General features: G+C 66.8%; 51 protein-coding genes (1 of these 51 cut by a window edge). 30 read left to right on the top strand and 21 right to left on the bottom strand.

What is annotated here, in order from left to right; genetic code table 11:
• From WKW79_RS32420 to WKW79_RS32405, 4 genes are all read left to right on the top strand, one after another.
• Positions 1-23 carry the 3' portion of a CaiB/BaiF CoA transferase family protein gene (locus tag WKW79_RS32420; protein WP_340339352.1) on the top strand. It extends 1,210 nt beyond the left edge of the window, so the window shows 23 of its 1,233 coding nt (coding positions 1,211-1,233); its start codon lies beyond the left edge, outside the window; its stop codon occupies positions 21-23.
• 22 nt (positions 24-45) lie between these two features.
• Positions 46-1,026, top strand: coding sequence for a tripartite tricarboxylate transporter substrate binding protein (locus WKW79_RS32415; protein ID WP_340339351.1), 981 nt, complete (start codon positions 46-48; stop codon positions 1,024-1,026).
• An 18-nt stretch (positions 1,027-1,044) separates the two neighbouring features.
• Positions 1,045-2,202 carry an alpha-hydroxy acid oxidase gene (locus WKW79_RS32410; protein WP_340339350.1) on the top strand — a complete coding sequence of 386 codons (1,158 nt, stop codon included), beginning with the start codon at positions 1,045-1,047 and terminating at the stop codon, positions 2,200-2,202.
• Positions 2,203-2,396: 194 nt separating this feature from the next.
• Positions 2,397-2,723, top strand: a complete 327-nt coding sequence (locus tag WKW79_RS32405; protein ID WP_340339349.1) for a hypothetical protein — start codon at positions 2,397-2,399, stop codon at positions 2,721-2,723.
• A 71-nt stretch (positions 2,724-2,794) separates the two neighbouring features.
• Here WKW79_RS32405 and WKW79_RS32400 read toward each other — a convergent pair whose 3' ends face one another.
• From WKW79_RS32400 to WKW79_RS32385, 4 genes are read right to left on the bottom strand one after another with little or no spacing between them, the layout of a single operon-like run.
• A complete protein-coding gene (locus WKW79_RS32400; RefSeq protein ID WP_340339348.1) occupies positions 2,795-3,499 on the bottom strand; it encodes an SDR family oxidoreductase in 705 nt (234 codons plus the stop codon).
• Between the two features lie 24 nt (positions 3,500-3,523).
• Positions 3,524-4,963, bottom strand: coding sequence for an MATE family efflux transporter (locus WKW79_RS32395; protein WP_340339347.1), 1,440 nt, complete (start codon positions 4,961-4,963; stop codon positions 3,524-3,526).
• A gap of 13 nt (positions 4,964-4,976) precedes the next feature.
• Complete coding sequence (locus WKW79_RS32390; RefSeq protein ID WP_340339346.1) at positions 4,977-6,290, bottom strand: MFS transporter; 1,314 nt, start codon at positions 6,288-6,290, stop codon at positions 4,977-4,979.
• A gap of 40 nt (positions 6,291-6,330) precedes the next feature.
• Entirely contained in the window at positions 6,331-6,795 is a 465-nt protein-coding gene (locus WKW79_RS32385; RefSeq protein WP_340339345.1) for a MarR family winged helix-turn-helix transcriptional regulator, read from the bottom strand.
• A 51-nt stretch (positions 6,796-6,846) separates the two neighbouring features.
• Between WKW79_RS32385 and WKW79_RS32380 the strand changes: the two genes are divergently transcribed.
• The 6 genes from WKW79_RS32380 (at position 6,847) to WKW79_RS32355 (ending at position 11,975) form a co-directional block, all read left to right on the top strand.
• The gene (locus WKW79_RS32380; protein ID WP_340339344.1) at positions 6,847-7,389 is read left to right on the top strand and encodes a PaaI family thioesterase; all 543 of its coding nucleotides are present in this window, start codon (positions 6,847-6,849) and stop codon (positions 7,387-7,389) included.
• 119 nt (positions 7,390-7,508) lie between these two features.
• On the top strand, positions 7,509-8,558 hold the full coding sequence (locus WKW79_RS32375) for an extracellular solute-binding protein (protein WP_340339343.1): 1,050 nt from the start codon (positions 7,509-7,511) through the stop codon (positions 8,556-8,558).
• Between the two features lie 19 nt (positions 8,559-8,577).
• A complete protein-coding gene (locus WKW79_RS32370; protein ID WP_422823999.1) occupies positions 8,578-10,260 on the top strand; it encodes an ABC transporter permease in 1,683 nt (560 codons plus the stop codon).
• On the top strand, positions 10,257-10,949 hold the full coding sequence (locus WKW79_RS32365) for an ABC transporter ATP-binding protein (RefSeq protein WP_340339342.1): 693 nt from the start codon (positions 10,257-10,259) through the stop codon (positions 10,947-10,949). The genes WKW79_RS32370 and WKW79_RS32365 overlap by 4 nt, the downstream gene beginning before the upstream one ends.
• A gap of 74 nt (positions 10,950-11,023) precedes the next feature.
• Complete coding sequence (gloA, locus tag WKW79_RS32360; RefSeq protein WP_340339341.1) at positions 11,024-11,434, top strand: lactoylglutathione lyase; 411 nt, start codon at positions 11,024-11,026, stop codon at positions 11,432-11,434.
• Between the two features lie 10 nt (positions 11,435-11,444).
• Positions 11,445-11,975 (top strand): DUF1697 domain-containing protein, encoded by a 531-nt coding sequence (locus tag WKW79_RS32355; protein WP_340339340.1) that lies wholly within the window; start codon positions 11,445-11,447, stop codon positions 11,973-11,975.
• 21 nt (positions 11,976-11,996) lie between these two features.
• On the opposite strand, the gene WKW79_RS32350 is transcribed toward WKW79_RS32355, so the two are convergent.
• The 5 genes from WKW79_RS32350 to WKW79_RS32330 all read right to left on the bottom strand — a co-directional run bounded on the left by WKW79_RS32350 (position 11,997) and on the right by WKW79_RS32330 (position 22,973).
• On the bottom strand, positions 11,997-18,656 hold the full coding sequence (locus tag WKW79_RS32350; protein WP_340339339.1) for an autotransporter outer membrane beta-barrel domain-containing protein: 6,660 nt from the start codon (positions 18,654-18,656) through the stop codon (positions 11,997-11,999).
• Positions 18,657-19,127: 471 nt separating this feature from the next.
• Positions 19,128-19,859, bottom strand: a complete 732-nt coding sequence (locus WKW79_RS32345; RefSeq protein ID WP_340339338.1) for a haloacid dehalogenase type II — start codon at positions 19,857-19,859, stop codon at positions 19,128-19,130.
• Positions 19,860-19,885: 26 nt separating this feature from the next.
• The gene (gene eda, locus WKW79_RS32340) at positions 19,886-20,527 is read right to left on the bottom strand and encodes a bifunctional 4-hydroxy-2-oxoglutarate aldolase/2-dehydro-3-deoxy-phosphogluconate aldolase (RefSeq protein WP_340339337.1); all 642 of its coding nucleotides are present in this window, start codon (positions 20,525-20,527) and stop codon (positions 19,886-19,888) included.
• Positions 20,518-22,350 carry a phosphogluconate dehydratase gene (gene edd, locus WKW79_RS32335; protein WP_340339336.1) on the bottom strand — a complete coding sequence of 611 codons (1,833 nt, stop codon included), beginning with the start codon at positions 22,348-22,350 and terminating at the stop codon, positions 20,518-20,520. Before edd ends, eda begins: the two co-directional genes overlap by 10 nt.
• A gap of 89 nt (positions 22,351-22,439) precedes the next feature.
• Positions 22,440-22,973: an OmpA family protein gene (locus WKW79_RS32330; RefSeq protein ID WP_340339335.1), complete on the bottom strand. Its 534-nt coding sequence runs from the start codon at positions 22,971-22,973 to the stop codon at positions 22,440-22,442.
• 108 nt (positions 22,974-23,081) lie between these two features.
• On the opposite strand from WKW79_RS32330, the gene WKW79_RS32325 reads away from it, so the two are divergent.
• The 3 genes from WKW79_RS32325 (at position 23,082) to WKW79_RS32315 (ending at position 25,271) form a co-directional block, all read left to right on the top strand.
• On the top strand, positions 23,082-23,681 hold the full coding sequence (locus WKW79_RS32325) for a gamma-glutamylcyclotransferase (protein ID WP_422824000.1): 600 nt from the start codon (positions 23,082-23,084) through the stop codon (positions 23,679-23,681).
• A gap of 212 nt (positions 23,682-23,893) precedes the next feature.
• The gene (locus tag WKW79_RS32320; RefSeq protein WP_340339333.1) at positions 23,894-24,616 is read left to right on the top strand and encodes a carbonic anhydrase; all 723 of its coding nucleotides are present in this window, start codon (positions 23,894-23,896) and stop codon (positions 24,614-24,616) included.
• Between the two features lie 109 nt (positions 24,617-24,725).
• Positions 24,726-25,271, top strand: coding sequence for a superoxide dismutase family protein (locus WKW79_RS32315; protein WP_340339332.1), 546 nt, complete (start codon positions 24,726-24,728; stop codon positions 25,269-25,271).
• Between the two features lie 65 nt (positions 25,272-25,336).
• Here WKW79_RS32315 and WKW79_RS32310 read toward each other — a convergent pair whose 3' ends face one another.
• Entirely contained in the window at positions 25,337-25,888 is a 552-nt protein-coding gene (locus tag WKW79_RS32310; RefSeq protein ID WP_340339331.1) for a nucleotidyltransferase family protein, read from the bottom strand.
• 36 nt (positions 25,889-25,924) lie between these two features.
• On the opposite strand from WKW79_RS32310, the gene pdxH reads away from it, so the two are divergent.
• The gene (gene pdxH / locus WKW79_RS32305) at positions 25,925-26,572 is read left to right on the top strand and encodes a pyridoxamine 5'-phosphate oxidase (RefSeq protein ID WP_340339330.1); all 648 of its coding nucleotides are present in this window, start codon (positions 25,925-25,927) and stop codon (positions 26,570-26,572) included.
• Positions 26,573-26,582: 10 nt separating this feature from the next.
• Here the strand turns inward: pdxH and WKW79_RS32300 are convergent, their stop codons facing one another.
• Both WKW79_RS32300 and msrA read right to left on the bottom strand, forming a co-directional pair.
• Positions 26,583-27,536, bottom strand: a complete 954-nt coding sequence (locus WKW79_RS32300) for an AEC family transporter (RefSeq protein ID WP_340339358.1) — start codon at positions 27,534-27,536, stop codon at positions 26,583-26,585.
• Positions 27,533-28,075, bottom strand: coding sequence for a peptide-methionine (S)-S-oxide reductase MsrA (gene msrA / locus WKW79_RS32295; RefSeq protein WP_340339329.1), 543 nt, complete (start codon positions 28,073-28,075; stop codon positions 27,533-27,535). Before msrA ends, WKW79_RS32300 begins: the two co-directional genes overlap by 4 nt.
• Before the next feature lie 106 nt (positions 28,076-28,181).
• Here msrA and WKW79_RS32290 point away from each other — a divergent pair, with 106 nt between their 5' ends.
• The 7 genes from WKW79_RS32290 to WKW79_RS32260 all read left to right on the top strand — a co-directional run bounded on the left by WKW79_RS32290 (position 28,182) and on the right by WKW79_RS32260 (position 36,334).
• Positions 28,182-28,862, top strand: a complete 681-nt coding sequence (locus tag WKW79_RS32290; RefSeq protein WP_340339328.1) for a TetR/AcrR family transcriptional regulator — start codon at positions 28,182-28,184, stop codon at positions 28,860-28,862.
• Positions 28,859-30,154 (top strand): efflux RND transporter periplasmic adaptor subunit, encoded by a 1,296-nt coding sequence (locus WKW79_RS32285; protein ID WP_340339327.1) that lies wholly within the window; start codon positions 28,859-28,861, stop codon positions 30,152-30,154. The genes WKW79_RS32290 and WKW79_RS32285 overlap by 4 nt, the downstream gene beginning before the upstream one ends.
• 13 nt (positions 30,155-30,167) lie before the next feature.
• A complete protein-coding gene (locus tag WKW79_RS32280; RefSeq protein ID WP_340339326.1) occupies positions 30,168-33,407 on the top strand; it encodes an efflux RND transporter permease subunit in 3,240 nt (1,079 codons plus the stop codon).
• Positions 33,404-34,087, top strand: coding sequence for a protein-L-isoaspartate O-methyltransferase family protein (locus WKW79_RS32275; protein ID WP_340339325.1), 684 nt, complete (start codon positions 33,404-33,406; stop codon positions 34,085-34,087). Before WKW79_RS32280 ends, WKW79_RS32275 begins: the two co-directional genes overlap by 4 nt.
• 10 nt (positions 34,088-34,097) lie before the next feature.
• Positions 34,098-34,436, top strand: a complete 339-nt coding sequence (locus tag WKW79_RS32270) for a rhodanese-like domain-containing protein (protein WP_340339324.1) — start codon at positions 34,098-34,100, stop codon at positions 34,434-34,436.
• 18 nt (positions 34,437-34,454) lie between these two features.
• Positions 34,455-35,978 (top strand): TolC family outer membrane protein, encoded by a 1,524-nt coding sequence (locus WKW79_RS32265; RefSeq protein ID WP_340339323.1) that lies wholly within the window; start codon positions 34,455-34,457, stop codon positions 35,976-35,978.
• Positions 35,979-36,202: 224 nt separating this feature from the next.
• Positions 36,203-36,334 (top strand): hypothetical protein, encoded by a 132-nt coding sequence (locus tag WKW79_RS32260; RefSeq protein ID WP_340339322.1) that lies wholly within the window; start codon positions 36,203-36,205, stop codon positions 36,332-36,334.
• Positions 36,335-36,357: 23 nt separating this feature from the next.
• Here the strand turns inward: WKW79_RS32260 and WKW79_RS32255 are convergent, their stop codons facing one another.
• Positions 36,358-37,191: a thioesterase family protein gene (locus WKW79_RS32255; protein WP_340339321.1), complete on the bottom strand. Its 834-nt coding sequence runs from the start codon at positions 37,189-37,191 to the stop codon at positions 36,358-36,360.
• 103 nt (positions 37,192-37,294) lie between these two features.
• On the opposite strand from WKW79_RS32255, the gene WKW79_RS32250 reads away from it, so the two are divergent.
• From WKW79_RS32250 to WKW79_RS32235, 4 genes are all read left to right on the top strand, one after another.
• On the top strand, positions 37,295-37,942 hold the full coding sequence (locus WKW79_RS32250) for a TetR/AcrR family transcriptional regulator (protein ID WP_340339320.1): 648 nt from the start codon (positions 37,295-37,297) through the stop codon (positions 37,940-37,942).
• A gap of 173 nt (positions 37,943-38,115) precedes the next feature.
• On the top strand, positions 38,116-39,768 hold the full coding sequence (locus WKW79_RS32245; RefSeq protein ID WP_340339319.1) for an isovaleryl-CoA dehydrogenase: 1,653 nt from the start codon (positions 38,116-38,118) through the stop codon (positions 39,766-39,768).
• Positions 39,769-39,979: 211 nt separating this feature from the next.
• Complete coding sequence (locus WKW79_RS32240) at positions 39,980-41,287, top strand: serine hydrolase domain-containing protein (protein WP_340339318.1); 1,308 nt, start codon at positions 39,980-39,982, stop codon at positions 41,285-41,287.
• A 23-nt stretch (positions 41,288-41,310) separates the two neighbouring features.
• Positions 41,311-41,592 (top strand): hypothetical protein, encoded by a 282-nt coding sequence (locus WKW79_RS32235; RefSeq protein ID WP_340339317.1) that lies wholly within the window; start codon positions 41,311-41,313, stop codon positions 41,590-41,592.
• 1 nt (position 41,593) lies between these two features.
• Here WKW79_RS32235 and WKW79_RS32230 read toward each other — a convergent pair whose 3' ends face one another.
• Complete coding sequence (locus WKW79_RS32230; protein WP_340339316.1) at positions 41,594-42,925, bottom strand: 3-deoxy-D-manno-octulosonic acid transferase; 1,332 nt, start codon at positions 42,923-42,925, stop codon at positions 41,594-41,596.
• A 30-nt stretch (positions 42,926-42,955) separates the two neighbouring features.
• Positions 42,956-44,338 carry a phosphomannomutase/phosphoglucomutase gene (locus tag WKW79_RS32225; RefSeq protein ID WP_340339315.1) on the bottom strand — a complete coding sequence of 461 codons (1,383 nt, stop codon included), beginning with the start codon at positions 44,336-44,338 and terminating at the stop codon, positions 42,956-42,958.
• A 115-nt stretch (positions 44,339-44,453) separates the two neighbouring features.
• Between WKW79_RS32225 and WKW79_RS32220 the strand changes: the two genes are divergently transcribed.
• Genes WKW79_RS32220 through WKW79_RS32210 form a run of 3 tightly spaced genes read left to right on the top strand, consistent with a single transcriptional unit; the run spans position 44,454 to position 47,419 of the window.
• Entirely contained in the window at positions 44,454-45,974 is a 1,521-nt protein-coding gene (locus tag WKW79_RS32220) for a DNA-3-methyladenine glycosylase 2 family protein (RefSeq protein ID WP_340339314.1), read from the top strand.
• 12 nt (positions 45,975-45,986) lie between these two features.
• Positions 45,987-46,487: a methylated-DNA--[protein]-cysteine S-methyltransferase gene (locus WKW79_RS32215; protein WP_340339313.1), complete on the top strand. Its 501-nt coding sequence runs from the start codon at positions 45,987-45,989 to the stop codon at positions 46,485-46,487.
• Complete coding sequence (locus WKW79_RS32210; protein ID WP_340339312.1) at positions 46,484-47,419, top strand: DMT family transporter; 936 nt, start codon at positions 46,484-46,486, stop codon at positions 47,417-47,419. The genes WKW79_RS32215 and WKW79_RS32210 overlap by 4 nt, the downstream gene beginning before the upstream one ends.
• Before the next feature lie 3 nt (positions 47,420-47,422).
• Here WKW79_RS32210 and WKW79_RS32205 read toward each other — a convergent pair whose 3' ends face one another.
• Positions 47,423-48,082, bottom strand: coding sequence for a DUF1345 domain-containing protein (locus WKW79_RS32205; RefSeq protein WP_340339311.1), 660 nt, complete (start codon positions 48,080-48,082; stop codon positions 47,423-47,425).
• 48 nt (positions 48,083-48,130) lie between these two features.
• Positions 48,131-49,576 (bottom strand): aminotransferase-like domain-containing protein, encoded by a 1,446-nt coding sequence (locus WKW79_RS32200; RefSeq protein WP_340339310.1) that lies wholly within the window; start codon positions 49,574-49,576, stop codon positions 48,131-48,133.
• A gap of 81 nt (positions 49,577-49,657) precedes the next feature.
• Between WKW79_RS32200 and WKW79_RS32195 the strand changes: the two genes are divergently transcribed.
• Both WKW79_RS32195 and WKW79_RS32190 read left to right on the top strand, forming a co-directional pair.
• Positions 49,658-50,365: a c-type cytochrome gene (locus WKW79_RS32195; protein ID WP_422823998.1), complete on the top strand. Its 708-nt coding sequence runs from the start codon at positions 49,658-49,660 to the stop codon at positions 50,363-50,365.
• Positions 50,365-51,639, top strand: coding sequence for a c-type cytochrome (locus WKW79_RS32190; RefSeq protein WP_340339308.1), 1,275 nt, complete (start codon positions 50,365-50,367; stop codon positions 51,637-51,639). The genes WKW79_RS32195 and WKW79_RS32190 overlap by 1 nt, the downstream gene beginning before the upstream one ends.
• On the opposite strand, the gene WKW79_RS32185 is transcribed toward WKW79_RS32190, so the two are convergent.
• The 4 genes from WKW79_RS32185 to WKW79_RS32170 all read right to left on the bottom strand — a co-directional run bounded on the left by WKW79_RS32185 (position 51,629) and on the right by WKW79_RS32170 (position 55,979).
• Positions 51,629-53,122, bottom strand: coding sequence for a hypothetical protein (locus tag WKW79_RS32185; protein ID WP_340339307.1), 1,494 nt, complete (start codon positions 53,120-53,122; stop codon positions 51,629-51,631). The genes WKW79_RS32190 and WKW79_RS32185 overlap by 11 nt on opposite strands.
• A gap of 33 nt (positions 53,123-53,155) precedes the next feature.
• Entirely contained in the window at positions 53,156-53,422 is a 267-nt protein-coding gene (locus tag WKW79_RS32180) for a PAAR domain-containing protein (RefSeq protein WP_213957023.1), read from the bottom strand.
• A 79-nt stretch (positions 53,423-53,501) separates the two neighbouring features.
• Positions 53,502-54,617: a DUF6708 domain-containing protein gene (locus WKW79_RS32175; protein WP_340339306.1), complete on the bottom strand. Its 1,116-nt coding sequence runs from the start codon at positions 54,615-54,617 to the stop codon at positions 53,502-53,504.
• A gap of 9 nt (positions 54,618-54,626) precedes the next feature.
• Positions 54,627-55,979 carry a hypothetical protein gene (locus tag WKW79_RS32170; protein WP_340339305.1) on the bottom strand — a complete coding sequence of 451 codons (1,353 nt, stop codon included), beginning with the start codon at positions 55,977-55,979 and terminating at the stop codon, positions 54,627-54,629.
• Between the last annotated feature and the right edge of the window lie 86 nt (positions 55,980-56,065).

Below are 56,065 nucleotides of genomic sequence, written 5' to 3'. Positions count from 1 at the left end.
GTGAACTTCAGCCCGTGGCCTGATCAAGACCGAAACGGAGACAACATGACCCGACTCAATTTCAAGCCTCGCCGCGCATGCCTCCTGGCACTTGCCGCCGCAACGCTTGCACTGGCGCTTCCGGCCCAAGCCGTTTATCCAGACAAGCCCATCAAGATCGTCGTTCCTTCCTCGCCCGGTGGTGGCGCGGACGCCGTCGCACGCATGATGGGCGACCGCCTCGGCCGCGCCCTGGGCCACCCCGTCATCATCGACAACAAAGGCGGTGGTGGCGGCAACATCGCCACCGAGGCGGTCGCGAAGGCACCCGCCGATGGGTACACGCTGCTGCTGACGGGCAACAACCATGCGCTCAACGTGTACCTGTTCGCGAAGCCGCCCTATAAGCTGGACGACTTCGTGCCGGTGGTCGAACTCACGCGTGGTCCCTCCGTCTTCGTGGCAGCCAACGCGGCACCCTTCGGCACCTTGCAGGAGATGATCACTCAAGCGCGTCAAACGCCGGGGACGATCGCCTTCGGCGGCCCGGGCATCGGCCTGCCCAGTCACATCGCCTTCGAATTGTTCGAACGAAGCGCAGGCATCAGCATGGTGCATGTGCCGTACAAGGGTTCGGGGCCCGCGCTCGCGGACGTGATGGGCGGCCAGATTCCCGTCGTCACGTCGACGCTGTCCGCAGCGCTGAGCCAGATCAAGGCCGGAAAGATGAAGGCGCTGGCCGTCACGTCGGACAAGCGCTGGCCCGGATTGCCCAATACACCGACCGTCGCCGAAGTGATCGGCAAGCCTTTCGTGCACGTGACCTGGCTGGGCATCCTCGCTCCCAAGGGCACGCCCGCGCCCATCGTTGCCCGACTGAACACCGAACTCGACAAGATCCTCGCCGACCCCGCCACCAAGGCGTCGATCGAAGCCCTCGGCACCAACACCGTGGGCGGCACGCCCGCAGACTTCCAGAAGGCCATCGACGAGGAGGCCTTGCTGTCGAAGGCGCTGGTGCAGAGCGCCAGGCTGCGTGCGGAATAACGATCTGCCCTTCCTACCATGACCATTGCCCAAACGCTGGACCGCGCAGCCAGCATCGAAGACTTGCGCCTCATCGCTTCGCGAAAGCTGCCGCGCATGGTGTTCGACTACATCGACGGTGCGTCAGGATCCGAAGCCACCGCACGACGCAACCGCAGCGCCTTCGACGCCTTCCACTTGCGACAGGAGATTCTTGTCGACCTGTCCAGACGAAACGTCGAGACGACCCTGTTCGGCGAGCGCGTCGCACTGCCGATGGTGATCGGCCCGACCGGCATGAATGGCGCGTATTGGGTGCAAGGAGACCTTTGCCTGGCGCGCGCAGCGAAGGCAGAGAGCATCCCGTTCGTGATGAGCACGGCGGCCACCGTCGGCCTCGCACCCTTGGTCGAAGCGGCGGGCCCGCTGCGCTGGTTTCAGTTGTACATGCTGCGCGACCGCGGACTGGCCCGCGCGCTGCTGGAACGCGTCCATGGCGCGGGCTTCAAGGTCCTGCAACTCACAGGCGATACCGCAGTGGTCGGCCGACGCAACCGCGACGTTCGCAACGGCTTCACACTTCCGTTCCGCTGGTCCATGCGAAAGCTGTTCGATACCGCGCGGCGCCCTCGATGGGCATGGCAGATGTTGCGCGAGGGATCGCCCACCCTCCGGTTGTTCGCCGAGGTCGTCGGCGACGTGCCAACGGGCGCCACCATCTCCGAGGTCATGCAACACCAGATCAATGACGCCTTCACCTGGCACGACCTGGAGTGGCTTCGCAGCGCCTGGCCCGGACAGCTTGTGCTCAAGGGCGTCGCCTCGCGTGAGCACGCACGGATGGCGTTGGAAGCGGGCGTGAACGGCATCGTCGTCTCCAACCACGGCGGGCGCCAGCTGGACGGAGCAGGCTCAACGATCGAGGCGCTCCCCGAGGTGGTCGAGGCCGTCGCAGGACGCATGACCATCCTCATCGACAGCGGATTTCGCCATGGCGCCGACATCGCGAAGGCCATTGCGCTGGGCGCCGATGCAGTGCAGTTGGGACGCCCGACCTTGTATGGCCTCGCGGCAGGCGGTGAGGCCGGTGTTCGCCATGCACTCGGCATCCTGGCCACCGAGTTCGACTGCGCCATGGCGCTCGCCGGCGCAACCACGGTTGCTGAACTGCGAGGCCGCGCGTCCGCGGCGATGTAGCGCGGCATCGTCACGGCCGAATGAAAAGGCCCATAACGCGCCCGATCCGCATTGCGTTGTCAGCGGATTCCCACGCACAACCCTGAGGGCAGCCTGACGGCTTTCAAAACTTCATGACACTTCGCTCTCCGCTTACACACCGTTCACATAAGCGGGTCAACATGAGGGCACTTATCGCTCTACATGGAGTTGTCATGAAAAAGCTTGTTTTCGCAGTTGCCGCAGCGGCCCTTGTTTCGCTCGGCGCCGTCGGGACCGTTGCGCAAGCACAGCCGCGCGTCGACGCACAGATCTACCTCGGAGCGCCTCCCCCGGTGATCGTGGCCCCGCCGCCACCCGTCTATGTGCGCCCGGCACCGATCTACTACGGCCCGCCCCCGCCGCCGGATCGCCGCTTCTACGACCGTCATCACGCGCAGCGATGGGACCAGCGCCACGGCGGGTACTACCGCCGCGACCGCGATGGTGACGGCGTGCCGAACCGCTACGACCGGCGGCCGGACAATCCCTACCGCTATTGAGCGCAGTTAGAACACCCGCCGAGTGCCTCCGATGCTGGGGCGCAAGACTCCGGAATCGGACTCCGAATCGGTCAGCGCGCCACCGCATAGGCCGGCGCGTCGCTCGACAGGCTCTGCTTGACCTGGCGCGTCAGCCCATCGGCAAGCACTTCGACCTGGCCCGCCTCCACGCCTTCGAGCGCCTGGCGGGCCACGTCTTCCGGTGAAGCCTTCGGCCCCGGAATGCCGGCGGTCATGTCGGTTTCCATGAACGCCACATGCAGGCTCGTGACCTGCGTCCCCTGCTCACGCAACGCATCGCGCAAGCCATTGCTCAAGGACCATGCGGCCGACTTCGACGCGCTGTAGGTCGCCGCGTTCGGCAGGCTGAGCCAGCTCAGCACCGACAACACGTTGACGATCGCCCCGCCGCCATTCGCCTTGAGCACCGGCGCGAACGCGCGGGCCATGGACCATGACCCGAAGAAGTTCGTCTCGAACTCCGCACGGGCCGCATCGAAGGCCGATGCCGGCCCCAGCAGCGCACCGCCGCGCGAGATGCCCGCGTTGTTGATCAACAGCGTCACATCGCTGCACGCGGCAGCGGCCGCTTCAATCTGTGCGGCGTTCGTCACATCAAGAGCCACCGGCGTCACGCCGGCCAGCGTGATGCTGGCAGGGTCGCGCGCCGCGCCATAGACCTTGCGTGCGCCGGCAGCCAGCGCAGCCTTGGCAAAGGCCAAGCCCAAGCCACGGTTGGCGCCCGTCACGAACACCACGGAATCCTTCAATTTCATTGACGTCTTTCAGTAGTAGAAAAATCAAGCGCGCTGCACGCGCTGCAACATGCCGGAAGTGGTGCGCGGCCAGCCGACGCGGCCGAACCATGCACCGCCCGCGATGGCCGATGCAATCACCACGCCATAGGCCACCATCGCGACGCCTTGCATCGCGAAAACCTGCACCAGGCTGCCGCCCCAGCGCAAGGCCAGCCAGCCGCCGATCGCAGCCACAGCCAGGCGCACCAGGTTGCCCATCACCGGCCACAGCAGCTTCCCCGCCCCTTGCGAGGCGAAGTACAGCACCAGCCCCACGCCGAAGAAGCCATACATCGGCCCCGCCGCTTGCAAATATTGCGTGCCGGTGTCCAGCATGCCGGGGTCGCTGCCGAACAGTTGCAGCCAGGGTCGCGGGAACAGCGCCGCCGCGAGCCCGATGCTCTCGGTCAACGCAAAGGCCAGCGCCGCACCGGCCCATGCTGCACGCATCGCCCGCTCACGCTGCCCGGCCCCAATGCATGTGCCGACCATCGCCAGCAGCGGCGCGCCCAGCCCGAAGACCAGCGGCACCAGCAGGTACTCAAGGCGCGACGCCGTGCCATACCCGGCAATGGCGCTCGCGCCGAAATGCCCGGCCAACGCCGTCGCGATGCCGATGGCCAGGTTGGTCGACAAGGTCGAGACCGAACCCAGCAGCCCCACGCGCAAGATGTCGCGAAACAGCGCCCAGCGCAGTGGGATACCGGTGAGCTTGAGCTTGAGCAGGCTGCCCTTCGAACGCAGGTACACCACCAGCGCGATCGTGCCCAGCAGGTAGTACAGCAGCAACGCCACCGCGCCACCCGCAATGCCCATGCCCGGGATCGGACCCCAGCCGAAGATCAGCAGCGGCGACGCCGGCACCAGGAACACCACGCCCGCCACCATCACGTTCGCCGGCACCGCCATGTTCCCCGTTCCCCGGATCACTGCCGCCAGCGAGTTGAAAAGCCACACCAGGATCGCGCCGACGAAGACCCAGTTCGAATACGTCAGTGCAGCCTCCAGCGCCGCGCCCGATCCGCCCATCAAGGTGTAGAGCCAGCGCCCGCCCAGCAGCAATGCCAGCGAGAAGGCCACGCCAAAGCCCAGCGCGATGACGATCGCATGCAGTACCAGCCCGTCCGCATCGGCACGCCGCCCGCCACCGAGCGCCCGCGCAATCGCCGACGCAATGCCGCCGCCCATCGCACCCGCCGAGGTCATCTGCATCAGCATCACGATCGGGAACACCAGCGCCATGCCCGCCAGCGCATCGAGCCCCAGCTTGCCGACGAAGTAGGTCTCGATGAGCCCGGTGGCCGCCTGCGCGACCATCACCAGGATGTTGGGCGCTGCCAGCTTCAGCAACGTGGGCACGATTGGCGCCTCCAGCAGCAGGCGGGTGCGCGGGTCGATGTTGCCGCCGGCGCGCGGCGTCGCGGGATTCACGGTGTTGGACATGGAATCCCCCGGTTCAGGCGCGTGCCGCGGCGGGACCGGCAGGCTTGGCCGCCTGCGGCGCCTGGCGACGGATCATCATCACCAGCACCGAGGCCAGCAGGCAGGCCGCGCCAGCCGCATACAAGGCCGGGGTGTAGGTGAGCAGCAGCGTGCGCGCAAAGCCCGCGCCGTAAGCGGCCGTCGCGGCGCCCAGTTGATGCGCGGCGAAGACCCAGCCGAACACCAGCCCCACCTTCTGCGGCCCGAAAGTCGCGCCGGCCAGCTTCACCGTCGGCGGCACGGTCGCGATCCAGTCGAGGCCGTAGAACATCGCGAACAGGCCCAGCCCGTAGATCGAGAACTCCGAATGCGGCAGCCAGAACAGCGACAGCCCGCGCAGGCCGTAGTACCAGAACAGCAGCTTGCGGTTGTCATAGCGGTCCGACAGCCAGCCCGACAGGATCGTGCCGACGAAGTCGAAGGCACCCATCATCGCGAGCACCGAAGCCGCCGGCACGGCGCCCAGGCCGTTGTCGCCGCACAGCGAGATGAAGTGCGTCTGCACCAGCCCGTTGGTGCTGAGGCCGCAGATGAAGAAGGTGCCGGCCAGGATCAGGAAGGTCTTGTTGCCGATGACTTCGCCCAGCACCTTGAACGGCGTGCCGAAGTTCATGACCATCGGCGCGGCGGCAGGCGTCGCCGGTTGCGTGCCGGGCGCTTCGCCATACGGCAGCAGCCCCACGTCCGACGGACGGTTGCGCACCAGGCACACCGCCAACACCGCGATGCTCACGCAGCCGACGAACAGCGGCGCCACGGCGGAACGCCAGCCCCAGTTCTCGATCATCCAGGCCGCGAAGGGCAGGAAGGCGAGCTGACCCGTCGCCGCGCTTGCGGTCAGCATGCCCACCACCAGGCCACGCCGCGCCACGAACCAGCGGTTGGCCACCACCGCGCCCAGCACCAGTGCCGTCATGCCGGTGCCCAAGCCGAGCAACAGGCTCCAGAGCACGAACAGCTGCCACAACTGGCTCGCGACGGTCACCAGGGCCATGCCGGTGCCCACCAGCGTGAGGCCCGCGAACATCACCGCACGCAGCCCGAAGCGTTCCATCAGCACCGCCGCGAACGGCCCCATCAGGCCGAACAGCGCGAAGCGCAGCGCCAGCGCCGAGGAGATCTGTTCCGTGCTCCAGCCGAACTCCGCGGTCAGCGGCTTCAGCATCGCGCCCGGCAGGCCGAGCGCGGCCGACATCGTCAGCATGGTCAGGAAGGTGACGGCGGCGACGATCCAGCCGTAGTGAATGCCGCGACGTTGCAGCCAGGCGGAGAGTTGGGTGGCAAACATGGGGTCCCTGCTTGAATGAATGGAGAAAGGGGCGGAACGCTCAGCCGACGTGCTCGGGCTGCTCGGCGGGTTCTTCGTCGCCGAGCAGCGCCAGCGACTCGTCGATGAGCTGGTGCAGCGCGATCACGCGCTCTACGCCCAGGATCTTGTTGAGGCCCAGTTGGGCCTCGCGCCAGTGCACCTGCGCCTCCTTGCGCTTGGCAATCCCCGCCTCGGTCACGGCGATGAGGCGACTGCGCGCATCGGCGCCCTCGCCCTGCACCAGCCAACCGGCGGCCACCAGCGGCTTGAGGTTGCGTGTGAGCGTGGACGCATCGACCTTCATGGCACGCGCCAGGTCGACCGGGCGCAACGGGCCCAACCGGATGACATGCGACAGCAGCGAGTACTGCGAAGTCTTCAGGCCGCTCGCCGCGACGTGCGCGTCGTAGTGGCGCGACACCACGCGGCCCAACTGGCGGAGCTTGAAATTCGTACACCCTTGGGGTTTGGAAATTTGCGTCATGGCGTTGATTGTAGCTACAATCATTGCATATGCAACCGTAAAGGAAAGACCATGTCGCAAAGAAACGTACTGGAACAGTGGCTCGCCGAAGAGCGCGAAGTCATTGCCCGCCTCGACGCGGGCCCCGGCCCTGGCCTGGCGCGGCCCGATCAAATCGAAGGCAAGACCGGCCTCGAAGTCATGCAGATGATGCTGGCCGGCGAGATCCCCTATGCCGCCATCGCCAAGACGCTGGAGTTCACCATCATCGAGGCCCGCCCCGGCGTCGCGATCTTCCAGGGCACGCCGCTGCCGCAGCACCTGAACCCGCTGGGCACCATCCACGGCGGCTGGGTCGCGACGATGCTCGACTCCGCGCTGGGCTGCTCGGTCCACACCATGATGCCGCCCGGCCGCGGCTACACCACGGCCGAACTCGGCGTGAACTACGTCAAGGGTCTCACGCCGAAGATCGAGCGTGTGCGTGCCGAAGGCAAGGTCATCCACTGCGGCAAGCAACTCGCCACGGCAGAGGCCCGGCTGTTCGGGCCGGACGGCACGCTGTACGCGCATGCCACGACCGCCTGCCTGGTGTTCGAACTGCCCAAGCGCTGAAAGGGCTTAGGGCGCGAAGGCCCTTGCGCGGGACCGGGGAAAACGCAGTTAATAATGATTCGCATCAGCGTCCAGCGCGGCACTGATGCCCATCAGAACAACTGCCCTCCGGAGGAACCATGACCCGTTCGCCCCGCACCCCGCGTGCGCTGATCTGCCTCGCCCTTGCAGCGGCTGGCGCCTTGCTCGCCACTCCGGCCAGCGCCGCCGAGGAACTCACGCTCTACACCACGCGCGAGGCCGGCCTGATCCAGCCGCTGATCTCCGCCTTCACGGCGCAGACGAAGATCAACGTCAACACGGTGTTCGTGAAGGACGGCCTGCTGGAACGCGTGAAGGCCGAGGGCGCCCGCTCGCCGGCCGACGTGCTGATGACGGTGGACATCGGCAACCTGCTCGACCTGGTCGACGGCGGTGTCACGCAGCCGGTGAAATCCGCCGCGCTCGATGCGGCCGTGCCGTCCAACCTGCGCGGCGCCGACGGCCAGTGGTACGCCCTCTCGATGCGCGCCCGCGTGCTCTACGCCGACAAGAACCTCAAGCTCACCACTTTCCGCTACGAAGACCTGGCCAACCCGAAGTACAAGGGCAAGGTTTGCATCCGCGCCGGCCAGCATCCCTACAACACGGCACTCGTCGCCGCGATGATCGCGCACGACGGCGAGCGCGACACCGAGCAGTGGCTGCGCGGCGTCAAGGCCAACCTGGCGCGCAAGGCCACCGGCGGCGACCGCGACGTGGCGCGCGACATCCTCGGCGGCATCTGCGACATCGGCCTGGCCAACTCCTACTACGTCGGCCAGATGAAGAGCGCCAAGGAAGGCAGCGACAACCGCAAGTGGGGCGACGCCATCAAGGTGATCCGCCCGACCTTCTCCAATCCGAAGAGCGGCGGCACGCACGTCAACATCAGCGGCGCTGCCGTCGCGAAGAACGCGCCGAACAAGGCCAACGCGGTCAAGCTGCTGGAGTTCCTGGTCTCGGAGCCGGCGCAGCTGCTCTATGCCCAGACCAACCACGAATACCCGGTGCGCAAGGGCGTGCCGCTCGATCCGATCATCGCCGACAGCGTCGGCGCACTGACGGTCGACCCGTTGCCGGTGGCCGAGATCGCCAAGTACCGCAAGCAGGCCAGCGCGCTGGTGGACAAGGTCGCCTTCGACCAGTGACGCTGGAGAACAGTCCAGGGTGACCGCTCTGCCGACGTGGCTCGCGCCGCGCGGACTGCAACCCGTGGGGCCGGCCTGGCGCGCGGCATCGCTGCTGATCGCGCTGGGCGTGCTCGCACCCATCGCATCCCTGCTGTGGATTGCGCTGAACGGCAAGGCCGCGCATTGGGCGCACCTCGCGCAGTACGTGCTGCCGAATGCGATCGTCGACACAGCCTTGCTGCTGGCCGGCGTGGGCCTGCTGGTGCTGCTGATCGGCACCGGCTGCGCCTGGCTGGTGTCGACCTGCGACTTCCCGGGCCGCGGCGTGTTGCACTGGGCGCTGCTGCTGCCGCTGGCCATGCCGACCTACATCGTGGCCTTCGCCTACCTCGACCTGCTGCACCCGATAGGCCCGGTGCAGGGCGCGATCCGCTGGCTGCTGGGCTACGACAGCCCGCGCGACTTCCGCCTGCCCGACCTGCGCTCCCTGCCGGGCGCGGTGTTCGTGCTCGGCTTCGTGCTCTATCCCTACGTCTACATGACGGCGCGCGCCATGTTCATGACGCAGCCGGCTCATCTGCTCGAAGCGGCGCGCACCTTGGGTGCGACGCGCAGCGAGGCTTTCTTCCGGGTCGCGTTGCCGCTCGCCCGGCCGGCACTGGCCGTGGGCCTGAGCCTGGCGCTGCTGGAAACCATCAACGACATCGGCGCCTCGGAATTCCTGGGCGTGAACACGCTCACCGTCGCGGTCTACACCACATGGATCACGCGCTCCGACCTGGCCGGCGCGGCGCAGATCGCTTGCACGATGCTGCTGGCGGTGCTGCTGCTGGTGCTGCTGGAGCGGCACGGCCGGCGTCACCAGCGCTTTTCATCGGGCCAGCGCATGCGCGCGATGCAGCCACGCCGCCTGCATGGCCCGGCGGCCTGGGCCGCGACCGCCGCGGCCTCGGCGCCCGTCGTCATCGGCTTCGCAGCACCGGCGCTCTACCTCGTGTGGGAATGCATCAAGCGCTTCCGGCTGGGGCACGGCATGTCGGCAGCCTTGCTTGGCAGCCTGGGCAACACGCTGATGCTGGCCGCCGGCGTCACCATGGCGGCGCTGGCTTGCGGGCTGGTGGTCGCATGGGGTGCGCGCGCGTTGCGTGCCGGCGACTTGCAGCGCGCCAACGCAAGTGCGGCCCGCATCGCCACGCTGGGCTATGCAGTGCCTGGCACCGTGCTCGCCATCGGGCTGCTCACGCCCGCGCTCGCGCTCGACAACGCGCTCGCCGATGTGCTGGGCCTGCGCAACCTCCCCTTGATGAGCGCCGGCATCGTGCTCGTGGCCGCCTGCACGACGCGCTTCCTGGCGATGCCGGTCGGTGGCATCGAGGCTGGGCTCAGCCGCATTCCGCCCGCGCTTGAACAGGCCGCCCGACTGCTGGGCGAGACAGCCACCGGCACCCTGCGCCGCGTGCATCTGCCGCTGCTCGCACCGGCGCTGGCGACGAGCGCGCTGCTCGTCTTCGTCGATGCGATGAAAGAACTGCCGGCCACGTTGCTGCTGCGCCCGGCGAACTTCGACACCCTCGCCACCCTGCTCTATGCCGAGGCTGCGCGCGGCACCTACGAGGAAGGTGCCGTGGCCGCACTCGCCATCGTGCTGGCCGGCCTGCTGCCGGTCGCGTGGCTGGCCCGCACGCAGTTGCAGCAACCCACTGGAGGCACAGCGCCATGACCGCGCCGCTGCACATCGAGGGCCTGCGGCTTGCGTACGACGGCGCGCATGGCCTGCACACCATCGTCGAGGGTTTCTCGCTCTCGGTTGCGCAGGGGCACATCGGCTGCCTGCTTGGCCCCTCAGGCTGCGGCAAGACCACGGTGTTGCGCGCCATCGCCGGCTTCGAGCCGGCGCGCGCCGGCAGCATCCGCCTGGGCGATACGCTGCTGTCCTCGGCCGCCACGCACCTGCCGCCCGAGCGCCGGCGCGTCGGGATGATGTTCCAGGAGTACGCGCTGTTTCCGCACCTGACGGCCCACGACAACGTGGGCTTCGGCCTCCGCCGCATGGCCCCGCCGGAACGCGAGGCACGCATCGCCGAGATGCTGGCATTGGTCGGCCTGGCCGATGCCGCGCGACGCTATCCGCATGAGCTTTCAGGCGGCCAGCAGCAGCGCGTGGCGCTGGCCCGGGCGCTGGCGCCGTCGCCGGACCTGCTGCTGCTCGACGAGCCCTTCTCCAACCTCGACGGTGCCACCCGCGAGCGCCTGGTCGCGGAGGTCCGCACCATCCTGCGCGCCGCCGGCCAGACTGCCATGCTGGTCACGCACAACGAGGCCGAGGCCCATGCGCTGGCCGACCACATGGGCACGATGCACGCCGGCAAGCTCGCGCACTGGACTGCCACCCGCCAACCTGGCGCATAGCGAAGCGGTCCATTTCCAGAAACACCGTGGAACCGGCTTTGCCGGGCCACTGGTGGAGCGCAATAATCGCGTTCATGAGACTCCTCCACACGATGCTGCGCGTTGGCAACCTCCAGCGCTCGATTGACTTCTACACCCAGGTGCTCGGCATGCAATTGCTGCGCACCTCCGAAAACCCCGAATACAAGTACAGCCTCGCCTTCGTCGGCTACGAAGGCAATCCGGCGCAGGCCGAGATCGAGCTGACCTACAACTGGGGCACTGAAAGCTACGACCTCGGCACCGCCTACGGCCACATCGCGCTCGGGGTACCCGATGCCTACGCGGCCTGCGAAAAGATCAAGGCCAATGGCGGCAACGTCACGCGCGAGGCCGGTCCAGTCAAGGGCGGTACCACGGTCATCGCCTTCGTGACGGACCCCGACGGCTACAAGATAGAACTCATCCAACGCGCCGAAACCGCTGCCGGCGGCGGGCTGCGCTGACACCTGCGTCATGACACGCCACGTCGCCCTGCTGCGTGGCGTGAACGTGAATGGGATCACCATCCGCAGCGCCGACCTGAAGGCGCTGTTCGAAAAAGCACTCGGCCTTGCAAATGTCCGCACGGTACTCGCCAGCGGCAACGTGCTGTTCGACGACAGCGGCGCCGCCGCGACGCTCAAGAGGCGCATAGAAGTCGCCTTGCGCGAGCGCTTCGGTTATGACGCGTGGATCGTGCTGCAGACGCAGGCGCAACTCGCGGCCGTGGCGGCTGCCTGGCCCTTCGAACGCATCGACGAGGAGCGCCATCCCTACGTCGTCTTCAGCTCCGACGCCAAGGCGCTCGACGAACTGACCGGCCTGGCCGGAAAACCAGACCCCGCCATCGAACGCCTGCAAGCCGGCAAGGGCGTGCTCTACTGGCAATGCCCGCGCGGCAGCAGCACCGACACCCCCGTCGCCAAGCTCCTGGCCAAGCAGAAATACAAGGCCAGCACCACCACGCGCAACCTGCGCACGATCGAAAAGCTCATCGCCGATTGATCCTGCGCGGGCGCGCGCCGCCTACCAGCTGTACTTCGCCCCGGCCTGCGCCTTGCCAACCGTGTAGTTGCGCGCGCCGAATTCCCCGCCCACGCTGCCCCAGACGCTCACGTTCTTCGTGAGGTTGCCCTGCAGGCCGATCTTGGCTTCGAAGCGGTTCCTGGGCATGCGATCGACGATGCGATCGGAATCGAACATCATCGACTTGTCGGCCGCGGTGCCGCGCCACCAGTTCACCTCGGCGAACGGACGCATCAGCTTGTTGCCCGCGTCGTTGTCCGTGTTGCCGTGGACGCGCACGCCGATACGCGTGGTGGGGCCGCTGACGTTCAGGCCCGACACCAGCGTGTTCGTCGACTCGAGGTGGTTGCTGGCGCGCAGGTCCTGCAGGATCAGTTGCGCCTGGGGCTCGATATAGGTCTGGCGCTGTCCGTCGTCGAAGATCTTGAACGAATAGCCGGCTTCCAGCGACGCCGTGATGCTGCGCGAGTGGTACGACTCCTTCGCCAGGCCCAGGCCCTGCACCTTGTTCTTGTACGAGCCGCCCAGGATCCACGCGTCCACATAGGGGCCGGAGAGGATGTCGCGGTTGCCGTACCAGGTGGCGTACATGCCCAGGTTGAAGCCGTCGACCGAGCCGCTGGCCGAGCTGCCGTCGGCGTTGATCGAACTGCTCTGCGTCCTGCCGTACATGCCCATCGCGCCGATCCGGAGGCTGCCTTCGCTGCCGACGTTGAAGCGGGCCAGGTCCGCGCCGCCATGCAGGATGTAGGTGCGGCTGCCGAGCGTGGACAACGGGCTCGCCCCGTCGCGACTGGCAAACGAGTCCACCACGCGCAGCCATCCGTTGCTGTCGCTCGATGCCTTGAGGTCCTTGCCTTCCTGTCCGGGCGCCTGGCCTTGCCGCTCGTGCAAGGTGTGCACGGACATCTGCAACGCAGCCTGCCGATTGGCCAGATAAGCACCGACTTCCGGGCGATACGCGGGAAGCTGCACCGAATCACCGCCGCCGCCCGGCGGCCTGAAGGCGATGAGACTGGACGTGTTCACGAGGTACCAATCCTGCACCTGCCCACCGTCTCCCCCGCGCACGAGCCGATAGTTGAATGCGCCGGAAGCGATTGCGTTGCTGCCGAAGCGGTAGCCGCTCGAGCGCGTGTCCAGCGCAAAGGCGTCAGTGGTCGTGGTGGCGCCATTGCGCGTTTCCACCACACGAATACCTTGCCGGGTCTGCATGCCAGCGGTACCCGCGGACCTCACCACCAAGCCGGTCGAGCCGGTGGCGCTGCCGCCGTCGATCACAAGCTTGTCGGTGGGCGACGCATCACCGCCCAGCACCGTGCGAATCACCAGGCTGCCGCCGTTGCCGACATAGCCGCCCTGCACCACCAGGTTGTTGCCCGGCGTGCTGCCGACGGGGCCCGCCAGGTTCACGATGCCGTTGTTGATCAAGCCGCCGGCCAGCGTGAACACGCTGTTGCCCGGGTTCGGCATCGCCCCCAGCGCATTGAAGGCCGCCACCGTCCCGTAGTTGGTCACATGGCCGTTCACCGTGCCCGTGCCCGACAGCACGCCGGCCTGGGCCACCGTGACTTCGCCCGCGCCCACGCCACCGAAGCTGCCGCGCGTGATCAGCGTGCCGCCGTTGATGTCGGTCCGGCCGGTGTGTTGCACGTTGTCGTTCACCGTCACCGCGCCCGGGCCGTTCTTGACCACGTTGCCGGCACCGCCCACCATGTTCACGAAGGTGCCTTGCGCGCCGTCGAAGACCAGGGTGCCGGCGTCGGCGATGGCGCCGCTGCCCAGGCCATCCACCTGCTTGATCGAAGCCACGGCGCCCGGGGCGATGAAGCTTGCCGCCGTCATGGAAGCGTTAGAACTTGAAACGGCCAGCGTCCCGCCGTTGATGTCGAGCTGGCCCGTGCCCGTCATGCCGCCATCGACCCGGCCGCCGTTGGCGATGTCGAGCGTGCCGCCGCCAAAGTCCAGCATCGAGCCCGCGTCCGACTGCAACTGGCCGATCGCCTGCGTGTGGCCGGCGAGTTGGGCCTGCGTCGAGTTCTTGAGGTTGAGCGAACTGGTGTTGCCCAGGGCGTTGTCGGCCGCAAGTTGGAGCGCGCCACCGACGACGGTGGTCTGGCCACTGTAGTCGTTGGCCGTGTTCGACAAGGACACCAGCCCGGAGCCGGCGTCGATCGCCAGGTTGCCGGTGCCCGTGATCCGCGCCGACTGGTCGGCAGCGGCGCCGGTGGCACCGCTGCGTTGCTGCAGCGTCAGTGTCTGGCCCTGTTGGAGGTCGAGCAAGGTCAGGCCGTAGTTGACGTACAGGCCGTCGTCCTGACGGACAGCCAACCGGTAGTCGTAGTCGCCCTTCGCGACGACCACGCCGCCCTGGGCAATGTCGAGCGTGCGCTTCTCCGCAATGGGCTGGCCGCCCTGGTCGCGCAAGACGAGGTTGCCACCGGTGCCCACGGTGGACGCCGCATTGACGAGCTTGAGGCCGATGTTCGCGTCATCCTGCTCCATCAGCGAAGCCCGGGTGTCCACGGTCGGCGTCACGGCGTCGTAGGGCACCGGCACATTGACGCGGACCGTGCCCCCGCCGCTCGCATCCAGCGTGCCGACGGTGATCGAGCTCACGGCGACCTTGTAGTCAGGTACCGTGCCATTGAACAGCGCGGTGCCACCGCTGAACTTGAGTCCACCGATCTTCTGCTCGCCATCGGCCACCGTCGTGATGCTCTGCGGGCCGAGTTCCAGCGTGGCGTTCTGCAGGGCCGCAGCGTTGGCGCCGCCCAGCGCAAAGGTGCTGTTGCCGAGTTGGACCGTCCCCGCGAAGGCGCTGCCGACGTTGCTCGTGAAGTCGAAGGCCTGGCCCGCGGTATCGGTCACGACCGTGCCGGTGCCCGCGAGCTTGTTGTTCAGCGCGAAGGCGCCGCCGGTCGCGGTAGCCAAGGTGCTGCTCTTGTCGATGCTGAGGATGCCGGTGTCGGCCTGGTTGTCGTCCAGCTTGAGCGCCGTCTTCAGCGTCACGACCGAGCCGTTGGTCAGGCTGGCGTTCTCGAAATTGCGGATCGGGCTGGTCGCGCTGTCGTAGCGCATCTGCACGTTGTCGAGGACCAGCGTGTCGCGCGCGCTGCCCACGCCGCCATCCAGCAGGCCTGTGACCTGGACCGCGTTGCCGCGCACCGTCACCGTGTCCTGCCCCGTGCCGCCCACCAGGTTGCCGGTGATCGAGCTGTCGGCGAGCAAGGCCGTGTTGGTGCCGTTGCCCATCATGACATTGCCGGTGACATTGCCGCCCGAGGTGTTTTCGAAGGCATGGCCGCTGTCGTCCAGCACGACGGCGTTGAAGCCCGCCACGCCCTGCAGCGTGCCGTGGTTGACGAGCGTCTTGGGCGAGCCCTGGACCAGCACGGCACCCGGATCGGTGCCGACGATGTTGGCCTCCTGGCCGATCAGGACCGTGTCGGCTGACTTGACCAGCACGCCCTGGCCCGTTCCGCTGACGTTGATCGACTTGCTCGTCACGGTCAGGTCGCCGGTCGTGTTGGCGAACACACCCGAACCATTGCCCGTCACGCTGATGTCGAAGGCATTGCCGACGCTGAGATCGCCGTCCGTGGCGGTGCCATCGGCATGGGTCAGCGCCAGCCCCTTGCCGGCCGTGTTGCTGCTCACGAGGATCGTGCCATGCGAGGCCGCGTCGAGGTTGTTCTCGGTCAAGAGCGCAGCGCCACTGCCTTTCATTTCAAGGAAGGTGCCGTCCAGCAGCGTGTTGCCTGCCTTGCCCTGGTTGGTGACCAGATTTCCAAAGCCACCGCCGAGCCCGATGATCGAGGCGTCCTTCGTCAGCACGACGCGCCCTGCATCCGTGCCGATCAGAACGCCGGAGGCCCCCTTGTCGACCGTGATGGTGTCCGACGTCGTCAGCGTGCCGCCACCGTGCACCCAGATGCCGGCCTTGCCGTCGTGCACGGTGATGGTGCCGGCCTTGCCGTCGATCGGCGTCACGCGCGAGCCGGCGCCGGTGATCTCGATGGCGGTGCCATTCGCCAGGTCGATGTCGCCGGCGTTGCTCAGCTCCGCCCCGTTCTTGACCTGGAACACGGTCACGTTGAGTGCGGTGTCGTCCACCGTGATGTTGGCGGTGTTGGTGAACCTGGAAGCCCCCTGTCCGACGATGTTGCCGCCCAGGTCGTACTTGTTGTTGTCGACCGAGACGGCGATCGTGTCGTCGCGGAACGAAAGGACCTCGGCTGCGCCGGTCATCGACCCCGTGGCGCCGCCTTCCACCTTGACCGCCGTGGCACCCTTGCCGGAGACGGTCAGGTCCATGTTGTCCAGGTTCGCGGTCGAGCCCACGCCCGTGACGAGGATCGCGGTCGAGCCTTCGCCCGAGGCCACCAGCGGCGCGGAGGTCGCGTTGTTGATGGTGGCGCCGTCCTCGATGCGGAACAGCGTCGAGTTCTTCGTGGAGACCTCCAGCGCGCCCCCGTCCGGCGCATTGTTGATGTTCACCACCGAGCCCACGCCGTGGGCGAAGAAGCCGACCTGCCGCTGCCCGTCATTGAACGTGACCGTGCCGCCGTTCACGTCGATCGTGCCGCCCGCCCGGGCATGCACGCCGATCGCGTTGTCGCCGCTCAGGTTCACCGCGCCGCCGAGCGTCACCGTGCTGCCGGTGCCCTCCGCCCACACACCATAGTTGGGCAGGTCCTTGTCGCTCGAGGTGCCGAGGTTGATCGTGCCGGTGCTCGATGCCTTTCCGCCGCTTGTGACCTTGAGGCCGACGCCGTTGGTGCCGAGCAGGTTGATGGTGCCGGCGTTGCTGATGATCGAGCTGCCGGTGTCGCCCTGGACCCAGATCCCGCGGTTCTCCAGCGGCGAGCCCTCGCGCGCGCCCTCGACGTCGATGGTGCCGTTGTTCACCACGCTGGCCGATGTCACGCCTTGCACCAGGAGGCCGGTGGCGTCCTGCATGCCGCTGCCGATGCCGATGTAGCCATCGTTGACGAACTGGCTGCTGTCCCGGATGACCACGGCCTGCCCGCCCGCGCGCACCGAGGTGTCGGTGCCGCCCGCCGCCATGCTGCCGGCCAGGCTGCCCGGCGTGATCGAACCGGCCGCCTCGCGGCCCAGGTACATGACGCCGGTCGCGGTGTTGACGACCCTGCTGCCGCCGCTCGCCATCACGCCCAGCACCGGGCTGGCCAGTTCGGAATCGTTGGCGCCGATGTTCATCGCGCCTTCGTTGATGAAGGTGCCCTGGTTCGTCACGTCGATGCGCGAGAAGCCGGTGAGCGCGCGGGTGTCGGTGTTGACCGCGCCGACGTTGAAGATGCCCTTGTTGGTCAGGACCGAACCCGCACCGTCGACCGAACTGTTGCCGCCGATGTAGACCACGCCCGGCGCCGAGGCATCGGCCGCCGTGGACGCATAGCCCACCGTCACCACGCCGTTGTTGACGCCCTGGGAGCCGCTCTGGACCACGAAGGGACGCGCCGTGCCCGCCGTGACGGCGACCCGGCCGTCGTTGACGACGGTGGCGCCCTGATCGCCGCGCAAGGCGTCGCCATCCGCCAGTTCCACGGTGGTGCCCGCCGGATTGGCGATGCGTGCCGTGGCGTTCTTGCCCACCGCCAGCAGCAAGGCCCGGCTGCCGGCGTCGATGTAGAGCGGATCGTTGGGCGGCAGCGGTGTATCGCTGCCGGTCGGCATGATGTGCACGCTGACGGGCGACGCGCCGTAGGCCAGCTTCACGCTCGCGTCGTATTTCGAGTAGTCGATGCGGCCAGCCTGGATCTCCTGAACCAGCCAGTCGTTGTACTGTGCCAGCGAGGCCAGGTCGGTCACCGTGTGCGAGGTCGTCGTGCCCCTGGCATCCGTAACGTTGAAGGTGCCGTTGTAGACCACGGCATCGAAGGTCTGGTCGCGCGCGGCCGTCTGTGCCGGGGAGGCGGTGATCTGGTAGGCGTCGCCGAACCTCACGTAGTTGCCCGACTGCCACACCGCCTCGGTCCTGTTGGCGGTGGTGCCGTCGACGTAGACCAGCGCGGTCTGCTTGGCGGCATTCAGGTCGAGGCGACTGCTGCCCAGGTCGACATTGAGCGTGCCGTTCTGGACGGTTGCCAGACGCAGGTCGACATAGGCCGGCGCGTCTTTCGGGAAGATCTGCACCGCATTGACGAAATAGGCGTTGACAAAGGCCGTGCCGATCGGCCCCTGGGTGAATGACGACGCGCTGTAGACCGGCAGCGATTGCAGATTGCCGGTGATCGGATCGGGCACCGTGGCCGTTGCATTCTTCGCGCCGACGACCAATTGCATCTTGCCCGCCACATTCGGGGCGGTGGCATAGCCCTGCGATATCGCATCGGCCCAGGGGATGTAGTAGCCGGCCGGAATTGTCTGGAAATTGGCGGGACCGGTGAGGCTGTTGGTGCCGCTCGACGTGAAGACGGTTTCGCCGACCTTGTTGCTGTTCTTTGCACTGGTCCAGTCTTCCGCGATGGTGACGTCCAGCGCCATGGCCGGTCCGCTCGCCAGCGCTGCGGCGCCCAGCAACACGTGCGACAGCTTGCTGCGTGTGCTGGATTTGCTGCGCCCCCTGGCGGTCTCCTGGACGGCAACATAGGTGCCGAGCGATTCATTCCAGACGACACGATGATTCTTATTCATTGACAATTCTCAGAAAAACGTTAATAGCTCGAAACTCGATCCTCCAAGTAAATCATGACAACTAAAGGATCACAACCAAAGGTTGTGATTTCTCAATTGCGAAAACTGTTAATTCAATTCGCACAATTGCAATTTATTCATTCCAATGTGCCGCCAACGTGCCGCGTCTGGGAGCGCAAGTGATTCGGTCACGCTATTCCCCCGGCCAAATCTCCGAATCGTTTGCATTTGCCCATGCAGGCCTCGCCATTGATCCGAATTGATTTGTCAATTGGCCAAAGGCATCGACGCCATCGGAGGAGAGTGCGGTTTTAGGCAGGCGTACAGGCGAACTGCAGCCGTTCGTAGGGGTACGCCAGCGGTTGAAGGCCGGCGGTTTGGCGTGGCGTCAGGTGCGCGGCCGAGGCGCCGGGGTTTGGCACAGCCCGGGACGGGCGTGCCGCCTTGCCACGCGTGCGGGGTCCGGGCGAGCTATTCGCAGCCCAGCAGGTCCGCCAACGCGTTGATATCGCGTGCGTGAAAAGTGTTGCTCTCGCGCAACGAAACATCCTTGGGGCGCTTCGCGCCGAACTCCAGGGGCCGCTCGATGTACCCGGTTTGCAAGCCGCAACTGCGCGCGGCCTCCAGATCGTCGTGGTGCGCGGCGGCCAGCATGACCTCGCCCGGGCTCAGGTCGAACACGCCGGCCACGCCCAGGTAGGTGCGCGGATCGGGCTTGTAGGCCTTGAAGACTTCGGCCGACAGCACGCAATCCCAGGGCAGGCCGGCGCGCTTGGCCATCTCGGTGAGCAGGCCGATGTTGCCGTTCGACAAGGTGCAGATCGTGTACTTGCGCTTGAGCCGCGTCAGCCCCTCGACCGCATCGGGCCAGGCCGGCAACCGGTGCCAGGCGCGGTTCAGGTCGCGCTTTTGGACCTTGTCGAGACGGTCGACCTTGAACTCGCGCAGCACGTCCTCGAGGATGGCCAGATGCAGTTCATCGATGAGGGTGAAGCCGCCCTCGCCCGCGGCCAGCCGCTCCATCACGCCGCGCATCGCCGGCTGGTAGCCCGCGCGCCAAGCCATGGCAAAGGCATCGGCATCGACCTCGGGCAGCACCTGCGCCACCTCGGCCGTGATGCCGCCGTGCCAGTCGACGACCGTGCCGAAAACGTCGAACGCGATGACCTTGAGTGAGTTGGCTTTAGTTTCCATGGCGGTCATTTTGACGCCATGAAATGTGCACTTCGTCAGCGCTTCAGTTGGCTCGCTTCGCGTGCCAGCGTCTCGATGCGCGCCCAGTCGCCCTTGGCGATGGCGTCGGTCGGCACGATCCATGAGCCTCCGACGCAGGCGACGTTGGAGAGCGCCAGGAAGTCCGGCGCATTGGCCAGGCTCACGCCGCCGGTGGGGCAGAAGGTGACGTCGCCGAACGGGCCTTGCCAGGCCTTCAGCATCGGCAGGCCGCCTGCTTGCATGGCGGGGAAGAACTTGAGCTCGGTGAAGCCGTCTTCCTGCGCCATCATGATTTCGCTGCCCGTCGCGACGCCCGGCAGCAGCGGCAGGCCGAGGTCGTGGCAGGCCTTGCCGACGGCGCGCGTGTAGCCCGGGCTCACGCCGAACTTCGCGCCGGCCAGCGCGGAGGCCTGCGCATCGGCGGCGCTACGGATGGTGCCGGCGCCGGCGACCGCCTCGGGCACTTCCTTGGCGATGGCCTCGATGCACTGCAGCGCCTGTGGCGTGCGCAGCGTCACTTCCAGCATGCGGATGCCGCCGGCCACCAGCGCGCGCGCCAGCGGGACGGCATGGGCCACGTCGTGCAGCACGATCACCGGGATCACCGGCGCGTCGCGCATCACCTGGAGCGCGGTCAATGTCTCATTCACAGCCATGTACAGGCTCCTTTTTCTGCGGTCAAAGCATTGCGGCGCATGCCGGCGAACAGTTCGCGGCCGAGGCCGCGGCCATCGGCATCGCGCTGGGATTCAGGTTGGACGGCGTTTTCGCGCGCGGCCCATTCGTCTTCGGGCAGCAGCACGGCCAGCGTGCCGGCCACGGCGTCCAGGCGGATCAGGTCGCCGTCGCGCACCTTGCCCAGCGGGCCGCCGGCAGCCGCTTCGGGCGAGAGATGGATCGCGGCCGGGATCTTGCCGGACGCGCCGCTCATGCGACCGTCGGTGACCAGCGCCACGCGGAAGCCCTTGCCCTGCAACACCGACAGCGGCGGCGTGAGTTTGTGCAGCTCCGGCATGCCATTGGCCTGGGGGCCTTGCCAGCGCACCACGCACACCACGTCGCGATCGAGTTCGCCCGCGGTGAAGGCCTTCTGCAACGCGAACTGCGAATCGAACACGCGCGCCGGCGCCTCGATCACATGGCGGTCATCGGGCACCGACGACACCTTGATCACGCTGCGCCCCAGGTTGCCGCTCAGCAGCTTGAGGCCACCGGTGGCGCTGAAGGGCTTGGCGACCGGTCGCGTGATCGCTTCGTTGGCCAGCGGCGCCGCTGCATTCCAGCGCAGCTTCGCAGTGCCAGCGTCCGCCAGTTCAGGGATGCCGCCGAATTCGCGAATGCCACCGGCGCGCACGGTCATCACATCGGCGTGCATCAGTCCGGCTTCCACCAGTTCACCGATCACGAAGCCCGGACCGCCCGCGGCCTGGAACTCGTTGACGTCGGCGACGCCGTTCGGATAGACGCGCGCCAGCAGCGGGATCACATCGGAGAGCGTGGAGAAATCATCCCAGTCGATCAGGATGCCGGCCGCGCGCGCCACCGCAACCCAGTGGATCAGGTGGTTGGTCGAGCCGCCCGTGGCGAGCAAGGCGGCCATCGCGTTGACGATGGCCCGCTCATCGACCATCACACCGATCGGCGGGCAGTCGTAGGCCTGCGCCGCGGCGCGTCCGAGCACGGTGCGCACCGCCTCGCGCGTCAAGGCCTCGCGCATCGAATCGGCGGGCTGGATGAAGGCGCTTCCCGGCACATGCAGACCCATCGCCTCCAGCAGCATCTGGTTGCTGTTGGCCGTACCGTAGAAGGTGCAGGTGCCTTGGCCGTGGTAAGCCGCCATCTCGGCCTCGAGCAGGCCCTTGCGTCCGACCAGGCCTTGCGCGGCCTGCTCGCGCACCTTCGACTTGGCGGTGTTCGACATGCCCGAAGGCATCGGCCCCGCCGGCACGAACACCGTCGGCAGATGGCCGAAGTGCAGCGAGCCGATCAGCAGGCCTGGCACGATCTTGTCGCACACGCCGAGCAGCAGCGCCGCATCGAACATGTCGTGCGTGAGCGCCACGGCCGTGCTCATCGCGATGATGTCGCGGCTGAACAGGCTCAGCTCCATGCCCGGCGTGCCCTGCGTCACGCCGTCGCACATGGCCGGCACGCCGCCGGCCACCTGCGCGGTCGCGCCGAGCTTGCGCGCCTCGTTCTTGATGATGTCGGGGTAGTGCTGGTACGGCGCGTGGGCCGAGAGCATGTCGTTGTAGGCTGTGACGACGCCGATGTTCGGCGCCCGTTCGCTCACCACCTTGAATTTGTCGTTGGCCGGTATGGCGGCCACGGCGTGCGCGACGTTGGCGCATCCCATGCGATCCGAGCCTCGATCGCGGTCACGGATTTCGGCCAGTTGCTGCAGGTAGGCACTGCGCAAGGGCTTGCTGCGCACGCGAATCCGCTCGGTGACCTCTAGAACTGTGGGGTGTGTGGTCATGGCCAATCATCGTACCAAAGCAATAAGAAAAGCCCGGTGCTACCGGGCTTTTCATCGATACGCTCTTGCGCGTAGCGCGCAAATCCGGATCAGTCCACCAGCTTGACTTCCACGCGACGTGCCTGCGCGTTGTTGCCGGTGCCTTCGGTGGTTTCGGGCTTCTTCAGTTCCAGCTTGTCGGCCGGCACGCCGAGGCCGACCAGCACGTCGCGCACAGCTTCGGCACGCTTCTTCGCGAGTTGCTCGTTGATGGCGGCGTCGCCGGTGGTGTCGTGGTAGCCGGAGATCACGGCGCGCTTGCCGCCCTGGATGCCCTGGATGACGGCGGCCAGCGCTTCGGCGGCGCCCGGTGCGAGGTCGGTGCTGCCGGTGGCGAAGTAGAAATTCACGACGCCGTTCTCGACGCGAATGCTCGCGCCATCCGGAATGACGACCACCACCGTTTCAGTGACCGTGGCCACGACGGGCGCAGTGGCCGCCGCAACCGCGGGCTTGGCCTTGTGCGCCTTGCCGTTCGCGTACAGCGCAATGCCGATCACGAGGAACAACACGAGCGAGATGACGCCCACTGCGATGCCGAGAATGAGATTTTGTTGACTATCGTCGTCGCTGGGGGATGCCATCGGGCGAACTCCGTTGTTGAGGGGCAAGTAAATAATGGCGCGGTGAACCATGAACCGCAAATTGTAGGTGCAGCCGTGCCCGACCCCGGCCCTCCGGGGCTCGACCCGATGCCCAAGCCGCTGCGCGATCCGAAGCCCATGCTGGACCGCGTGATCGTGGAATGGGGCGGCCATCACGACCTCTGGATCTTCGGCTACGGCTCGCTGATCTGGAAGCAGGAGTTCGAGCATGCCGAGCGCCGACCCGCCAAGGTGCACGGCTGGCACCGTGCGCTCAAGATGTGGAGCCGGGTCAATCGCGGCACGCCTGCGAACCCGGGGTTGGTGTTCGGCTTGCTCTCGGGCGGCAGCGTGCAGGGCATGGTGTTCCGCATTCCGGCGGCCGACGGGCTGGAAACGCTCGGCCGCCTGTGGCTGCGCGAGATGCCGACCGGTGTGTACGACCCGCGCTGGCTCGACTGCAATACGCCGGGCGGCAAGGTGCGCGCGCTGGCCTTCACCCTGTCGCGGCGCAGTCCCAACTTCACCGGCGAGTTGGCCGAGGCGCGCTATCGGGAGATCTTCGCCAGCGCGGCGGGACGCTACGGCACCTCGATCGACTACGCAAGGCAGACCTTCCTGGAACTGCGTCGTCACGGCATCCACGATGCGGCGCTGGCGCGACTGGTGCGGATGGCGGGTGACGATTTGTCGGCCGCATCGACCTGACTGCGAGCGCGACCAGAACTACTTCACAGGACGGGCAAGCAATGGCAGCCGCTGTGGATGCCAGGCAACGCATGGGGCTGACACGGATCGCAGCCGACGCTTTCTCTCTGCGATCATCAATTTGAGGTTTGTCGGAACCGGACGTGCCTGCGTTTCGGCAGGCACGTCCCCAAGGCGCAGTGCCTTTCATTCATTCAGGGAGATTCAATCAAATGAACAGTCGTTTCATCCACATCGCGCTGGCCGCCACGCTCGCCGCGCCCATGGCCCATGCCCAGCCCATCGACTACGAGAACCAGGAAGAGTGGAAGGCCGTGCATGGCAATTCGCAGTCGCCCATCGACGTGGTGACGTCCAAGGCGACGACCGGCGACGCGAAGGAACCGCAGGCCATTCGCATGGGCAAGACGCGCAGCAAGCTGGAAGTCGAGGACAACGGCCATGCAGTGGAAGTGGAAGTCGACGGCCCGGATGCCGTAATCCGCGGACGCCATTTCAAGATGGCGCAGTTCCATTTCCACGCCGCGAGCGAGCACACGATCAACGGCGAGCACGCACCACTCGAAGGCCACTTCGTGTTCAAGGCGGCCGATGGTCGACTTGCCGTCGTCGGCGTGATGTACCGCCCGGGTGCCGCCAACGCGCTGGCTGGCAGGGTTCTACAGGCGATCAGCAAGAGCAAGAAGGGCGAGTTGCCGTCCTCGGACATTTCTTCGCTGCTGCCGCGCAACAAGGCCTACTACCACTACCTCGGTTCGCTGACCACGCCGCCGCTGGCCGAGAACGTCGAGTGGTACGTGCTGAAGGAGCCTGTGAGCATGTCCGAAGCGCAGCTCGACGAGTTCCGCAAGCACTACCCGCACAACAACCGCAAGATCCAGGAACTCAACAACCGCCCGCTGGTGGCTTATCCGATGGGCAGGAAAGGCGCCTGAACGATGGCGATCGGCCGACAGGCCCCGTGATGGCGGGGGGGCTTGTATGGCCGCGCCTTTACCCGCGCGCGGCTCGGCCCGATACTGGTGCCAAGCTTCCGGAGAAAACATGACCCGTCGATTCGCCGCCTTGCCCACCCTCGCCATCGCCCTTGCCGGCACCTTGCTCGCCGGATGCGGCAGCATGGGCTCGGGCCAACCCCGTGCCGTCGCCAACCTTGCGCCCACGGGGGCCATCATGCCCAACCCGACCAAGGGCATGGCAACCTTCACGCCGCTGAGCCATGGCGTGCGCCTCGCAGGCGAAGTGAGCGGACTGCCGCCGGGCAGCGAACATGGCTTCCACATCCATGAAAAAGGCGACTGCGCCGACAACGCGATGGCAGCGGGCGGCCACTTCAATCCGGCCGGCGGCACGCACGGCAAGTTCGAGGCGCCGGGCAGCCACGCTGGCGAACTGCCCAGCCTGGTGGCCGATGGCACCGGCGTCGCGCGCTTCAATGTCGAGGTGCATTCGATCTCCCTGACCGACGGCGCAGCCAACAACGTGGTCGGCCGCGCGCTGGTGGTGCATCGCGACCCGGACGACTTCAAGACCCAGCCGGCCGGCAACTCGGGCCCGCGCACGGCCTGCGCGATCATTACGAAGGGATGAGAGAGAGGCACTGAGCAAGTCTCGCGAGCTGCGCGCCGAGGATGCGCAGCCCGCGAAAGACTGCTTCAGCGTTCCCCCAACAGCGCCTCGGCACGCGCCAGGGCGTCAAGCGTATCGATGTCGGTCAGGATGCCGATGTCGTCCACCTCGATGTCCGCAACCTTGCCGGAGGCACGCAGCGCCTTGAGGACGGGCGCGGCACCCAGGTTGCCTTCCAGCGCCATCAGGGCCTCGCGATTCGCGCGCGCAAAGCCCACGGGATGGCCGCGCTCGCCGCGATGGAAGGGCTGCGCCGCCTGCGTCTCGCCTTCGAGCGCCGCTGCCACCTGGCGCAAGGTGGACGGCTGCACCAGCGGCAGGTCGCCGGGCAGGATCAGCCAGCCTGCGGCATCGGGCGTGTGGCGCACGGCCGCCGCGATCGAATCGCCCATGCCGGGATGACCGGCGTCCTCCAGGTGCCACGGCAATCCGCTTGCCTGCACATTTGCCAGCGTGTGCGCCAGCACGGCCTTGCCGGCCAGCAGGGCCTGCAGCTTGGAACCGCTGCCGCCAGAGGCGACGAAGCGCTCGCCGCGTCCGGAGGCCAGCACGATGACGATGGGCAATGAGTCGGTCATGGGCGGAGTATCGGTGTCCGGCGCGACAATCGCCTGATGAGCTCACCGAACGATTCCCTCGCCGCCCTGCGCAAGAGCTACGAGCGCGCCGAACTCGACGAAAACGCCAGCGCCAACGATCCGCTGAAGCAGTTCGAACGCTGGCTCACCGAAGCCATCGACGCCAAGGTGCCCGAGCCCAACGCCATGACCTTGGCGACGGTGGCTGGTGACCTGCGGCCATCGACCCGCATCGTGCTGATCAAGGGCTACGACGCGCGCGGCATCGTCTGGTTCACCAACTACCAGAGCCGCAAGGGCCAGGAGCTCGCGGGCAACCCCTTTGCCGCGTTGCAGTTCCATTGGGTCGAGCTGGAGCGCGTGGTGCGCATCGAGGGCCGCGTCGAGAAGGTCGATGGCGCCGAGAGCGACGCCTACTTCGCCAGCCGCCCATTGGATTCCCGCATCGGCGCCTGGGCCAGCCCGCAGAGCGAGGTCATCGAGGGGCGGCAGGTGCTCGTGAAGAACGCCGCGGTGATCGCGGCGAAGCACCTGCTCTCGCCGCCGCGGCCGCCGCACTGGGGCGGCTATCGGCTCGTGCCGGATCGCTGGGAGTTCTGGCAGGGGCGCGCCAGCCGGCTGCATGACCGGTTGCGCTATCGCCTTCAGGAAGGCGCGTGGCTGCGGGAACGGCTCGCACCTTGAGGTGTCGACGTCAGAGGTAGCCCATCAGCGCCATCACGCCCGACAGCGTGACCAGCGCGAGCACCGTCGACACCACCACGCTCGCAGTCACCAGTTCTTCCGCGACGTGGTAGCGCTGCGAGAACAGGAACACGTTGGCGCCGATCGGTAGCGCGGCGGCCACCACCATCACGGCCAGCGGCAGGCCGCGCAGGCCCAGCACCCAGCCCAACCCCAGCGTCAGCAGCGGATGCACGACGTTCTTGAACAGGGCCTGCACCAGCGCGCCGCGCCAGTGCTGACCGACGGGCGTCAGTGCCAGCGTGACGCCCACCATCGCGAGCGCAACCGGGCTGAAGGCTTGGCCGAGCAGGTTGATCGGAGTGTCGATCGCCACCGGCAGCGTCCAGCCGGTCTGCGCGAACAGCAACCCCGCGATGATCGGCAAGGGCACCGGGTGAATGATGGCGTTGCGCAAGGCGCGGCCCACCGTGCGCAGCATGGCTTTCCGGTCTTGCCGGCCGCCGCTTTGCGCTGCGTTCTCGTGCGCCACCGCCAGTTCCAGCACCACCGTCGCACTGGTCAACAGCACCAGCGAATGCAGGGAGATCAGCGTCAGCAGCACCACCATGCCGCTGGACCCGTAGGCCAGCCCGACGAGCGCGATGCCGATCATCACGGTGTTGCTGTAGGTATTGGCCAGCGCCAGCACGGCCGCCGTGCGGTTGAAGCCGCGCCACAGCATCGTCGCCGCGAAGATCATTCCGGCCGCCAGGAAGTAGGCGGCCACCGGCCGAAGGCTCAGTTGCTCGACGTGCACCGTGCTCATCGAGCGGAACAGCAGCGCCGGCGCCAGCAGCATGAAGATCAGGTTCGACAGGTCCTTCACCGACTTGCCGCCGATCCAGCCGCGCTTGCCCGCGAGATAGCCCGCCGCAATCAGCAGGACCACGGGCAGCAGCGAGGAAATGACCGTCGTGTTCAGTGCTTGACCCTGCTCGCAAAGGTCTTCTGGAACTTCTCGACCTTCGGCCCGACCACAAAGGCGCAATAGCCTTGGTTCGGGTTGTTCTTGAAGTAGTCCTGGTGATAGGCCTCGGCCGTCGAGTAGTTGGCCAGCGGTTCCACCTCGGTGACGATGGGCGAGCGGTAAACCTTGCTCTCGGTGATCTCGCGGATGACCGACTGGGCGACTTCGCGCTGCGCCTCGGTCGTCGTGTAGATGCCGCTGCGATATTGGGTGCCGGTGTCGTTGCCCTGCCGGTTCAACGTGGTCGGGTCGTGCATCACGAAGAAGATCTCCAGGATCTCTCGCAGGGAGATCTGCGCGGTATCGAACTCGACCTGGACCACCTCCACATGCCCGGTGCGGCCGGTGCAGACCTGCTCGTAGCTCGGGTTGATCACCGAGCCGTTGCAATAGCCCGATTCCACGTCGGTCACGCCCTGCACACGGTCGAATACCGCCTCCGTGCACCAGAAACAGCCGCCGCCCAGCACGATGGATTCGATCGAAGAAGACATGGTTGGAAGTCCCGGATGTCGCAAAAGACACAGCCCGGCATTGTCGCGGCTTGACGCTGGCGGCGTCGGTCACTACATTACTAACCCGCTAGTCATTAACTGTTTCATGCCGACCTCCAGCTTTCTTGCCGACAAGCTGCGCACCGTCAGCGCCAAGCGCGAGCGCCGCAAGGAAGCCCGTCCGGGCGAACTGCTGGACGCCGCACTCGACCTGTTCGTCGAAAAAGGCTTTGCCGCCACCCGCTCCGAGGAAGTCGCAGCTCGCGCCGGCGTTTCCAAGGGCACGCTGTTCCTCTACTTCCCCAGCAAGGAAGAGCTCTTCAAGGCCGTGGTGCGCGAGAACCTGTCGGGCCACTTCCCCGACTGGAACAAGGAGTTCGAGGCCTTCGAAGGCAGCACGGCAGACATGCTGCGCCACGTGATGCGCACCTGGTGGGAACGCATCGGGGCCACGCGCCTGTCCGGCATCACCAAGCTCATGATGAGCGAGGGCAAGAACTTCCCCGAATTGGCGGCCTTCTACCAGGCCGAGGTGGTGATGCCCGGCCACGAACTGCTGCGCCGCATGTTCCGGCGCGGCGTGGAGCGCGGCGAATTCAAGCCGCTCGACATCGACATGGCGGTCTACACCATCGTCGCGCCCATGATCTTTCTCATGCTGTCCAAACATTCCAGCAACATCTGCATGGCGCCGAGCATCGACCTCGACGCCGACAAGTACATCGCCCTGCAAGCCGAAACCCTCTTGAACGGCCTCTGCACGCCGGCCTCCGGGAGCGGCGCATGAAGAAGACCTGGCTGCGCTGGGTGATTGCCGCGCTGGTGCTGGTATTGATCGGTGCCGGCGTGCTGCGCGCGCTCTCTGCGCGCAAGGCCCAGCAGGCGGCCATCGCCGCCGCTGCGAAACCAGCCGAGACGGAAGTGGTGCTGACGCCCGCCGAGACCGTTCGCGTTGCGCAGCGCGAACTGATGCAGACGCTGCCGGTCTCCGGCACGCTGCGCGCGGTCGATTCGGCCGTGGTCAAGGCGCGCGTGGCCGGTGAATTGATCGGGCTCACGCTGCGCGAAGGCGATTCGGTCACGGCCGGGCAAGTGGTGGCGCGCATCGATCCCACCGAATACAACTTCCGCGTCCAGCAGGCGCAGGAACAGGCCGATTCAGCCCGCGCGCAGACCGAAATGGCGCAGCGCACGCTGGACAACAACAAGGCGCTGGTCGACCAGGGCTTCATCTCGCGCAACGCGCTCGACACCTCGCAATCGACCCTCAACGCGGCGCAGTCCACGCACCGGGCCGCCCTCGCCGCGGTCGACGTCGCGCGCAAGTCGCTCAACGACACCGTGCTCAAGAGCCCGATCTCCGGCCAGGTCGCGGCACGTCTCGCGCAGCCCGGCGAGCGCGTGGCCATCGACGGCCGCGTGCTGGAAGTGGTCGACCTGAGCCGCATCGAGGTCGAGGCGACGCTGTCGGCGGCCGACTCGGTGTCGGTGCGCGTGGGGCAGCGCGCGTCGCTGCAAATCGAAGGCAGCACGGCCGGCATGGCGAGCACCGCATCTGCCGAGCGCAAGGTCGGCGCGAGCGTGGTGCGCGTGAACCCGAGCGCGCAGGCGGGCAGCCGCAGCGTGCTGGTCTACCTGCGCCTGGACAGCAACACCGGCTTCCGCCAGGGGCTGTTCGCGCAGGGCACGATCGATGTGGGCCGCACTACCGCCCTGGCGCTGCCGCTCACCGCTGTACGCATCGACAAGCCTGCGCCCTATGTGCAGATCGTGGTCGACGGCCGCATCGCGTACCGCCAGGTGCAGACCGGCCTGCGCGGCCAGGTCAACGGCCAGACGCTGGTGGCGGTGACGGGCGTGGAAGATGGCGCACTGGTGGTGGCCGGCACGGTCGGTCCGCTGCGCGAAGGCACGCGCGTGAAGCTGGCCGAGGCTTCGGCGGCGCCTGCTGCTGCCCCTGCGGCATCCACAGCGCCCGCTGCTACGCCCGCGGCCCCCGCGGCACCGGCCTCCGCGGCCGCGGTTGCGTCGGCGCCAACGGCCCCCGTCGCATCGGGCGCCGCGCGCCCGGCGCCCTGATCGAGGGCGCCCCATGTGGTTCACTCGCGTCAGCCTGCGCAACCCTGTCTTCGCCACCATGCTGATGCTGGCGCTGGTGGTGCTCGGTGCCTTCTCGTACCAGCGCCTGCAGATCGACCAGTTCCCGAACATCGACTTCCCGGTGGTGGTGGTCATCACCGAATACCCCGGCGCCTCGCCCGAGATCGTCGAGAGCGAAGTCACCAAGAAGATCGAGGAAGGCGTCAACTCGATCGCCGGCATCAACAACCTCACCTCGCGCAGCTACGAGGGCCAGTCGGTCGTCATCATCGAGTTCCAGCTCTACGTGGATGGACGCAAGGCGGCTGATGACGTGCGCGAGAAGGTGGCCGGCGTTCGCCCGCTGTTCCGCGACGAGGTGAAGGACCCGCGCGTGCTGCGCTTCGACCCGGCCTCGCGTGCCGTGTGGTCGGTGGCGGTGCTGCCGGACCCGGAAGCCAAGCGGGCGCCGAGCGCGATCGAGTTGACCAACTGGGCGGACCAGGTGCTGAAGAAGCGACTGGAGAACGTGCGCGGCGTCGGCTCCGTCACGCTGGTGGGCGGCACCAAGCGCGAAATCAATCTCTACCTCAATCCGGGCGCGATGGAGTCGCTCGGCGTGACCGCCGACCAGGTGGTGAACGCGGTGCGCAGCGAGAACCAGGCGCTGCCGGTCGGCGCGGTGCGCTCGCTGGAGCAGGACCGCGTGGTGCAGATCGATGCCCGCATGGAGCGACCGGAGGACTTCGGCAAGATCATCGTGGCCCGCAAGACCGGCGCGCCGATCCGCGTCGACCAGGTCGCGCGCGTCTCCGACGGCGCGCAGGAAATCGACACCCTCGCCCTCTACAACGGCCAGCGCACGCTGCTGCTTTCCGTGCAGAAGGCGCAGGACGAGAACACCATCGGCGTGGTCGACGGCCTGGTCAAGGCGATCGCCGACATCAAGCCGCAACTGCCGTCCGGCGTGAAGCTCGAACCCATCGGCGACGCCTCCCGCTCCATCCGCGTGGCCGTGCAGAACGTGCGCCAGACGCTGATCGAAGGCGCGCTGCTCACCGTGCTGATCGTGTTCCTGTTCCTGAACTCGTGGCGCTCCACGGTCATCACCGGGCTTACCTTGCCCATCGCATTGATCGGCACCTTCTGGTTCATGCAGATGTTCGGTTTCACGATCAATATGATCACGCTGATGGCGCTGTCGCTGTGCGTGGGCCTCTTGATCGACGATGCGATCGTGGTGCGGGAGAACATCGTGCGCCATGTGCAGATGGGCAAGGCGCCGTACAAGGCCGCGCTCGACGGCACGCAGGAGATCGGCCTGGCGGTGCTGGCCACCACGCTGTCGATCGTCGCGGTGTTCATGCCGATCGGCTTCATGGGCGGCATCATCGGCAAGTTCTTCCACGAGTTTGGCATCACCATCGTGGCGGCGGTGATGATCTCGATGTTCGTGAGCTTCACGCTGGACCCGATGCTCTCCAGCCTCTGGCACGACCCGGCCATCGACAACCACGGCAAGAAGCGCGGCAAGCCCGTCACCCTCTACGACAAGACCATCGGCCGCGTCACCGGCTGGTTCGACGATGCGACCGAGAAGCTGGCCGAGGGCTACCAGTCGATCCTGCGCTGGTCGCTCAAGCACAAGCTGACGACCGTGTTCGCCTCGCTCGGCATCTTCATCGGCAGCATCTTCATGGTGCCGTTGCTGGGCACGGAGTTCGTGCCCAAGGCCGACTTCTCCGAGACGGCGATCAACTTCTACACCCCGGTCGGCTCTTCGCTGGAAGTGACGGAATCCAAGGCGAAGCAGGTCGACGCGATCCTGCACGACATGCCCGAGGTGCGCTACACGCTGACCACCATCAACACCGGCGACGCACAGGGCAAGATTTACGCGAGCGTCTACGTGCGGCTGGTCGATCGCAAGTCGCGCAATCGCAGCGTCGACCAGATGTCGGCCGTGCTGCGCGAGAAGCTGCGTACGGTGCCCGGCATCACCGTCACGCACGTCGGCCTGCGTGATTCGGTGGGCGGCAACAAGCCGATCGAGTTCTCGCTGCAAGGCCCGGACTTGCAGGAGCTGGAGCGGCTGACCAAGCTCGTGACCGAGCGCATTCGCACCATCCCCGGCCTGGTCGACCTCGACTCCAGCCTCAAGCCCAACAAGCCGACGGTGAGCGTGGTGGTCAAGCGCGACGCGGCCTCCGACCTGGGCCTGGGCGTGGCCTCCATCGCGAACGCCTTGCGCACGCTGGTGGCCGGCACCACGGTCGGCACCTGGCGCGCGCCCGACGACCAGACCTACGACGTCAACGTGCGCCTCGCCCCCGAGGTGCGCAACACGCCCGGCGACCTGGCCCGCCTCCCTTTCGTGAGCACCACCATGGGCGCCAACGCCGACGGCAGCAGCCGCATCGTGCGCCTGCAACAGGTGGCCGACGTGCGCGAATCCACCGGCCCGAACCAGATCAACCGCCGCGCGCTGGCCCGCGAAGTCTCGATCAACGCCAACAACGACATGCGCTCGGCCGGCGAGGTCTCGGCCGACATCCGCACCGCGCTCGACGGCATCGCCTTCCCGCCCGGCTACGGCTACCAATTCAGCGGCTCGACCAAGAACATGCAGGAGTCCTTCGGCTATGCGGTGTCGGCGCTGGCCCTGGCGATCATCTTCATCTACATGATCCTGGCCAGCCAGTTCAAGAGCTTCCTTCAACCGCTGGCGCTGATGACTGCGCTGCCGCTGACGCTGATTGGCGTGGTGCTGGCCTTGCTGATGTTCCATTCGACGCTGTCGATGTTCTCGATCATCGGCATCGTCATGCTGATGGGCCTGGTGACCAAGAACGCGATCCTGCTGGTCGACTTCGCCATCCGCTCGCGCGAGCCGCACCTGGCCGACGACGGCAGCACCGTGCCCGGCCTGGACCGCGCCGACGCGCTGCTGCTCGCGGCCCGCGTGCGGCTGCGGCCCATCCTGATGACCACGCTGGCGATGATCTTCGGCATGGTGCCGCTGGCCTTTGCGCTGAGCGAAGGCGCGGAGCAGCGGGCGCCGATGGGCCAGGCCGTGATCGGCGGCGTGATCACTTCCTCGCTGCTGACATTGGTCGTCGTGCCGGTGGTCTACTGCTACATGGATGACCTGGCCAATTGGGCTAGGCGCAGGTGGCAAGGCACGTCAGCGAACCTTAAGAACGGGCCACCTAAAATTCAGCAGTTGTCCCGACTCGACGGAGAGAAATCATGAACCCCCACGCCAACCCCACGCTTGAAAACCTGCGCTTCAACATGATCGAGCAGCAGATCCGCCCCTGGGACGTGCACGACCCGGCCGTGCTCGGCCTGCTCAACGACATTCATCGCGAGGACTACACGCCCGAAGCGCACCGCACCCTGTCCTTCTTCGACATGGAACTGCCGCTCGGCGACGGCAGCGTGCCCGGCGAAATCATGCTGGCGCCCAAGATCGAGGCCCGCACGCTCAATGACCTACAGGTGAAGAAGCACGAGACCGTGCTCGAGATCGGCACCGGTTCCGGCTTCATGGCCGCCCTGCTGGCCAACTGCGCCGCCAGCGTGCTGACCCTGGAGATCAACCCCGCGATCGCCGCCACCGCCGCCGAGACGCTGCGCCGCAACGGCGTGAGCAATGTCGAAGTGCGCGTGGCCGATGGCTCCAAGCCGCTGCCCAGCGGTCCGACCTTCGACGTGATCGTGCTGAGCGGCTCGGTCGCGAAGATCCCGCAGAACCTGCTGGGCTCGCTGAAGATCGGCGGCCGGCTTGCGGCCATCGTCGGCGAGGAACCGATGATGCGCATGCACATCGTCACGCGCACCGGCGAAGGCCAGTGGAGCACCGCACAGCCCTGGGACACGGTGGCGCCGCGCCTGCTGAACTTCCCCGAGCCCTCGCGCTTCGCCTTCTGAGCACGACGCGATGATCGATCAAGTCGCCCCCGCCGACCTGGCCGCCTGGTTCGCCGCCGACGCGGCCGCCGCGCCGGTGCTGCTGGACGTGCGCGAGCCCTGGGAATGGCAGACCGCCAGCGTCACGCCCGCCGGCTTCACGCTGCTCACCATTCCCATGAACGAGATCCCGGGCCGCCTGTCCGAACTCGACCCGGCCCAGCGTGTGGCCTGCCTGTGCCACCACGGCGCGCGCAGCCAGCGCGTGGCCATGTTCCTGGCCCAGAACGGATTCGATGCGCTGGCCAATGTGGCCGGTGGCATCAATGCCTGGTCGGTTCAACACGACCCCACGGTTCCCCGCTACTAGTTTTCTTCAGGACATTTGATGCCCCTCTGGCCCCGGCTGCTCCCACTCCCTGCCGCATTGCTTGTGGCGCTCTCCTTGCCGGCTCATGGCCAGAGCCTGATCGAACTCTACGACGCCGCGCGCGGCTACGACGCCACCTACAAGGCGGCGCTCGCGCAGTACGACGCCAGCATCGCCCGCGCCGCGCAGGCCAAGGCGGGCATCCTGCCGGCCGTGGGGCTGTCGGGCAGCGCCGTGCACAGCAACATCAATGTCGAGACGCCGCAGGCTGACGTCACGCGCAAGATCAACACCGAGGCCGGCGGCATCAATGCCACGCAACCGCTGTACCGCCCCGCCAACTGGGCCACCTACGAGCAGGGCAAGCGCCAGGCCGAGATCGCGCAAGCCGTGCTGACCTCGGCCGAGCAGGACCTCATCGTGCGGGTGAGCCAGGGCTTCTTCGACGTGCTCGCCAGCCAGGACACGCTGGCGCTGGTGCGCGCCCAGAAGGCCGCCACGTCGGAGCAACTGGCTTCGGCCAAGCGCAACTTCGAGGTCGGCACCGCGACCATCACCGACACGCGCGAAGCCCAGGCCCGCTACGACCTGGGGGTGTCCCAGGAGATCGCGGCCGAGAACGACTTGCAGATCAAGAAGATCGCACTCGATGAGCTGGTCGGCCGGATCGGCACCAACCCGACGCCGCTGGCCGCGCCCGTGACCCTGCCCGCCCTGCTGCCGGCGGACGTCAATGCCTGGGTCGCACAGGCCGAGGAAATCCATCCGGCGATCATCCAGGCCAAGCTCGGCGTCGACGTGGCCGGGCTCGAAGTCAAGAAGGCCGAGGCCGGCCACAAGCCCACGCTCGACGTGCAGGCCGGCTACAACGTCACCAACAATCCGCAGGGCACGACCACGGCACTGGGCAAGTCGCGCATCAATGCGGGCACGGTCGGCGTGGTGTTCAACATGCCGCTGTTCGCCGGCTTTGCAACCGAGAACCGCATCAAGGAAACACTGGCCCTGGAAGACCAGTCGCGCTCGATCCTCGATGCGACGCGCCGCACCGTCAACCAGGCCACGCGTTCGGTGTACCTCAGCCTGGTGTCGGGCGCGGGGCAGGTCAAGGCGCTGGAAGCGGCCGAGGCCTCGAGCCAGAGCGCGCTCGATGCCAACCGGCTGGGCTACCAGGTCGGCGTGCGCATCAACATCGACGTGCTCAACTCGCAGAGCCAGCTCTACCAGACCAAGCGCGACCTGGCTTTGGCGCGCTACGGCGTGCTGCTGGGCAACCTGAAGCTGCGCCAGGCCAATGGTTCGCTGGTGCGCACGGACATGGAACCGATCAATGCCGTGTTGGCGCAAGCCGGCAGCCCGGGGGCCGCCGCTTCGCCCACCGTGCCATCGGCCGCGACGATCAGCCCGGTGCCGGTGCCGGCGAATTCGATTCCGGGTGCGACGCCGGTGCCGGTGGTGCCGCAGCAGCCGTTCAATCCGCAGGCGCCGGTGATGCCGGTGCCGCCTCCGCCGCCGGTGATCCTCAATCCGCCGACACGCTGAGTCGAAGCGCACGGGAATGGCGGCAGGGCCGCCGTACGGCCAGTGCCCCGAGATCTGCGCGAAATCAAAAATAGGCGCACGATCATCATCTGCGGCCAATCGATGGCATGCGGACGCAAGCAGACATCGGGTTGCCGTGTGCGTGCCACCTCGTTCGCCGCAGGAAGGAGCATTTGCTCAGCTTCATGTGTCGGCTGGTGCCGGCGCGCTAGGGGAGGAAAAAGATGATTGTTGCTGCCTTGATTGCGGTCACGCTGATTGCCGCGGTCTACGTGGCGCTGAACGTCCTGATCGTGCTGGCGATCGGTCGCTGCGCTTCCAGCATCGCCGCGCGGGCGGCACGTACTGCGAAGTAGGCGATCCAGGGATCGCGAGAGCCTTACGCTGGCGCCTGCGCGCGCTCGCGCAGCACCAGCGTCTGCACGGCAATGCCGACGATGCCCTGCTCGTCATAGAGGTGCGAGCTCACGATGCCGCCGCCATCACCATGGACCTGGCTTTCGGAGCGCAGCCCGATCCATTCGCCGATCGGCTCCCGGTACAGGTGGATGCTGATGTCGGCATTGGAGAACAGGTAGCGGCTTACCGGCAGCACCCAGGCCAGCCCGTTGCCGAAATCCGCCGCTGCGGCAGCGCGCATGGCAGGCGATGTCGGTGCGCCCTGCACCACCGGCATGGCCGTGCGAAACCAGGCGCCCGCAGGGCCGGGCCGCGTCGTATCGCCTTGCGCGACCCGCGTTTCCATGGCCGTGCGATAGAAGGACACGCCCTCCGGCAAGCCCGGAATGCGCACGGGCTCGCTGCTCTGCGCCGGCAGCCGGTCCAGTTGCACGGGCGTCAAGGCAGCGGGCAAGTCGCCCGGCAGCGTCAAGGGGTCGATGCGCATCAGCAGCGCATGGGCGCGGGCGACCAGCGCGTCGCCGGCGAACATGTCGACGGTGACGCGCGCCGTCGAACGCGCCGACTCCGCCTTGAACTGCGTGCGAAGCGGCGACACCGGCACCGGCTTGATGAGTTCCACGGTCAGGCGCGCCAGCCGCCAGCCCGGGCCGGGTGCGGCGCCCTCGGCGATGTGCGCGAGCAATGAGCAAGGCGCGCCGCCGTGCTGCGCCCGCGGATCCCAGGGGCCGCGCGAGTGATCGGTGGGCAGCCACAGCTCGCCCTCCCGCACGTAGACTGCCGAGGCGCCGGATGAAGAAGCGGGATGGGTCATGGATCTCGTGGATGGGGCCTGCGTGAGTGAGGCCGGTGGAAGGATGAAAAAATTCTAGTGGCCTGCCTCGGGCCATCCGTGTCGCCGTTGTCGCATTCCCCGCATGAAATCACCCCCTGCCCCCTCCAAGCGAAGAAGGCCGCTCCAGTCGCGCTCGAAGGAGACTTCGCGCGCATTGCAGGAAGCCTTCGTGCAACTGCTGGTCGAGCGCGATTACGCCCGCGTGACGATCCGCGAGATCGTCATGGTGGCCGGCACCGGCCTCGGCAGCTTCTACCAATACTTCGCCAGCAAGGACGAACTGGCCCGCACCTGCATCCACCTGCGCACCAAGGCGCTGCTGCAGGCGATGCGCGATGCCGTCAACGAGAACGCCGGACGGCCACTGCCTGACATCGTCGACGCCATGCTCGAATCACAGCTCGCCGCCGTGCGAGAGCGACCGCGGGAATGGGGTGTGCACTTCCTGCTGGAGCGGCACCTCTCGGGTCCCGAGGCCTATCGCAAGATGTACGGCCAGTTCATCGACGAATGGGTCCATGCCTTCGACGCCAGCAGCGGCCTGCCGCCCACCTTTCCGAAGCAGGAGGCCGCGCAGGTCAGCCAGGCCATCCTCTATGAACTGGTGGCCGCCACGCACATCCGCCTCGCTGACAAGCCCGATCTCGCGTTGCTGGAGCGACAGTGCCGCGACGCGCTGCATGGCTACCTCGGGCGCGTTGCGTCGCAGTGCGGCGCGGGAAAAACCTGAACAAGCGCTGCGATACACACGTCCAGAAGCCGCCGCGCCATTCGTCTTCGCCTGCCTCACGCCCTGGGAAACGCCAGCGGCACGCCACCGCATCCGGAGGCCCGAACCTGAACATTCCCCAGGGCGTTTTTCCCTAGACTTGTCCCAGCACCATCACAACATCGAGGCAACGCATGTCCTGGCAAACACACGAGGTCAGCAACCAGTTCGACGAACTGCAAGACTACAACCTGTTCACGACCGACACCCCCCTGCGCGAGGCGCTGTCACGCGCAGGCGCCGACTGGGCCGTGCCGCAGATGACGGCCTTCGGCGAGACGCTGGGCAAGGCCGAGACCTGGCAGCTCGGCGCCGATGCCAACAAGTACAAGCCCGAGCTCGACGCCTTCGATGCACGCGGTCGCCGCATCGACAGCGTCGCTTTCCACCCGAGCTGGCACCAGCTCATGGCGCTCTACCGCGGCGAAGGCCTGATCTCGCTGCCCTTCCGCGACGAGCAGCAGCGCGGTCGCTGGGCCACCTGGGCCGCGGGCTTCTACCTGAACGGCCAGGTCGAGGCCGGCGTGCTCTGCCCCGCCACCATGACGCAGGCCGCGATCCCGGTCATCCGCAAGGAACCGGCGCTGTGGGAGAAATACGCGGCCAAGCTGATGAGCAACGAATACGATCCGCGCGACATCCCCATGGACCAGAAGAAGTCGATCTGGATCGGCATGGGCATGACAGAGAAGCAGGGCGGATCGGACGTGCGCGCCAACACCACCACCGCCACGCCGGTGGGCCTGGGCGGGCGCGGGGGTGAATACCTGATCCGCGGTCACAAGTGGTTCTTCTCGGCGCCGATGTGCGATGCGCACCTCGTGGTCGCGCGCACTCAGGAAGGCGGTCATTCCTGCTTCTTCGTGCCGCGCTGGCGGCCGGACGGCAGCAAGAACCCGGTGCGCATCCAGCGCCTCAAGGAGAAGCTCGGCAACCGCAGCAACTCCAGCAGCGAAGTCGAGTTCCAGGACGCACTCGGCATCCTGATGGGCGAGGAAGGCCGCGGCATCCCGACCATCATCGAAATGGCCACCTTCACGCGGCTGAACTGCGTCGTCGGCAGCTCCGCCTTCCTGCGCCAGGCCGTGGCGCAGGGCGTGGGCTACGCGCGCAAGCGCAAGGTGTTCGGGCGCCTGCTGGTCGAGCAGCCGCTGATGCGCGCCGTGCTGGCCGACCTGGCGCTGGAAAGCGAAGCCGCGCTCGCGATGTCGATGCGGCTGGCCGAAGCCTTCGAGCACGGCGAGGAGCCGGGCCAGCGCTTCTGGAAGCGCGTGATGACGCCGGCAGCCAAGTTCTGGGTCTGCAAGCGCGCGGTGGAGGTGTCGGGCGAGGCGATGGAGATCTTCGGCGGCAACGGCTACGTAGAGAACGGCCCGATGGCCCGCATGTTCCGCGAGGCGCCGGTCAATTCGATCTGGGAAGGCTCGGGCAACGTCATGTGTCTGGACGTGATGCGCGGCATCGGGCGCGATCCGGAAGGCGCGCATGCGCTGCTGCACGAGTTGGCCGCCGATGCAAGGGGCGATGCGCGGATCCTCGGTGAGTTGAAGGCCCTCGGCGAGATGCTGATGCAACCGCCCGAACAGCTTGAAGCGCTGGGCCGCCAGTTCACTCAGCGGCTGGTGCTCGTGGCGCAGGCCACGCTGCTGCGCAAGACCGCTCCTGAGACCGTCTCCGAAGGCTTCATCGCGACGCGCCTGGACCCGCAATGGGGCCGTGTCGTCGGTGCGATCGACACGCGCAAGCTGGACGTCGCCGCGCTTCTGGCGCGCGCCTTGCCGGAATAAGGCGCGGTATCGAGGCGCCTGCGGCGCCTTTCCTCCGTTGAGCGCATGGCTCCCGTTGGGTCTCGTGCGTTCGCCCGACGGACTGCGCTGTGCCCGACACAGCCTTGCCACGCGTCAACGAAAACGAAAGTACGCGCATTGGTGGCAAAGTCGCGGCACCCGCCTGGAATGGCGGGTACCTGCTGGCCAGTCCGACACGCAAGGAGGAAACATGAAAAGAACGATCACCGCCGCCATCACGGCCCTCATGGCAAGCGCCGCCATCGCGCAGGGACCGGCGGCACCGCCTGACCCCGCAGCCAGCGACCCCATCGCCCTAGGCTGGATGCAGGGCTCGCCGCCCGCGCCCGACAAGACCGTGCACTGGGTCGACGGCAGCTTCTACAAGTTTCCGGCGACACGCTGGTCCTTCGCGCACTGGAACCAGCTCATCCCCGCCTCCGACATCTGGCGCGGCGACGGCAGGGTCGCCGCATTGCCGCGCGCCGAGCGCAAGGACATCGCCGGCATCAGCTTCCAGCCCGCCAACGGCGGCGCCACCATGACCTGGGAGCAGGCGCTCGCCGCGAACTACACCGACGCCATCGTCGTGCTGCACCGGGGCCGTATCGTCTACGAAAAATACTACGGCGCAATGTCGCCGCAGACGCGCCACATCGCGATGTCGGTGACCAAGTCCTTCATCGGCACGCTGGGCGAGATGCTCGTGGCCGAGGGCAAGCTCGACCCCGCCGCCAAGGTCGTGCAATACATCCCCGAGCTGAAGGACTCTGGCTACGCCGAGGTCACCGTGCGGCAGGTCATGGACATGACCACCGGCGTCAAGTTCTCCGAGAACTACGCCGACACCAGTTCCGAGATCTGGACCTATGCGCGTGCCGGCGGCGTGCTGCCGCGCCCGGCCGGCTACAGCGGGCCGCAGAGCTTCTACGAGTTCGCCAGGACCGTGCAGAAGGACCCCGATGCCGCCGCGGGCGCCTTCCGCTACCAGACCGTCAACACCGACGTGCTGGGCTGGCTGATCCGCCGCGTGACGAACAAGACGATTGGCGAACTGCTCTCGGAACGCTTCTGGACCAAGCTCGGCATGGAGCGCGACGCCATGATCGCAGTCGACCCCAGCGGCAACGAGTTCGCCGGTGGCGGCCTGATCCTGACCGCGCGCGACATGGCCCGCTTTGGCGAGATGATGCGCAAGGACGGCAAGTTCAACGGCCAGGCGATCCTCCCCAAGGCCGTCGTCGACACCATCCGCAAGGGCGGCGACAAGGAGGTCTTCGCGCGCGCCGGCTATGCCGCCCTGCCCGGCTGGAGCTATCGCGACATGTGGTGGGTCTCGAACGACGACCACGGCGTGTTCGCCGCCCGCGGCGTGCACGGGCAGACCATCTACATCGATCCCAAGGCCCAGGTCGTGATCGCGCGTTTCGCCTCGTCGCCGCAGGCTGCCAACGCCGTGACGGACCCGGTCATGCTGCCGGCCTACCGCGCGGTAGCAGATCACCTCATGCGTCGATAGGCACCCTTGGAGAGAATCGCGCCGTGAAACCGCACCGCTCGCCAGACCGCCACTACCCCGAGAAAACCGCGTTCGTGCGCGCACAGTTGCGCGCGGGACGCCGGGTCTCCGAACTCGCCAACCAGCTCTACCGCGAGGGCACCCACGCCGCCCAGATCATGCTGATCTTCCACCAGGCTACCCACGCGACCCTTGACGAGCTCAAGGGCTTCGGCCGCTGGTGGGGCATGGGCGGCGTCACCGACGCTGACGCCTTCGATGACTGGGCGAGGGAGGTGTTCGGCGATCCGCCGCGCCTCACCTAGGCTACTGCTCCGCCTCGACCGGCTCCGCGATCGCCAGCAACGCCTCCGCCGTACGCTGCGCGGCGCCTCGGTTCGATGACGAGAAGGCCAGCGCGGCCTGCACCATCGCCTCGTGCTTGACCGGGTCGGCCACCAGTTGCACCGCCAGCTTCACCGCCTGCTCCATGTCGTTGGCACGCAAGGATGCGCCCGCAGCCAGCGACAGCTCTGCGGCTTCCGCGAAGTTGAAGGTCGACGGGCCCATGACGACAGGACAGCCGCAGGCCGCCGCCTCGATCAGGTTCTGCCCACCCAGCGGCTCGAAGCTGCCGCCGAGCAGCGCCACATGCGCCAGCCCGTAGTACAGCGCCATCTCGCCGAGCGAATCGCCGAGCCAGATCTCCGCGTCGCCCTGATCCTGATCGGCAGCGCTGCGGCGCGCCACCTTGAAGCCGTTGGCCTCAACCAGCGCAGCCACTTCGTCGAAACGCTGCGGATGGCGCGGCACGATCATCCATTGCACGTCATGCACGCGCTTGGAGATCGACCGGATGGCCGTGTGCTCGGGCGGCACCGGCGCGGTCGCGCCGAAGCGCTTGAGCACTTCGAGCAACTGTTGCTCCTCACCGTCGCGCGAACTCGCGAACACGATCACCGGCTTGGGCAGGTTGGCCCGCAGGTTGGCCGCGGTCGCAAGCTGTCGCGGTTCCGGCGCGGCATCGAACTTCATGTTGCCGAAGATGCCGGTCACCTTGGCGCCCAGCGACACCAGCCGATGCGAGTCGGCCTCGGTCTGCGCCCACACTGCGCGCAGCGACGAATAGGCGGGACGCGCAAGCCAGCCCAGGCGCTCGGCCGAGGCCAGCGACTTGGCATTGAGCCGCGCATTGGCCAGCACCAGCGGAATGCCGCGCTCGGCGCAGGCGGCCGTCATCTCGGGCCAGACCTCGGTCTCCATCAGCACGCCGATGCGGGGCGAGAAGCGGTCCAGGAAGCGCGCCACGGCAGCGGGCGTATCCCAGGGCTGCCAGACCTGGACATCGCCCGGTTGCAGCAGCTTGGCGCCTTCGTCGCGGCCCGTGGCGGTGCCATGGGTCAGCAACAGGCGAATCCCCGGCGCCTGCCGGCGCAGCTCCTCGATGAGGATGCCCGCGGCACGCGCCTCGCCGAGCGAGACGGCATGGATCCAGCACCAGTCGGTGCCGCCGGGTGTGGTGGGGTAATGGCCGAAGCGCTCTTCCACCGCGACCGCATAGCCGGGTTCGGCGACGGCGCGGCGGCGGAGCTTCCGGCGCAGCAATGGCTGCATGAGCCAGGTAACAACGCCATAGAGGCGCAGGGACAACGAACGCACTGTGGGTGTTTTTCTTCTTGTTCGTTGCGGTCAGTGGGCGGCTTCAGCCAGCTTCGCGTCGGGCTTGACGGTCTTGAGCAGCGTCAGCATCGTGTCCTGGATGCGATGCAGCGCCGCATCGGTCTGGCCCTCGAAGCGCATCACCAGCACCGGCGTGGTGTTGGAGGCGCGGATCAGGCCGAAGCCATCCGGCCAGTCGACGCGCAGGCCGTCGATGGTCGAGACCTTTGCGGGCGCATCGAAGCGCGCCGTCTTCACCAGCGTATCGACCAAGCCATGCGGCTCGCCTTCGGCGCAGGCCACGTTGAGCTCGGGCGTGGAGAAGCTGGTCGGCAGGCCGTTGAGCACGGCATTGGCATCGGGACTCTTGCTCAGGATCTCTAGCAGGCGGCAACCCGCGTAGGTGCCGTCGTCGAAGCCGAACCAGCGCTCCTTGAAGAAGATGTGGCCGCTCATCTCGCCACCGAGGGGCGAATTCACTTCCTTCATCTTCGCCTTGATGAGCGAATGGCCGGTCTTGTAGATCATGGCCACGCCGCCGGCCGCCTCGATCGCGGGGCCGAGGCGCTGCGAACACTTCACGTCGTAGATGATCGCGCCGCCCGGCACGCGCGAGAGCACGTCCTCGGCGAACAACTGCATCTGGCGGTCCGGGAAGATGTTCTGGCCGTCCTTGGTGACGATGCCGAGGCGGTCGCCATCGCCGTCGAAGGCCAGGCCCAGTTCGGCGTCGCCGGCCTTCAGCGCGGCCATCAGGTCGCGCAGGTTCTCTGGCTTGCTAGGATCAGGGTGATGGTTGGGGAAGTTGCCGTCGACTTCGCTGAAGAGCTCGGTCACTTCGCAGCCGAGCGCACGGAAGATCGCCGGGGCCGTGGCACCCGCGATGCCGTTGCCCGAATCGACCACGATCTTCATCGGCCGCGCGAGCTTGACGTCGCCGACGATGCGCTGCACGTAGGCCGGCACCACGTCGACCTCGCGCACGCTGCCGCCAGGGGCGAGCACGGCATTGCCGGCTTCCATCGTGAGGCGCAGCCCCTGGATCTCGTCGCCGTAGATGGCTCGGCCGGCGAGGATCATCTTGAAGCCGTTGTAGTCCTTCGGGTTGTGGCTGCCCGTGACCTGGATGCCGCTGGTGCACAGCGTGTGCGCGGCGAAGTAGAGGATGGGCGTGGTGACGGCGCCGACGTCGATCACTTCGACGCCGGTGGCCACCAGGCCGCGAATGAGTGCGGCGCTGAGGGAGGGGCCGGACAGGCGGCCATCGCGGCCCACGGCCACGGCCTTTTCGCCGGCTGCGCGCGCCGCGCTGCCGAAGGCGCGGCCAAGGGCCTCGGCCACGTCGACATTGAGCGTGCTGGGCACGACGCCGCGAATGTCGTAGGCCTTGAAAATCGAAGCGCTGAGTTGCATGGATGGTTCCCGGCTGATCTTTGAAAAAGCGAACGGCGGATTCTAGGCCTTTGGTTCGCGAGGATGATGTCCGAAAACGGCTACTCGCAGAGTGGGAGAGTCGTATCATTCCCCTATGTCAAACCCCTCCGCAACCGCCCTGGAAAGCGATGCCTGCTATCTGGCGATGAAGACGCACGATGCGCGCTTTGACGGGACATTTTTCACGGCAGTGACTTCTACCGGCATCTATTGCCGGCCGGTGTGCCGCGTGAAGCTGCCGCGGCGCGAGAACTGCCTGTTTTTCCGGCATGCGGCGCAGTGCGAAGCCGAGGGCTTTCGGCCCTGCCTGCGCTGCCGGCCCGAACTGGCGCCACGCGCCGCAAGCTGGTCCACCGAGGACGCCTCCCGCATCCTCGCCTTGCAGGCCGCGAGGCTGATCGACGAGCCCGATGCATGGGCCGAGGACGGGCCCGGCGCGGCGCAGATTGCGGAGCGGCTGGGCGTCAGCGACCGGCACCTGCGGCGCATCTTCGAGGCGCAGTTCGGCGTGTCGCCTTTGCAGTATTTGCAGACGCGGCGGCTGCTCGCAGCCAAGCAACTGATCGCCGATACCCATTTGCCGATGACGCAGGTGGCGCTGGCCAGCGGCTTTGCCAGCGTACGGCGCTTCAACGCGGCCTTCCTGGCGCACTACAAGCTCAACCCCAGTGCATTGCGACGCGCGGGTGGCAGCCGCGAGGGCCGGCCAATCGAGGTGCGGCTTGGGTATCGACCACCGTACGACGAGGCGGCCATGCTCGGCTTCTTCGAGCGCCGGGCGCTGGGTGAGGTCGAGGTGGTTTCGGCCGGCACACTCGCGCGCACGCTGCGCATCGTGCAGGGTGGACGCACGCATGCGGGCTGGCTGCAATTGCGCTTCGATGCCGAGCGCGAGCAGGTGCTGCTGTCGGTGAGCGATTCGCTGGCCGCGGTGCTGCCAGTGGTCATCAGCCGGGTGCGCGGCATGCTCGATCTCGACGCCGACCCGATTGCGATCAACGCCGCCTTGCATGCGCACTTCCCGCAAGGCGACGGGCTGCGTGTGCCGGGCACGCTGGACGGCTTCGAACTTGCGGTGCGCGCCGTGCTGGGCCAGCAGATCACTGTCGCGGCGGCGCGCACGTTGGGCGCGCGGCTGGTCGCGGCCTTCGGCGAGCCGATTGAGACGCCGGTGAAGGGACTGGGGCGGCTCTTCCCGACGCCGGCCGCCATTGCGGCCGCGAGCGGTGATGCGCTGGGACAACTCGGAATCGTCAGGCAACGCCAGGCCGCGTTGCAGGCGGTGGCGCGCGAAGTGGCGGAAGGCCGCTTGGCCCTGCATGCCGGCGCCGACGTGCCCAGCACGCTGGCCGCGCTGCAAGCCCTGCCCGGCATCGGCGACTGGACCGCCCAATACATCGCGATGCGCGCGCTGCGCTGGCCCGATGCCTTTCCCGCTGGCGACGTGGCCTTGCAGAAGGCGCTCGGCGTGACCGGCGCCAAAGCCGCGCACGAAGCCTCGCTCGGCTGGCGGCCCTGGCGCAGCTATGCGGTGCTGCGTGCCTGGCATTCACCGCCTCCGGCTTCGACAACTTCGACGAACACCATCGCGCCCGCAACGAGCGCCTCAACCTGATCGAGCACCCTCATGAAATTCAAGAACCCCGCAGCCGTCCGCTGCACCCACATCGACAGCCCGCTCGGCGGCATCACGCTCGCCGCCACCGACAACGGCCTCGCCGGCTTCTGGTTCGACGGGCAGAAGCACTTGCCCGACATGCGCGGCTGGCAAACCGACGACGCGCATCCGATGCTGCGCGAGGCCGCAAGCCAGGTCCGCGACTACTTCTCCGGCAAGCGCGCCGACTTCGACCTGCCACTCGACCTGTCGCATGGCACCGACTTCCAGCAGGCCGTGTGGAAGGCGCTGTGCACCATCGCGCCCGGCGCGACCACCACCTATGGCGCGCTGGGCGCAGGCATCGGCAAGCCCACGGCGGTGCGCGCGGTGGGCGCGGCCGTCGGGCGCAATCCGATCAGCGTGATCGTGCCCTGCCATCGCGTGCTGGGCGCCGATGGCGGGTTGACCGGCTACGCGGGTTCGCTGGAACGCAAGAGTGCATTGCTCGCACTCGAGGGCGCCCTGTGATCCAAGCCACCCGGAAGAAATCTCGCCGCTGGGTTGTCGACCTCGTCCTGCTGGGCGCGCTGTGGGGCGCGTCCTTCCTGTTCATGCGCATCGGCGCGGCGGAATTTGGCGCACTGCCGACGGCCGCGGTGCGCGTCGGCATTGCCACGCTGTTCCTGTTGCCCATCCTGCTCCTGACGCGGCAGGGCCCGGCGCTGGCACAGCACTGGAAGCCGATCCTGCTCATCGGCGTGGCGAACTCGGGCCTGCCTTTCGCGCTCTTCTGTTTTGCGTTGCTGAGCCTGAGCAGCGGCCTGGCCGCGGTGCTCAACGCCACGGTGCCGATGTTCGGCGCGTTGGTCGCATGGGCCTGGTTTCGCGACCGGCCGGACAACTCGCGGCTGGTGGGGCTGGCGGTGGGCTTCATCGGCGTGGCCTTGCTGGCGAGCCGCAGCGAGGCGCCGCACACGGGTGGCCCGGGCGACTCGGCGAGCGCGCAACTGCTGGGCGTGGTGGCCTGCCTGGGCGCGTGCCTGAGCTACGGCATTGCGGCCAGCGCGACGCGGCGCTACCTCGCCGGCATCCCGTCGCTGGCCACGGCCACGGGCAGCCAGATCGGCGCGACGCTGTTCCTTGTGCTGCCGGCCATCTGGCTCTGGCCTTCGCATATGCCGAGCCTGCATGCCTGGCTGGCGCTCACGGCGCTCGGCATCTTCTGCACCGGGGTGGCCTACATCCTGTTCTTCCGGCTCATCGCCGAGGCCGGGCCGGCCCGCGCGCTGACCGTGACCTTCCTGGTGCCGGTGTTCGCGGTGGTGTACGGCGCGGTGTTCCTGCACGAGCCGGTGACGATGTGGATGCTGCTGTGCGCGGCGGTGATCGTCTGCGGCGTGGCGCTGTCGACCGGGATCGTCAAGCTGCCATTGGGCGGCGCGGCCGTGAAGCAGGCGTAGCGGCTACAACGCCCCCACCACCACGTTCACGCTGAACGCCAGCACCAGCATGTTGAACGCGAAGGACAGCACGCTGTGGATCAGCGTGATGCGCCGCATCGCCGGCGAGAGGATCTGCACGTCGGAGACCTGCGAGGTCATGCCGATCACGTAGGAGTAGTACATGAAGTCGGCGTAGTCGGGCGGCGCGGTGCCGGGGAAGTCCAGGCCGTGGTTGTCCGGCTTGCGCGTCTTCTCCTGCTGGTAGTAGCGGTGCGCGTAGTGGAAGGCGTAGATCGTGTGGATCATGAGCCATGACTCGGCCAGGGCGACCATGGCCAGCACGATGTGCGCGCCCCGCTCCAGCCCGGCGAGCAGCTTGACCTGCTGCAACAGCATCGCGATCGCGGCGACGCTGAAGGCGATCACCGTCAGCATGGTCAGGAGCAGGATCAGGTTGGGCTGGTCCAGCGACTGGGCACGCTCCCGCGTCTGCTGCGCATCGAAGCTGTGGGCCAGCCACCAGGCGAGCGCGAGATACACCGCGACGCCCACCACCCACCCGAGCAGCCCGCGCGCCATGCCGTTGATGAGCGGTGACGGGATCAGCGCCACCGCAACGCCGACCGCGGCGCCGTAGCTCAATCGTTGGATGCCTGTGGTGGTGGAGAGGTGCTTGCGCATTCGGCCGACTGTAGCGCCGCCCGCCGGGGAGCGTCATGCGGCGGCGCGTCATCCGCCATTCGCGCATTCGCCCGCGAGCCGGCCCAGCGTGGCCAGCGCACGTTCGCTGCGCGCATCCCATGCATGGCCGTAGTTGAGGCGCAGGTGATGGGCGAAGCCACCCGTCGCCGAGAACACCGGCCCCGGCGCGATGCTGATGCCGAGGGCGAGCGCACGTCGATGCAGTTCGAGCGCATTCACCTGCTGCGGCAACTCGACCCACATGAAGTACCCGCCCAGCGGCCGGGTCGCGCGCGTGCCCTCGGGAAAGTGATGGCCGACCGCCTGCGCAAAGGTCGCCTGCTGCATCGCCAGCGTCTGCCGCAGCTTGCGCAGGTGCTTGTCGAAGCCGCCTCGCTCCAGGTAGCTCGCGAGCGCGAGTTGCGTTGGAACCGAGGTGTTCAGCGTGGTCGTCAATTTGCGTCGGGCCACGTCGCGGGCAAAGCGCCCCGGCGCGGCCCAGCCGATGCGATAGCCGGGCGCCAGGCTCTTCGAGAAGGACGAGCAGTGCAGCACCAGGTCTTCGGTATCGAAGGCCTTGGCGGGCACGGGTTGCTTGTCGCCGAAGTAAAGCTCGGCATAGACATCGTCTTCGATCAAGGGCAAGCCATGGCGCGTGAGCAGTTCGACCAGCGCCCTCTTCTTGGCGGTGGGCATGAGGCTGCCGAGCGGGTTCTGGAAGGTCGTCATGAGCCAGCATGCCGCCGGCTTGTGCCGCACGACCGCCTGTTCCAGCGCGTCCAGCTCGATCCCTTCCCGCGGATGCGTCGGCACTTCGATGGCCCGCAAGCCCATCCGCTCCAGCGCCTGCAACGCGGCATAGAAAGTCGGCGATTCGACGATCACCGAATCCCCGGGCTTGGTGACCGCGCCGAGGCACAGGTTGAGCGCCTCCAGCGCGCCATTGGTGATGACGATGTCGTCGGCCTGCACATTGACGCCATTGGCCAGGTAGCGCAGCGCGATCTGCCGGCGCAGGGCGACGCTGCCGGGCGTGAGGTCGTCCACCGTGCTCCAGGGGTCGAGCTTCTTCGCGGCCGACGCCAGGATCTGCCCCAGCCGGGGCAGGGGAAACAGCAGCGGGCTCGGAAAGGCGGAGCCGAACGGCACGACCTCGCGCGTCATGCTGGCCTCGAGGATGCTGAAGACATGCTCGCTGATGTCCAGCGCCACCGATTCGCCATCGGGCTGCGAGCTCAACTCAGCCTCCGGCGGCGCCGCGCGCGACCCGCCCTCCGCCACGTAGTAGCCCGACCGGTCCCTGGCGCGAATCAGGCCACGCGCCTCCAGCAGGTAGTACGCCTGGAAGACCGTCGACGCGCTGACGCCGCGGCTTTCGCCCGTGCGTCGCACCGACGGAATGCGGTCGCCGACGCGCAGCGTGCCGCTGCGAATGGACGCCTCGATGTCGGCAGCGAGGGCTTCATAGCGCTTGAGAGGCGATGCGGAATCCATGGCCGCCGACTCTATCTGCTATGCCCGATCCGGCAGAAACTGCATCTGTTCATTTGGGCCGGTTCAGGCCACAGTCATGCCATGTCAAATCTCTTGCGGTGGGTCGGTGCGTTTCTCCTTTCCAGCAGTCTCCTGGCGGCCCCGGCCATGGCGGCTTCGCCTCCGGACACCATCGCCCAGCGCGTGGCCGCCTGCATCGCCTGCCACGGCCGTGAGGGAGCGACCACCGGCGCCGGCTACTTCCCTCGCCTCTCCGGCAAGCCGGCCGGCTACCTCTACAACCAGTTGCGCAGCTTCCGCGACGGCCGCCGCTTCAACAGCGACATGGTCTGGATGGTGCGACACCTGTCGGACGACTATCTGCGCGAGATGGCCGAGTACTTTGCCGGGCTCGACCTGCCCTACCCGCCCGTCCCGCAGACCACCGATGCCAGCGACGCGACGCTGAAGCGCGGCCGGCAACTGGCCCTGGAAGGCGATGCGACGCGCGGCATCCCGGCCTGCGTGCAATGCCATGGCGCCACGCTGACCGGCGTGCAGCCTGCCCTGCCCCCGCTGGTCGGCCTGCCGCGCCTTTATGTGTCCTCGCAACTTGGCGCTTGGCTCACGCAGGACCGGCATGCGCTCGCGCCGGACTGCATGGCCGAGATCGGCCGCAAGATGACGACCGCCGACATCAACGCGGTGGCCAGTTGGATCGCGCTGCAACCGATGCCTGCCGACAACAAGCCCGCGGCTTCGTTGCCCGCGCCGTTGCCGCTGCGCTGCGGCGGGATGGAGGCGAAGTGATGCGGCGCCTTGCATGGATCCTGGTGACGCTCGCGCTGTTGCTCGCGGCCCTTGCGGTGGTGGTGTGGCAACTGAACCTTCGCGGGGAAGAACCTCTCGCCTCGATCGCCAGCTTCACTGCCACACCCCAGCAAGTCGAACGCGGCCGCTACCTGGCACTGGCCGGCAACTGCGCCGGCTGCCACACCACGCGCGGCGGCGAGCCCTATGCCGGCGGCGTCGCCATCGACACGCCCTTCGGCACCGTGTTTTCGAGCAACCTCACACCGGACAAGACGCATGGCATTGGCGACTGGAACGCTGCACACTTCTGGCGCGCGATGCACAACGGCCGCTCGAAGGATGGCCGCCTGCTGTACCCGGCCTTTCCGTACCCGAACTTCACCAAGGTCACGCGCGAGGATTCCGACGCGATCTACGCCTACCTCCAGCAAGGCGTGGCCCCATCGCCGCGCCCCAACGACGTGCACCGACTGCGCTTCCCCTACGACACGCAGGCCGCGCTCGCCGTGTGGCGCGCGCTGTCCTTCAAGCCCGAGCCCTTCGCGCCCGATGCCTCGAAACCGGCGGAGTGGAACCGCGGCGCCTACCTGGTCGAAGGCCTCACCCACTGCATCGCCTGCCACGGCACGCGCAATGTGCTCGGCGCGACAGAGCAGGAGCGCGGACTTTCAGGCGGATCGATCCCTGTCGAGAACTGGTATGCGCCGTCGCTGACCTCCTCGCGCGAGGCCGGTGTCTCCGACTGGGACGCAGGACAGATCGTGGCGCTGCTGCAGACCGGCCGGTCCGCACGCGGCGCGGTCATGGGGCCAATGGCCGATGTGGTCTATCGCAGCACGCAGCACCTGAGCGAGGCGGACCTTCATGCGATGGCGGCCTACCTGAAGGCATTGCCGGGCCCCGGCGCCGCTCCCGCGCAGGCGCCGGCTCAAGCGATCCGCCGCGACCCTGGTGTGATGGCCACTGGCCAGAAAGTCTTCGACCAGCGCTGCGCCTACTGCCACGGCGACAAGGGCGAAGGCGCGCCCGGCGCCTACCCGCCGCTCGCAGGAAATCGCGTGGTGCTGATGGACTCGCCGGTCAACCTGATCCAGATCGTGCGGCACGGCGGCTTCCTGCCGGCGACCGCGGGCAATCCGCGCCCCTACGGCATGCCGCCCTTCCGCCAGGCGCTGGACGACAACGAGGTGGTCGCGGTGCTGAGCTACATCCGCGGCGCCTGGGGCAACAACGCGCCGCCGTTGACCGCGCAGGACGTGCTCAAGCGCTGATGGGGTTTTTTTCCGCAGGCGCGGCCGGCATGTTGACCAGCATGGCACCCCGCGCGAACGGGTCGGACACCGATGCGACCATTACGTGCTGCTGGTGCTCCTTTGCCAGGTGACACGCCAGCGCCAGGCCGACCAGTTCGCTCGCCGCGCCCATGTGCCCGCAGGTGATGCCGGTCGACAGGTTGTTCTCGTCGAATGCGACATGGGGGAGGCGGTCTTGCAGGAGCCTAGCCACTTCGGTCACGCGTGATGCGCGATGGTCGGCATCGCTCACAACCCACTCGATGGTCGTGGCTTCGATCGCGGATGCCTCGGACAGGCGTCCGGCGAGTTCGGCTAGCGCGGTGGCGCGCGAGACGGTGGAAGCGTCGGCCGATGATTCGAGTTGGCCGAATACGGGACGCGCGACTTGTGGCGCCTCGGCGCTGGCAAAACGCAAATCCTTCACTCCGGTCAGCAGCAGGCCGGCGCTGGCCTCGCCCGGCATCAGCCCATTGCGGCGTGCCGTCGAGAACAAGGTGCCGCGTGCATCCCATTGCGCCACACACGCATCGGAGATTGTTGACTCCGCCGCCACCACGATCCAGAGCGCAGGCCTCTGCGGCTCCCGATTGAGCGCGAGGCTGATGCGATCGATCAAGGTCCAGCCGGTGGTGCCAGCATCGTTGCGGAGGTAGTCGACCGACCACGCATGCGACGGGCTCTCGCCGGCACAGATATGCTGCACCCATTGCGCCGCGAGCAGTCGCTCCTGCTCGGTCCACTCGCCCGGAAGCAACAGGGAGATGCGGAGGGCCGGGGCTTCGACGGGGCTCCTGGACCTCGATGGATTGCCGTTGCCCGGCGACATTGACTGCGGTTGCGTCGCAAGGAGCATCTCGTCTGCCTGGGGCAGCAAGTCGGCCAGCGTCTCGCTCATCGCCTGGATCGAACGAAGGCGATCGTCGGCCAGCATGGCCACGTCGATCTCGGCGGACTTGGCCAATCGCATCTCAGCCAGATCGTCGCGCAGCTCATCCACTTCAAGGTCCGCGATGCGAGCCGCAAAGATCGGAAAACCTGCGTCGTTCTTCAACTCGGTATCGGGGCCGACACTCTTCCCCTCCGCCAGCATCGCGGCCAGTTCGTCCGCCGAGGCGCCGCCCGGCGAGCGCAGGCTGGACGCGAGCACGCTGAGGCGGAAGCGGGCCTCCTCGGCATCGGTCTTGTGGGGATCGCCTAGCGTGGCGCCGCCCCCCGGGGCCTGCCCCTTCGCCGCAGCTTTCGGAGCCGGGTTCGACGCAGCCGCCGCGACGCCGGCTCGCACCTTGCTCACGCCCCAAGCGCTCAACACCAAGGCGAGCGGCGCCACCAGCAGCCAACCCACCACATCACCCGTACTCGGCATGCGCGCCGTCGACTGCCAGTAGACGTACATCGTCCCCCAGACGAGGCCGAACGCCGCCATCACCAGCAGCGCCGGCTTGATCACTCGCGAAAACATGAAAGAAGAAAAATGGAGAGCGCGTCGAGGCGGCTATTCCGAAGAGGAATCGAACTGGCTGGCCAGCAAGAGCGAGCCGCAAGCGGTCGTGTCATGGTGACGCGCCACGCGTCGCCCATCGATCTCGACATAGGGGCTCGCCGTGACGATCGGATTGATCCCGTGCCCCGGAATCGGACACTTCACCAAGTCGCCGATGCGCGCCACGCGCTTCTCGTCTGTGAAGGTGTTCTCAGATGCGGTGATCACGACACCGCCGTGGTTGGTCTTATCGCCCAACAGGATGAATGGTCTGTCCATTTTTTTGTCTGCTCCCTTGACTGTTTGATTGTTGTGGCCGCGACGCCTGCGACTTCTCGGCGTCGGCGTTTTCTGCGGCCTACCGACCAGCACCAGCCTTTGCTTCACGCAAAGCATCTTCGGTACCCCAATGGGTCAGCAATTCGATCTCGTCCGCCTTGCTAAGTTTGCCTTCGGCCCGGTAGGCCATGGCCGTCATCACGGCGCCGGTCTGCACGGGCTTTTCCTCCGGCTCGCCGATGCCGCTGTCACTCTGCCATTCCTTCGGGAATCTCGGCCATGAGCAGGTGACTTGGCTGAGCATGTGGTAAGCGGTCTCCATCACACCCGGGCGCTGTTCCAGCTTGTATTGACTCCTGCTGGGCTTGCCGCAGAACGTACTGTATTCCTGCGGAAGATACTTGTGGACACCTTCGCGACCAGGGCCGTACTCCATATAGCAACGAATGTATTCCCAAACGGAGGAAGCTTTCTGCTGCATTTGCAACGTCGGCCCCACAAATACGGCGTCTTCCCCTTGCGCTTGCGGGTCCGTCGGATCGGCGGGAGGCGAATACAAAATCAATGAGTAATACGCTGCCTTGCCGGGAGCGGCATTTTTTCGGGCTAGAAGGTCATACCCGTCCATATCCAAAATCGCACACAGACGATCCCATTCCAAGACGCCGTTGCCGCCGCAGCTTTTGGGCCGCAACACGTAGACCTTGCGCGTCAGGCGATTGAAACGAATACGACCACGCGCATAGGTAAAGAAGCATGTGCCGACACCCATGATGTCGAACCAAAGCCACAGCAAGACACCACAGCCCAAGGACAAAGGGAACAGGAGAAGCCAACCGAACCAGACAAAAACTGAGCGCGCGTCGAAGGCGCCGAACCATAGAAAGATCATCTCGCCGGTGAACAATGGAAGCACAGCGAATCCATAGAACCCCCAGAAAATCATCAGGCAGGGCAGCAGTACAAATACTGTCCCTATCCCAGCCTTCCACTGTTGCTCCCATCCCGAGTTGCACAGTTCTAGGTAGGCGTCGTTTTGTGCGTAGGCGCAGCGTCCAGGCAAGTCGACATCGACGACCTCACTTGGCTCATTCGTCAACCAAAGCCTTTTGCTACCGTCAGCCTGAATGCACTTGCGGCCTTCTGCCACCGAGCGCGAACGCGCCCGACGATAAACATGTTCGTTGGGGAACATAGTGAGTCCTCAACTCTTCGGCTGTAGTTCAGCCCGAACGTTGGCGAACTTCTGCAAAGTGTCTTGCAGGTTAGCGTGGTTGGGCTTCTTTGCCTTGTTGAGCGGGCAATCTGTGAGCCAGTTGACCCATTCCCCTTCTTTGAGCCAAGCGATCGCGAGCACGGATCCGATCACCAATATCGCGCCAACCAACCCCAACACAGCCCCCAAAGATGCCGCGGCGATTCCAGCCACGGATATATCGAACGCAACAACAGCAGTTGCGGCGATGGTGAACACTGTTCCAAAAACGCTCGCAATCTGCGCAATCGCTAGAACATCTTGATTTCGCTGGATTGACAACTTCGCATCCATCCCATCAAACCAAACCGAAATCATCGCCGCCGGCAGCAAGAACTTAAAAGCCATCTTCTGCAGCGAGCGCAGTTGGGCTACGTTCAACGCATCCAGTCCAGCCACCAATGCCGGATCCTTGTACACATTGACGCCCCTGACCCCCTTGAAGATCGCTTCTTCGTAGGCCTTAGCGCGCCAGTCTGCGATCGAACCGATTCCCTGCAGAACATTTCCAACCAATTCTGTGGCCGCTCGGCCATCGGCATTGACGGCGACTTGACCGCCTTTGAGCAAGGCTGCACCCAAATCAAATAAGCCCGCGAACATCGCTGCCCGCGTGCCCGGCGCAGCGCGCGTGGCACGAGCCATGGCGGCCCTGCCAGCATTGCCCTTTTGGGCGCTGGCGACTGTGCCCAACTTGATCGCGCGTCCTGCCATTTGCGCGGCGCGTACATCGTTGGCGCGCAAGCCAAGGCGTTCGGATTCCTTCGCTATGGTGCTTCCCAGCGTCGCCGCGCCCGAGAGCGCCATGTAGCGAACCAACTGCGCTTCCTTCCCAGCGACTGGCAGGCTGTTGATGCCTTGAACCATCTTGACGCTCATCAGAGTCATGACGTGTGCAGGCCAAGCGAGCTTGCGCAGGGTGCTGCTTTGCGAAATGGACGGGAATGCCTCCATGAAGGCAAGCGCCTTGTCTCCCAATGCCACGCGACTGGCCATGAACTTGAGCTTGCTGGCCAAACTGTCCAAAAGCGGCAGGCTGGGGTCGGCGTCTGGAGCGGCAGCCGCCCTTTGATCTCTGTTGTCTTCCTCCGTCGCCTGCTTGAGCGCTGCGAGATAGGACTGGCTATTGAAGCAAAGGACACGCGAAAAAGCACTGTCGCCCCACAGATTCAATGATTCGAGCCATTTCTTGCCCCACGCGTTGCTTTCCGTGCCTGCAAGGCATTGGGCAAGTTGCAGACTCAGATTGGCGCCGCCGCCGGGTCGATCGACGTGGGGTGAGTGTCCGAGATTCCCCGTCATTGCCTGAGGCGGCCTGATCGACGAAGGTCAGCTCTCCCTTTTTCGGAGAGTTCAATGACAGATCAAGCAGGACCGGTCGAGACCGG

It is taken from the genome of Variovorax robiniae (assembly GCF_037889955.1).
Taxonomy (GTDB): Bacteria; Pseudomonadota; Gammaproteobacteria; order Burkholderiales; family Burkholderiaceae_C; genus Variovorax; species Variovorax robiniae.
The sequence above is the reverse complement of the archived record's forward strand: the minus strand, read 5'-3'. Positions and strand labels throughout refer to the sequence as shown.

What these genes read in the sequence shown, in the direction of transcription:
- WKW79_RS32365 (WP_340339342.1), top strand. Translation starts at nt 10,257, where the DNA reads ATGACCGCGCCGCTGCACATCGAGGGCCTGCGGCTTGCGTACGACGGC.
- WKW79_RS32290 (WP_340339328.1), top strand. Translation starts at nt 28,182, where the DNA reads ATGCCGACCTCCAGCTTTCTTGCCGACAAGCTGCGCACCGTCAGCGCC.
- pdxH (WP_340339330.1), top strand. Translation starts at nt 25,925, where the DNA reads ATGAGCTCACCGAACGATTCCCTCGCCGCCCTGCGCAAGAGCTACGAG.
- WKW79_RS32395 (WP_340339347.1), bottom strand. Translation starts at nt 4,963, where the DNA reads ATGTCCAACACCGTGAATCCCGCGACGCCGCGCGCCGGCGGCAACATC.
- WKW79_RS32175 (WP_340339306.1), bottom strand. Translation starts at nt 54,617, where the DNA reads ATGTTCCCCAACGAACATGTTTATCGTCGGGCGCGTTCGCGCTCGGTG.
- msrA (WP_340339329.1), bottom strand. Translation starts at nt 28,075, where the DNA reads ATGTCTTCTTCGATCGAATCCATCGTGCTGGGCGGCGGCTGTTTCTGG.
- WKW79_RS32315 (WP_340339332.1), top strand. Translation starts at nt 24,726, where the DNA reads ATGACCCGTCGATTCGCCGCCTTGCCCACCCTCGCCATCGCCCTTGCC.
- WKW79_RS32170 (WP_340339305.1), bottom strand. Translation starts at nt 55,979, where the DNA reads ATGACGGGGAATCTCGGACACTCACCCCACGTCGATCGACCCGGCGGC.
- WKW79_RS32185 (WP_340339307.1), bottom strand. Translation starts at nt 53,122, where the DNA reads ATGTTTTCGCGAGTGATCAAGCCGGCGCTGCTGGTGATGGCGGCGTTC.
- WKW79_RS32275 (WP_340339325.1), top strand. Translation starts at nt 33,404, where the DNA reads ATGAACCCCCACGCCAACCCCACGCTTGAAAACCTGCGCTTCAACATG.
- WKW79_RS32405 (WP_340339349.1), top strand. Translation starts at nt 2,397, where the DNA reads ATGAAAAAGCTTGTTTTCGCAGTTGCCGCAGCGGCCCTTGTTTCGCTC.
- WKW79_RS32240 (WP_340339318.1), top strand. Translation starts at nt 39,980, where the DNA reads ATGAAAAGAACGATCACCGCCGCCATCACGGCCCTCATGGCAAGCGCC.
- WKW79_RS32310 (WP_340339331.1), bottom strand. Translation starts at nt 25,888, where the DNA reads ATGACCGACTCATTGCCCATCGTCATCGTGCTGGCCTCCGGACGCGGC.
- WKW79_RS32245 (WP_340339319.1), top strand. Translation starts at nt 38,116, where the DNA reads ATGTCCTGGCAAACACACGAGGTCAGCAACCAGTTCGACGAACTGCAA.
- WKW79_RS32215 (WP_340339313.1), top strand. Translation starts at nt 45,987, where the DNA reads ATGAAATTCAAGAACCCCGCAGCCGTCCGCTGCACCCACATCGACAGC.
- WKW79_RS32260 (WP_340339322.1), top strand. Translation starts at nt 36,203, where the DNA reads ATGATTGTTGCTGCCTTGATTGCGGTCACGCTGATTGCCGCGGTCTAC.
- WKW79_RS32180 (WP_213957023.1), bottom strand. Translation starts at nt 53,422, where the DNA reads ATGGACAGACCATTCATCCTGTTGGGCGATAAGACCAACCACGGCGGT.
- WKW79_RS32285 (WP_340339327.1), top strand. Translation starts at nt 28,859, where the DNA reads ATGAAGAAGACCTGGCTGCGCTGGGTGATTGCCGCGCTGGTGCTGGTA.
- WKW79_RS32280 (WP_340339326.1), top strand. Translation starts at nt 30,168, where the DNA reads ATGTGGTTCACTCGCGTCAGCCTGCGCAACCCTGTCTTCGCCACCATG.
- WKW79_RS32190 (WP_340339308.1), top strand. Translation starts at nt 50,365, where the DNA reads ATGCGGCGCCTTGCATGGATCCTGGTGACGCTCGCGCTGTTGCTCGCG.
- edd (WP_340339336.1), bottom strand. Translation starts at nt 22,350, where the DNA reads ATGACCACACACCCCACAGTTCTAGAGGTCACCGAGCGGATTCGCGTG.
- gloA (WP_340339341.1), top strand. Translation starts at nt 11,024, where the DNA reads ATGAGACTCCTCCACACGATGCTGCGCGTTGGCAACCTCCAGCGCTCG.
- WKW79_RS32375 (WP_340339343.1), top strand. Translation starts at nt 7,509, where the DNA reads ATGACCCGTTCGCCCCGCACCCCGCGTGCGCTGATCTGCCTCGCCCTT.
- WKW79_RS32390 (WP_340339346.1), bottom strand. Translation starts at nt 6,290, where the DNA reads ATGTTTGCCACCCAACTCTCCGCCTGGCTGCAACGTCGCGGCATTCAC.
- WKW79_RS32345 (WP_340339338.1), bottom strand. Translation starts at nt 19,859, where the DNA reads ATGACCGCCATGGAAACTAAAGCCAACTCACTCAAGGTCATCGCGTTC.
- WKW79_RS32270 (WP_340339324.1), top strand. Translation starts at nt 34,098, where the DNA reads ATGATCGATCAAGTCGCCCCCGCCGACCTGGCCGCCTGGTTCGCCGCC.
- WKW79_RS32225 (WP_340339315.1), bottom strand. Translation starts at nt 44,338, where the DNA reads ATGCAACTCAGCGCTTCGATTTTCAAGGCCTACGACATTCGCGGCGTC.
- WKW79_RS32380 (WP_340339344.1), top strand. Translation starts at nt 6,847, where the DNA reads ATGTCGCAAAGAAACGTACTGGAACAGTGGCTCGCCGAAGAGCGCGAA.
- eda (WP_340339337.1), bottom strand. Translation starts at nt 20,527, where the DNA reads ATGGCTGTGAATGAGACATTGACCGCGCTCCAGGTGATGCGCGACGCG.
- WKW79_RS32325 (WP_422824000.1), top strand. Translation starts at nt 23,082, where the DNA reads ATGCCCAAGCCGCTGCGCGATCCGAAGCCCATGCTGGACCGCGTGATC.
- WKW79_RS32410 (WP_340339350.1), top strand. Translation starts at nt 1,045, where the DNA reads ATGACCATTGCCCAAACGCTGGACCGCGCAGCCAGCATCGAAGACTTG.
- WKW79_RS32200 (WP_340339310.1), bottom strand. Translation starts at nt 49,576, where the DNA reads ATGGATTCCGCATCGCCTCTCAAGCGCTATGAAGCCCTCGCTGCCGAC.
- WKW79_RS32220 (WP_340339314.1), top strand. Translation starts at nt 44,454, where the DNA reads ATGTCAAACCCCTCCGCAACCGCCCTGGAAAGCGATGCCTGCTATCTG.
- WKW79_RS32250 (WP_340339320.1), top strand. Translation starts at nt 37,295, where the DNA reads ATGAAATCACCCCCTGCCCCCTCCAAGCGAAGAAGGCCGCTCCAGTCG.
- WKW79_RS32400 (WP_340339348.1), bottom strand. Translation starts at nt 3,499, where the DNA reads ATGAAATTGAAGGATTCCGTGGTGTTCGTGACGGGCGCCAACCGTGGC.
- WKW79_RS32330 (WP_340339335.1), bottom strand. Translation starts at nt 22,973, where the DNA reads ATGGCATCCCCCAGCGACGACGATAGTCAACAAAATCTCATTCTCGGC.
- WKW79_RS32265 (WP_340339323.1), top strand. Translation starts at nt 34,455, where the DNA reads ATGCCCCTCTGGCCCCGGCTGCTCCCACTCCCTGCCGCATTGCTTGTG.
- WKW79_RS32255 (WP_340339321.1), bottom strand. Translation starts at nt 37,191, where the DNA reads ATGACCCATCCCGCTTCTTCATCCGGCGCCTCGGCAGTCTACGTGCGG.
- WKW79_RS32355 (WP_340339340.1), top strand. Translation starts at nt 11,445, where the DNA reads ATGACACGCCACGTCGCCCTGCTGCGTGGCGTGAACGTGAATGGGATC.
- WKW79_RS32385 (WP_340339345.1), bottom strand. Translation starts at nt 6,795, where the DNA reads ATGACGCAAATTTCCAAACCCCAAGGGTGTACGAATTTCAAGCTCCGC.
- WKW79_RS32350 (WP_340339339.1), bottom strand. Translation starts at nt 18,656, where the DNA reads ATGAATAAGAATCATCGTGTCGTCTGGAATGAATCGCTCGGCACCTAT.
- WKW79_RS32195 (WP_422823998.1), top strand. Translation starts at nt 49,658, where the DNA reads ATGTCAAATCTCTTGCGGTGGGTCGGTGCGTTTCTCCTTTCCAGCAGT.
- WKW79_RS32205 (WP_340339311.1), bottom strand. Translation starts at nt 48,082, where the DNA reads ATGCGCAAGCACCTCTCCACCACCACAGGCATCCAACGATTGAGCTAC.
- WKW79_RS32415 (WP_340339351.1), top strand. Translation starts at nt 46, where the DNA reads ATGACCCGACTCAATTTCAAGCCTCGCCGCGCATGCCTCCTGGCACTT.
- WKW79_RS32320 (WP_340339333.1), top strand. Translation starts at nt 23,894, where the DNA reads ATGAACAGTCGTTTCATCCACATCGCGCTGGCCGCCACGCTCGCCGCG.